Origin of the sequence: Allorhizobium ampelinum S4 (genome assembly GCF_000016285.1) — a bacterium.
GTDB classification, from domain to species: Bacteria; Pseudomonadota; Alphaproteobacteria; order Rhizobiales; family Rhizobiaceae; genus Allorhizobium; species Allorhizobium ampelinum.
Window position 1 is genome coordinate 3,267,327 of the sequence record NC_011989.1, and the last position, 52,674, is coordinate 3,320,000.

Here is a 52,674-nt window from a genome sequence, read left to right on the forward strand (position 1 = left end):
CGTCAACCCTTCCACGGAAGAACAGAACGTGGTGTCGGTCGCCTCCTATATTCGCGCCAATATCCGCGAATATGGCATGTTGATCGCGCTCGTCGCCATCATGGTGTTTTTCCAGTTCTACACGGGCGGCATTCTCTTCAAGCCGGTCAACCTGACCAATCTAGTTTTGCAGAATTCCTTCATCATCATCATGGCGCTTGGCATGCTGCTGGTGATCGTTGCCGGACATATCGATCTGTCGGTCGGCTCCATCGTCGGCTTCATCGGTGCCATTGCCGCCATCCTGACCGTGCAATGGGGCCTTGGCTTCCTGCCAACGGTTTTGATCTGTTTGGTGATTGGCGGTGTGATCGGTGCGGCACAGGGCTATTGGGTCGCCTATCACCGCATTCCGTCCTTCATCGTCACGCTGGCTGGGATGCTGGTGTTTCGTGGCCTGACCCTGTTCGTGCTCGGTGGCCGTAACATCGGTCCTTTTCCGAAGGAATTCCAGCTGATCAGCACCGGCTTCCTGCCGGATCTGTTCGACATGGGTGACATCCATTCGACATCGATTATCCTGACCGTGATCGGCGCCGTCGCGCTGTTCGTGCTTGCCTGGCGTCGTCGGCAGGTCAATGTCGCCCACGGCATCGATGTCGAGCCGTTCGGCTTCTTCGTGGCGCAGAACCTGATCGTCTCAGGCGCTGTCTTGCTGCTCGGCTATCTGCTGTCAACCTATCGCGGCATGCCGAACGTTCTGGTCGTCATGCTCGTGCTGATCATGCTCTATTCCTTCGTCACCCGCCGCACCACCATTGGTCGCCGGATCTACGCCATGGGCGGCAATGAAAAGGCCACCAAGCTGTCGGGTATCAATACCGAGCGGCTGAGCTTCCTGACCTTCGTCAATATGGGCGTTCTGGCGGGCCTCGCCGGCATGATCGTCGCAGCGCGCCTTAACTCCGCAACGCCGAAGGCTGGCAGCGGCTTCGAGCTGGACGTCATTGCGGCCTGCTTTATCGGCGGCGCATCGGCCTCAGGCGGCGTCGGCAAGATCACCGGTGCGGTCATCGGTGCCTTCATCATGGGCGTGATGAACAACGGCATGTCGATCATCGGTCTCGGCATCGACTTCCAGCAGATGGTCAAGGGCTTGGTGCTGCTCGCCGCCGTGTTCTTCGACGTCTATAATAAGAATAAAGCAGCCTGACACTTTTGGGCCGGAAGCACTCACCTGCTTCCGGCCCGAACCCCACGACGTGCAGCAATCCCGGGAATAATGTGAAGCGGCGTTCCTGCCGATTGCATGAGAGTAAAACCAGAGACCGTTTCAACGCCTCCGTTGCCATATGAAACGCTCCATGAAATGTTCCAAGGACACTGAACAATGTATCTTTCACAGTTGAAGGCTGGCGGAGTGATCTGCCGGCAGGGTGAAACCGCGCGCCTCGTGCCAGGATTTTCCTCCACCTACGATCTCGCCAAGGCAGCAATTGCGGCCAAGGTGTCCATTACCGACCTGATCGCCAAACAAGGCGCTGGCGATACCGTCGATCTCGCAGCCCTTGCCGCCAGCGGCAAGCTGGATTGCCCGGTGCGTCACCCCGATGCCGCTCATATGTTCCTGACCGGCACTGGCCTGACCCATACCGGTTCGGCATCGGCCCGTGACAATATGCATGCCGACACGGCAGGCATGAGCGACTCGATGAAAATGTTCCGCATGGGCCTTGAAGGCGGCAAGCCAAAGGCTGGTGAGTGGGGCGTTCAGCCGGAATGGTTCTACAAAGGCACCGGCGTCAATGCGATTGCGCCGGGCGACGGGCTGGAATCGCCGTCCTTTGCGCTTGATGGCGGCGAAGAACCGGAAATCGCGGGCTTTTATGTTATCGATAACGACGGTACACCGGTTCGTCTCGGCTTTTCGCTCGCCAACGAATTTTCCGACCATGTGACCGAGAAGATCAACTATCTCTATCTTGCCCATTCCAAGCTGCGCCCCGCCTCATTCGGCCCGGAACTGCTGGTTGGCGATCTTCCGGCCAACGTCACCGGCGCATCGAAGATCCTTCGGGACGGCAAGACGGTCTGGGAAAAGCCCTTCCTGTCGGGTGAGGACAACATGTCCCACACCATCGCCAATCTGGAATATCACCATTTCAAATACGGATTGTTCTGCCAGCCGGGCGACCTGCATGTGCATATGTTCGGCACTGCGACGCTGTCCTTTGCCGATGGCTTCAAGACCGTTCCCGGCGACGTGTTCGAAGTCAGCGCCAGCCAGTTCGGCCTGCCGCTGCAAAACCCGCTGGTGGTGGCGGCGGAAACGCCCTTTGCCGTCAAGACGCTTTGATGCCGCAATCGGCGGCATCAATACGGCCTGAATAATAGAAGAGAACGGCGGCGTTCAGCCGCTCAAACTGAACGAAACACGGGATAGAAACGCCATGAGTGGTTTTACACCAAAAGCTTGGCCTCGCAAACTGAGGTCGCAGGAATGGTACGGCGGCAACTCACGCGATACGATTTACCATCGCGGCTGGATGAAGAACCAGGGATATCCGCATGACCTGTTCGATGGCCGTCCGGTCATCGGCGTTCTCAACACCTGGTCGGACCTCACCCCCTGCAACGGCCATCTGCGCGAGCTGGCTGAAAAGGTGAAGGCCGGTATCTGGGAAGCCGGTGGTTTTCCGGTCGAAGTGCCGGTGTTCTCGGCGTCTGAAAACACCTTCCGCCCGACCGCGATGATGTATCGCAACTTGGCGGCGCTGGCCGTCGAGGAAGCCATGCGTGGCCAGCCAATTGATGGCGCCGTGCTGTTGGTCGGCTGCGACAAGACGACGCCGTCGCTGGTGATGGCCGCTGCCTCTACCGACATTCCGTCCATCGTCGTTACCGGCGGGCCGATGCTGAACGGCTATTTCCGTGGCGAGCGTGTCGGCTCCGGCACGCATCTGTGGAAATTCTCCGAGGCCGTCAAGGCAGGCGAGATGACCCAGGAAGAATTCATGGAGGCCGAAGCCTCGATGTCACGCTCCAGCGGCACCTGCAACACCATGGGCACAGCCTCGACCATGGCGTCGATGGTAGAATCGCTCGGCATGGCCTTGTCCGGCAATGCCGCCATTCCCGCCGTTGACAGCCGCCGCCGGGTGATGGCGCAGCTTTCGGGTCGCCGGATCGTGCAAATGGTCAAGGACGACCTGAAACCATCCGACATCATGACCAAGGAAGCCTTTGAAAACGCCATCCGCATCAATGGTGCCATCGGCGGTTCCACCAATGCGGTCGTGCATCTTCTGGCCATGGCCGGTCGCTGTGGGATCGATCTGACGCTGGATGACTGGGACCGCTGTGGCCGCGATATCCCCACCATCGTCAACCTGATGCCATCGGGCGAGTATCTGATGGAAGAATTCTTCTATGCCGGTGGTCTGCCCGTGGTCATCAAGATGCTGGCCGAAGCCGGCAAGCTGCATAAGGACGCGCTGACCGTTTCCGGCGAAACCCTGTGGGACGAAGTCAAGGATGTCCGCAACTGGAACGAAGACGTCATCCGCCCCTTCGACAAGGCGCTGACCCAGCAGGGCGGCATCGCCGTGCTGCGTGGAAACCTGGCCCCGAAGGGCTGCGTGCTGAAGCCATCGGCGGCTTCCGCGCATCTGATGAAACATCGCGGTCGCGCTGTGGTGTTCGAAGACATCGACGATTACAAGGCCAAGATCAATGACGAGGCCCTCGACATTGACGAAACCTGCGTGATGGTGATGAAGAACTGTGGTCCGCGTGGCTATCCAGGCATGGCCGAGGTCGGCAATATGGGCCTGCCGCCCAAGGTGCTGCGCAAGGGCATTACCGACATGGTGCGCATTTCCGATGCCCGCATGTCCGGCACCGCATACGGTACCGTGCTGCTGCACACCTCGCCGGAAGCCGCCCGTGGCGGACCGCTGGCCATCGTCAAGAATGGCGACTTCATCGAAATCGATGTCGAGGCACGCCGGGTGCATCTGGATATTTCCGACGAGGAAATGCAGCGCCGCCTAGCCGATTGGCGTCCGAATGTCGAGCCGCCAGCCAGCGGCTATGCCCGCCTGTTCCACGATCACGTGGAGGGTGCCGATACCGGCGCCGACTTCGACTTCCTCAAGGGCTGCCGTGGTGCCGCCGTTGGCAAGGACGCGCATTGATCCATCTCTCTCCCGTCAAGCGCGCCCCAAAGGCGCGCTTGACACCATTCAATGACGAGACAGGGAACAGGTCATGACCTCTTCTGAAAACACCGGAACCAGGATTGCCCTGGCGCTGGCCGGCGTCGGCAAGATTGCCCGCGACCAGCATATTCCGTCCTGCGAAAACGGCAGTGACTTCGTGATCGCCGCCGCCATCAGCCGCAATGGCAAGATCGACAGCGCCGAGAATTTCGAAAATTTCGACGTGTTTCTGGAGACCCGCCAGGATATCCGCGCCATCGCCCTCTGCACCCCGCCTGACGTCCGTTTTGCCATGGCCAAGAAGGCGATTGCCAACGGCCTCGACGTGCTGATGGAAAAGCCGCCTGCCGCAACCATCGGCGAAGCCCAGGCGCTGGCCGAATTGGCGCGTGACGCGGGCGTCACCCTGTTTGCCACCTGGCATTCCCGCTTTGCCAATGGTGTTGAACCAGCCCGCCAATGGCTCTTGGACAAGACCATCACCCGGATTGAGATCACCTGGAAGGAAGATGTCCGTCGCTGGCATCCCGGACAGGCCTGGATCTGGGAGGCTGGCGGTTTCGGCGTGTTCGATCCGGGCATCAATGCCCTGTCGATCCTGACCGCGATCATTCCAGGCCAAACCATCGTTGAAAAAGCCGCCTTGTCCTTCCCCGCCAATCGCCAGCAGCCGATTGCCGCCAGCCTGACGATGCGCAGTGCCGCCGGTGCGCCGATCAAGGCCGAGTTCGACTGGCGCCAGGAAGGTCCGCAGACCTGGGATATCGTCGTCGAGACGGATCAGGGCACGCTGAGGCTCGCAAAAGGCGGCGCGGAACTCTATATAAATGAGACACTGACCGTGGAAGGCCCCGACCGGGAATATGCCCGCATCTACACGCGTTTTGCCGAACTGGTGCGCAGCCGCGAAAGCGACGTCGATTTCCAGCCGCTTCGGCTGGTTGCCGACGCCTTTCTGACGGCGGAGCGTCATGAAGTGGAAGCCTTCATCGAGTAAGACCAGTTTTATCGGACGGGATCGACATCAGCCGATTCCGCCCTCCAAGCCGAATGCCCAAGCAAACGATGCGACAAAGTTTAGACGTCGGCGCATCCAGGGCAAATAGCAGCGCGACCGGTTAATTGCCGTACCGCCTGCCGAACGACACTTTTGAAAGGACTGCTCCATGACGCTGAACCTCACCGGAAAACACCTGATTGCCGGCGAATGGGTTGAAGGTACGGGAACCTTCAGCTCCAGCCCTGCTTCGGGCGAGAGCCATACATTCTTCCTGGGCTCCGCCGCTCTGGTCGACCGCGCCATGAAAGCCGCCGAACAGGCCTTTGCCAGCTATGGCTATTCCTCCCGCGAAGAGCGCGCCAAGTTTCTGGAAGCCATCGCCGAGGAAATCGATGCGCGTGGCGATGAAATCACCAAGATCGGCACCCAGGAAACCGGCCTGCCGGAAGCCAGGCTCGTCGGCGAACGTGGCCGCACCACCGGCCAACTGCGGTTGTTTGCCGAGCATATCCGCAAGGGCGATTATCTCGACCGCCGCTACGATGCCGCCCTGCCGGAACGCCAGCCCCTGCCCCGCCCCGACATTCGCCTGATGCAGCGGCCCATCGGCCCGGTCGGCGTGTTCGGCGCGTCGAACTTTCCGCTGGCCTTCTCCACCGCGGGCGGCGACACCGCCTCGGCGCTGGCCGCCGGTTGCCCTGTTGTCGTCAAGGGTCATGAAGCCCATCCCGGCACGTCCGAAATCGTCGCCCAGGCGATCCACGCTGCCATCAAGAGCACCGGTGTTCATCCCGGCACCTTTTCGCTGGTGCAGGGCGGCAACCGCGAAACCGGCGAAGCCATCTGCCTGCATCCGTTGACCCGCGCCGTCGGCTTTACCGGCTCGCTGCGCGGTGGCCGCGCGCTGTTTGATCTCTGCGTGCGCCGTGATGAGCCCATTCCATTCTTCGGCGAATTGGGATCGGTCAATCCGATGTTCCTGCTGCCCGCCGCCGTCTCGGCCCGTGGCGAGGCCATTGCCAAGGGTTGGGCGGGTTCGCTCACCATGGGCGCTGGCCAGTTCTGCACCAATCCCGGCATCGCCATCATCAAGGCAGGCCCTGAGGCCGACGCCTTCCTGGAAGCCGCCAAGACCGCGCTGGCTGCCGCCAATGCCCAGACCATGCTGACCGATGGCATTGCCAATGCCTACCGCGAAGGTGCCAAGCGCATCGAGGAAACCTCGGGCGTCCAGTCCGTGCTGACCTCCACCTGCGACCTGCGCAATGCCAAGCCCTATCTGTTTGCCACGACAGGTGAAAACTGGCTGGCAAACCATGTGTTGAGCGAGGAAGTCTTCGGTCCGCTCGGTGTGTTCGTCACTGTCAAGGACGAAGATGAAATGGTTGGCATTGCAGAAAGCCTGGTCGGCCAGTTGACCACGACACTGCAAATGGACGACGCCGACGCGCAGATCGCGCGCAAGCTGCTGCCAATCCTGGAACGCAAGTCTGGCCGCGTGCTGGCCAACGGTTTCCCGACTGGTGTCGAGGTTTGCGATGCCATGGTGCATGGCGGGCCTTATCCGGCCACCACCAATTTCGGCGCAACCTCTGTCGGTACGATGGCGATCCGTCGCTTCCTGCGTCCGGTCAGCTATCAGAACATTCCGGTCGCCCTGCTGCCGGAAGACCTGCAATAAGCGCGGACGAACAGCATGGCTGACATAACCGAAACGGGTGCAGAGATCGGCCAGCCCTTCGTTGGGCTTGCCGATTGGGGCACCAGCAATTTCCGCCTCTGGCTGGTGGATGGCGCGGGCAATGTGCTCGGCGAGCGCCAGTCTGCCGACGGCATGTCGGCCTGCGCGGCGGACAACCGGTTTGCAGCCGTGTTGGAAGAACATCTGGAGGCGCTGTCAGCGCCTCTGGATCTTCCGGTGGTGATCGCCGGCATGGCGGGCGCTCGCGCCGGTTGGCTGGAAGCGCCCTATGTCGAAACCCCCGCTTCGCTGTCCGGTCTTCATCACCATAGCGTCAGCCCGAAAGCATCGCGCCCGGTTTATATTCTGCCCGGCCTCTGCCAGATCAACACCGGCCCCTTTGATGTGATGCGCGGCGAAGAAACCCAGCTTGCCGGTGTCGTGGCGGGTGGCATGGCTTCGGGCGTGATCTGCATGCCCGGCACCCATTGCAAATGGGTGGATCTGGAAAACGGCGTGGTGCAGAGATTTCGCACCGTCATGACCGGCGAACTGTTTGACCTGATTGCCAAACAATCGATCCTGCGCCTATCGATCCAGCAAGCCCCGGCAGAAACCGACCAGACCGTGTTTGCCGATGCTGTCAGCGAAGCGCTGGGCGAAAATTTCACCCTGACCACCAGCCTGTTTTCGATCCGTGCCGCCGGTCTGCTTTCATCGCCTGGAGCCAATGAGGCGGCCAGTCGGCTCTCCGGCCTGCTGATCGGCGCGGAAATCGCGGGCATGCGCGAGTGGATCGGTTCCGGCAAGACCGTGCATATCGTCGGCTCGAAAGCGCTCTCGGCGCTCTATGCCAAGGCGATCACCCTGGCGGACGGCAGTGCCAGCATTCTTGACGGCAGCGCCCTGGTGCGCGACGGTCTGTTTGCCGCCGCCAAGGCCATTCTTCAAAACTGACGTTAGGACCAGATCATGACCACCACCCATACCCCATGGCCGCAGTTGAAGCGCGAACTCGTCGCCATCCTGCGCGGCATCGGTCCTGAGGACATCGAAAGTGTTGTCGATGTGCTTCTGGAACAGGGCTTCGAGGCCATCGAAGTGCCGTTGAATTCGCCCGATCCGTTCATTTCCATTGAAAAGGCCCGCAAACGTGCGCCTGATGGTGTGCTGATCGGCGCGGGAACCGTACTGGATGCCGGTTCGGTCGAGCAATTGCACAGTGTTGGCGGCAACCTTCTGGTGACACCGAACACCGACCCGGCAGTCATTGGCCAGGCCGCCCGGCTGGGCATGGTCTCCATGCCCGGCGCCTTTACGCCGACAGAAGCGCTGGCCGCCATCAAGGCCGGTGCCTCGGCGATCAAATTCTTCCCCGCCAGCGTGCTGGGACCAAGCGGCATCAATGCCATCAAGGCCATTCTGCCCGCCAATTTCCCAATCGGCGCCGTCGGCGGCGTTGGCGAAAACAATTTCGGCGACTATCTGAAGGCGGGCGTCCGCGCCTTCGGCATCGGCACCAGCCTCTACAAGCCCGGCGACAAGGCCGATGTGGTCAAAGAACGCGCCGCAACGCTGGTCGCTGCCTATGATGCCGCCGTTGCTGCCCATAAGGCATAGGGTTTCATCCACTGTCTGCCAGCGTTAACGTCACCATGCGCTGGCAGATAGAGAGATCGATCTATCCGCCCATGAAGTACATACCCAAAAAATCCTGTATCATGGATAGGATCTGGTTTGAGGGAATACACATGCGGCTGATATTGCTGGGCTTGGGCTGGTTTTTCGTCGCGCTGGGCATTGTCGGCATTTTCCTTCCAGTGCTACCGACCACGCCGTTCATTATCCTTGCCGCCGCCCTGTTTGCTCGCTCCTCGCCGCGCTTTGAGCAATGGCTGCTCGACCATCCCCGTTTCGGCCAGCCGCTCCTGGACTGGCGCCGCCAAGGTGCAATCTCGCGGCGCGCCAAGGTCGCCGCCGTCCTGGCGATGGCCGTCAGCTTTGCCGTGATGTGGTTCTTCTCATCCGCACCGCTTTACGTGCGCGTTGGTACCGGGATCATCCTACTCTGCTCGGCGGCTTTTGTCGTCACCCGGCCTGCGCCGAAACAGTAATCTCTATTCCGGCACCGCCGGCAGCACGCAGTCGGTCTTGTTCAAATGCCGCTCGCGGAAGAAGATGAACAGGCCGGAGCCGATAATCAGGGCCGCGCCGATCACCATGCCGGTGCGCGGCACGTCGCCGAAAAACAGCCAGCCGAACAGCACGGCCCAGAGCAGCAGCGTATATTGCAAGGGCGCAACCGCTGCGGCATCGGATATTTTCAGCGCCCGGTTGACCAGCATATGCGCCGCCATGGCAACGATGCCAAGCAGGCCCAGCATGACGATATCGGTGGCGGAACCGATCTCCACCCAATCGAAGGGCGCGAAAAACAGTCCGCCAACCAGCGCCGCCGTCACCTGGAACAGCACCAGCAGCTTATCCGGCGTAGCCCGCAGCGAACGGCCGGACAGCATCATGAAAGCAAAGGCAGCGCTGCCGATAATGGAGATCAGCGCTGGTGCCGAAAACATCGCCCGCGACGGTTCCAGCGTGATGATCACACCGATAAAACCGACCACGATGGCGGTGATGCGCCGCCAGCCAAGCTTTTCCCCCAGCAGAAACGGCGCGCAGGCGGCCACATAGATCGGCGCGGCAAGCCAATAGGTCATCACATCGGCGAGCGGCAGATAGCTGACGGCGTAGTAGAACCCAATGATTTCCACCGTCGAGCACGTCACCCGGGCCAGCTGCATCCAGGGCCGTTCAACGCTGAGAATAGGCGCAAACCCACCACGCACCAGAAACGGCAGCAGGATCAGCAGCGCCGCGACGCTGCGCAGCACCACGACCTGCCCCAGCCCGTAATGGGCCACCAGCGCCTTGGCCATGGCATCGTTCAGCGCAAACATCAGCATCCCCGCCAGCATGATGGCCGGACCGGTGGCACGAGAGGTTTGAAAATTGGCGAGGAGCGAACGGATCACGACTGTAGGCCTTGATAAAAGGAAAAACGAATTGGCGCGTCCCTATCATGCGCGGAGCGAACCGCCCATACAGATCCGCTGAAATAAGTGTGCGACAACAATTGATAAAGTCATCGGATGACTTTATCAATTGTCCCATGAGACCTCTGCAAAAAACCAATCTGGCCGATGGGGCCGCCGAACGTATTCGAAACGCGCTTAGCCGTGGGACGTGGCGGGTCGGCGAAAAATTGCCGAACGAGCAAGGCCTGTCTGAAGCGCTGCATGTCAGCCGGGGCACGATCCGCGAAGCCGTGCGGGTTCTGGTGGCGCAGGGCCTGCTGGAAACCCGCCAGGGCTCCGGCACCTATGTGATCAAAGACCGCATCACCCCCGAACCGCTGGACCTTGCCCGCCGCACCAGCCTGCGCGACCGGCTGGAGGCCCGGCTGGCACTGGATGTCGAGGGGGCAAGGCTGGCCGCCATCAGGGCGAGACCGGCCACCATCAGGCAATTACACGCCCTGCTGGATCAGCGTGGCCATTCCGGTGCTGATCCCGACCGTAACGCTTTTATCGCTCGCGATCTGGCCTTTCACCGGGCGGTGATCGCCGCATCGGAAAACGCCGCCATGCTGGAGCTTTACGAGTTTTTCACCCGCTCGATTACCCAGACCATTGAGGCGACCACCGGCGGCCTGCTGCCGGAACCGGACCTTGACGCCCACCGCGCCATTGTCGATGCCATTGCCAGCGGCGATCCAGGCCAAGCAGACAGTGCGGTGCGCGCCTTCATGCAGCCGGTGCTTATCTTTCTCGATGACATTGCCTCCACTGAAAGCCTTAACCGATGACGAATGCCCATCCCAAGCTTGATCTTGGCGACGAATTGCTGATTGATGCGCAGGCCGAAGACGCCCCTCTCCCGCCGCAGGCATCAGGCCGGTCGCCTCTGTCGCGCATCGTTCTGGGCATCAGCCTCGTGTTGATTGCCTTCAACCTGCGCCCGTTGTTTTCCAGCGCCTCGACACTGCTGCCGGAAATACGCGATCAATTGGGTCTCTCCGTGCTGGGTGCCAGCCTGCTCACCACCTTGCCGGTGGTTTGCCTTGGGGTCTTCTCACCCTTGGCGCCCAGACTTGGCGACCGCTACGGCGCGGAAAAGACCCTGTTGGCCGTCATGGCGTTTCTGGCCATCGGCACCGCCTTGCGCGGCTTTTCCAGCCTTCCCACCTTGTTTTTCGGCACAGCGCTTGCCGGTGCCTGCATTGCGGTCGGAAATGTGCTGCTCCCGGGATTGGTGAAACGTGATTTCCCTGATCGGGCCGCGTTGATGACCGGCTTTTACACCATGGCGCTCTGTGGTGGCGCGGCGGCTGCCGCCGGGCTGACCCTGCCGATCGAGGCGGCCAGCGGCGGTTCGCTGGCCATCGGCCTTGCCGCCTGGGCACTTCCGGCTGCCGTGGTGTTCCTGCTGTTTCTGCCGCAGGCCTTTTCCAGTCATGCGGCAAGGCCGGGTTTCAAAACCGACGTGAAAGGCCTTTGGCGTGACCGGCTGGCCTGGAACGTGACGCTTTATACCGGGTTACAATCGGCGCTGGCCTATTGCGTCTTTGGTTGGCTGGTGCCGATCCTGCGCGAACGTGGGCTGGATGGGGTAACGGCAGGCGCGGTCGTCTCGGTCTCGGTCATGGTGCAGGCGGCGGCCTGTATTGTCGCGCCGCAGCTTGCCGTTCGGGGCAGGAACCAAAGCCTCGTCAATGCCACTGTAGCCATTCTCGCGGTCATCGCGCTGATCGGTCTGTTGTTTGCGCCGCTTTCCACCCTGTGGATCTGGGCCGTTCTGCAAGGCATCGGTCAGGGTGGCCTGATTGCACTGGCCATGACCGCCATCGTGCTGCGCTCCGGCAGCCCGCAGATTGCCGCCCATCTCTCCGGCATGGCGCAATGCATTGGCTATTGTCTGGCCGCCATTGGCCCGCTGCTTGTCGGGCTGATCCGTGGCTTCACGGGCAGTTTCGCCTGGGCCGCGCTGCTGTTTGCCGCGCTCGGCCTTGGCGCGACCTGGAATGGCTGGCGGGCAGGCCGCGATCTGCGGGTCGATGTGGTGATCGACGAAAAACCTCATTGACACCAAATGGTTAAATCGGAAGAGTAAAAGGACCTGCCACGGAAAATGGCAAGGTGCATTCCATGCGCGACACTCTCAAGTCTTGGATGGATGTGGGGCCGTCGCAATGGTTTCAAGACGAGAATGTTTGAGCATTGTCTTGCCTTGGAATAAGGAAATGGACGAGACGTGGGCGGCTCGTCGCGGCGCGCCGGTTGATCGACGGAAAGAGGGGCAATTGTCATGGGTCTGCAACGGATATTCGCCGGGACGGTGCTTGCCTTCCTGGGTCTCATGCTGCCAGCCTCCATACAATCAGCGATGGCTGCCGAAACCAACCGCAGCATCGCCCTGACCCAGGATGGCGATTACAGCGGCTTTGACCTGCGCACCGCGCAAAACGTCACGCTGGACCAATGCCAGGCAAGCTGTATCGATGACAAATCCTGCCGCGCTTTCACCTATAATCTCAAGGCGCGCTGGTGCTTCCTGAAATCGGATTTCAACCAGATCAGCCCCTTTGCGGGTGCTGTTGCCGGTAAGATTGTCACCAGTGCCACTGAGCCGGATATCGGCGCGCCCGCAAAGCTCGGCTTCATCTCCGATGGTCTGCGCGCACAAGCCAACGCGTTCAAAGCGCGGCTGGCACAGACGGCGGAACAGCCCGAACTGGGCCTGAACGGATTGATCGGACGCGCCCATGCCAGCCTGTCGGCGGGCAAAGGCACGGACGCCCTGGCCGGGTTTCTGGCCGCCGTCCAGCTTTCCCCTGAGGATGCCAGCCTGTGGATCAGCGCCGCTCGTGCCGCCAACACCATCAAAGATGATCGCGCAACTGCCAATCAGGGGCTTTACGCTGCCCTTCTCGGCTATGACCTGACCCGCAGCGCCAAGGAGCGAGCCGATGCACTGGCTGTGCTGGCCAAAGCGCTGGAGAAAAACGAGAATTTTCGCGCTGCACTGAACGCCTATAAGGCGAGCCTTGAGCTTATCGCCGATAAATCCGTTCGCGCCGCCTATCTGGCGCTGAAAGCCACCAAGGGTTTTCGCATCACCGGCAATAGCGTCGATGCCGATGCCGCATCCCCTCGCGCCTGCGTGCAATTTTCCGACCCGTTGATCAATCGCGGCACCGACTATACCGCCTTCGTCACCGTCAATGGCAAGCCTCCAAAAGTGCTGGAAGCCAAGGACAGCCAGCTTTGCATCGAGGGCCTCGACTATGGCCAGCGCTATACGATTGGACTGCGGGAAGGCCTGCCCTCCTCCGTCGATGAGCCGCTGACGGCAAAGACCGATATCGATGTCTATATCCGCGACCGCAGCCCGACCGTGCGCTTTACCGGTGATCATTTCGTACTGCCGTCGGCGGCACGGCGCGGCATTCCGCTGGTCTCTGTTAACACCGAGAGGGCCAATCTGAAGCTCTACCGGATTGGCGAACGGGCGATTGCGCCGCTGATGAGCAATTCGCAATTTCTCTCGCAGCTCAGTGGCTACGGGGCTGACCGGATCGAAAAGGACAATGGCGAACTGGTCTGGCAAGGTGCCATCGACATTGAAAGCAGCCTGAACCGTGAGGTCACCACCAGTTTTCCGGTGGACGAGGCTCTGCCGGAACGCAAGCCCGGCATCTATGTGCTGACAGCTGCCGCCGCTGCCGGGAAAAGTGACGAATGGGAAGACCGCGCCACCCAATGGTTCCTGGTGTCCGATATCGGCCTTTCCACCTTTGCCGGTACTGACGGGTTGAACGTGTTTGCCCGCTCGCTGAACTCCGCCAAGCCAATCGCCGGTGTCGAGCTGAAACTGCTGGCCCGCAACAACGAAATCCTCGGCACCGCCACCACCGATGATCAGGGCCGCGCCACCTTTTCCGCTGGATTGATGCGCTCCGGTGCGGCGCTAGCGCCTGCCGTTCTGACCGGCGAGCAACCGGGCAAGGATTTCGTGTTCCTCGACATGACCAAGGCCGGTTTCGACCTGTCGGACCGGGGCGTCACCGGGCGCACCGCACCGGGTGCCATCGATATTTTCGCCTGGACGGAACGCGGCATCTACCGCCCCGGCGACATGGTGCATGTGGCAGCCCTGGCCCGCGACATCGGCGCGGAAGCCATTGACGGCCTGCCGCTGACCTTCATTTTCACACGCCCCGACGGCGTGGAATATCGCCGCATGGTCAGCACCGGTGCAGGTCTTGGCGGTCATGTTGTGGATCTGGCGCTGGATACCTCGGTGATGCGCGGCACCTGGACGCTGGGCATTCATGTCGATCCGAAAAAACCGGCCATTGCCGAAAAGACCTTTCTCGTCGACGACTTCCTGCCCGACCGGATCGAGTTCGACCTGAAACCGGCAGCAGAGGTGCTGAAACCCGGCATGCCGCTGTCGGTTGGTGTCGATGGACGCTATCTCTACGGCGCACCGGCTGCTGGCCTTTCGCTGGAAGGCGACATGGTCATCAAGCCGACCCGCAGCCGCGACGACCTACCCGGCTTCGTCTTCGGCCTTGCCGATGAAGAGGCCGGAGACAATAGCAGCCTGACGCTGGACGCTCTCGAACCGCTGGATGACAAGGGCCATGGCAGCGTCGATCTTCAGGTTGATGATCTGCCCGCTACCACGCAGCTGTTGCAGGCGCAATTGTCCGTGCGCCTGAAGGAAGGCGGCGGCCGGGCGGTGGAGCGGCAATTGACCCTGCCGGTTGAGACCGGCCAGCCCGCCATCGGCATCAAGCCAGAGTTCTCCGGCGAACTTTCCGAAAACAGCACCGGCCATTTCCAGCTCATCGCGCTCGACGCTGATGGCAAGCCGCAGGCGCTTCCTGGTGCAAAGTGGAAATTGTTGAAATTGGAGCGCGATTACCAATGGTATCGCGACGGCAGCGCCTGGCGCTTCGAACCGATCACCACCACCAAGCTTGCCGCCAGCGGCACGGTCGATATCGGCGCGGAGAAAACCGATCTGCCGATGCCGGTCGGCTGGGGCCGTTACCGGTTGGAAGTCGATGCGCCAACACCGAATGGCGCGGCTTCCAGCATCGAATTCAACGCCGGCTGGTTTGTCGAGGCGGGCTCGACCGAAACCCCGGACGCATTGGAAATCGGCCTCGACAAGCCGGTCTATAAAATCGGTGAAACGGCAAAATTGAAAGTCTCATCGCGCTATGCCGGTGAGGTTCTGGTGACCATCGGCTCCGAGACCCTGATCGCGACGCAGACCGCCAGCCTTGCCGCCACCGGCGGTGAGATCGATATTCCCGTCACCGACAATATCGGCGCGGGCACCTATATCACCGCAACCCTTTATCGTCCGGGCGAAAGCCAGGAGACCCGTATGCCGATGCGCGCCATCGGCGTCACCTGGCTCAGTGTCGATCCGGCCAACCGCAAGCTGGCCATCAAGCTGACGCCGCCGCAGCAGATCGAGCCGCGTCGCAAGCTGACCGTGCCGATCAGCGTCACCGGTGGCGGCAATGATGCCTATGTCACGGTGGCGGCTGTGGATGTCGGTATTCTCAACCTCACCCGCTTTGAGACGCCTGACCCGGATGGCTGGTATTTTGGCCAGCGGCGTCTGGGCATTGAAATGCGCGATCTCTACGGTCAGTTGATCGACGGATCGCTTGGTGCCATGGGCAAGCTGCGCACCGGCGGCGATGGCGGCATGATGGCCTTGCAGGCCAGCCCGCCCAAGGAAAAACTGGTGGCGCTGTTTTCCGGCCCTGTTCATCTCGACCATACCGGCAAGGCGCAGGTGGAATTTGATATTCCGCAATTCAACGGCACCGTGCGCCTGATGGCCGTCGCCTGGAACCGCACCGGCATCGGCCATGCGCAAACCGATGTGATTGTCCGCGACCCCGTGGTTATCACAGCCTCCCTGCCGCGCTTCCTCGCCCCCGGCGATCAGGCCCGGCTCCAGCTTGATCTGGCCGCCACCGATGCGCCGGATGGAGATTATCTGCTGTCGCTGAAGGGCAATCCATCCGTGGAAATTGACCCTGCCAAGGCGCAGATTCCAGTGACGCTGAAGGCCGGTGCGCGGACCAGCCTGTCGGTCGGATTGAAGGGTCTTGTCCCCGGCGATGGCACGGTTTCCGTGGCGCTTACCTCTACCGGAACGGCTTCTGCCGGAGAGACAAATGGTGCAGGAACTTCTGCCACAGGCGCAAATACCGGGGAGGCAAAGAACACTGGACTGTCGCTCACCCGGTCGCTGGATCTGCCGGTGCGCCCAGCCGCGTTGCCGGTGACGACGCGGCGCGAATTGCCGCTGGCGGCGGGTAAGAGCCTGATCGTGGACGGCGATCTTCTGGCCGATAGCGTGCTGCAAGGCGCGTCGCTGAGCATCTCGGTGTCGCGCAGTGCTAATTTCGACATTGCCGCCCTGCTGACAAGCCTTGACCGCTACCCCTATGGCTGCGCCGAGCAGACCACCAGCCGGGCGCTGCCGCTGCTCTACCTCAACGATCTCGCCAATGTCGCCGGTCTGCCCGCTGATGCCGATATCAACCGGCGCATTCAGGACGCCATCTACCGGGTGCTGTCCTATCAGGCAGCACAGGGCAGTTTCGGCCTTTGGGCACCCGGTTCGGAAGACCTGTGGCTGGACGCCTATGTCAGTGATTTCCTGACCCGCGCACGTGAAAAGGGCTTCGACGTACCCGACAACGCCCTGGTGCAAGCGCTCGATAATCTGGCCAACAAGCTCTCCTATGACACCGATGTCGAAGCGCAGGGCAATGAGATAGCCTATGCGCTCTATGTGCTGGCCCGCAATCGCCGCGCCGCGATCAGCGACCTGCGCTACTATGCCGATACGATGCTGGACCGTTTCCCGACGCCGCTGTCCAAGGCGCATCTGGCTGCGGCCCTGTCGCTCTATGGCGATCCGGTCAAGGCCGAGGCGATCTTCCGCACCGCAAGCGCCCAGTCGCAGCAAGGCTCGATCACACCAGTCAGCCTGGCGCGGTCGGATTACGGTTCGCAATTGCGCGACGGCGCGGCCATTCTGGCGCTGGCCGCCGAGGCCCGGCCCGTGCCGCCGATCATCCCGGCGCTCAGCAGGTCGGTGATCGAAGACTGGAAGCGCAAATCCTATACCAGCACTCAGGAGGAAAGCTGGATGCTGCTGGCCGCCCGAGCGCTGGACAAAAGCGACGATGGCCTTGCCGTGACCGTCAATGGCAGCCTGAAAACCGGCGGTTACCGGGCGAGGATCGAGGGCGAGGAGCTGATGCATCAGCCGGTGACGCTGGACAATAGCGGGGCCGATCCGCTGACGGCAACAGTCACCACGGTGGCCGTGCCGAAATATCCGCTGCCCGCGGCCAGCGAAGGCTTCACCATCGAGCGCAGCTATTACACGCTGTCGGGTGAGAAGGTGAATATCAGCGAGGCGGTGCAGAACCAGCGTTATGTCGTGGTGTTGAAAGTTGCCCAGACTGCTATGGGAGAACCGAGCCTGCCAACCCAATTGCTGGTGACGGACCTCCTCCCCGCTGGCCTGGAAATCGACAATCCGGCCCTGGTCGGCAGTGCTGATCTGGCCAATTTCGACTGGCTGGGCGAGACCAAAGCCGCCCATCTGGAATTCCGCGACGACCGCTTTGTCGCCGCCCTCGACAGCGCCAGTCAGGACAGTGGCGACATGGTTCTGGCCTATGTGGTGCGCGCCGTGACACCTGGTGTGTTCGACCTCCCCGCCGCCAGCGTTGAGGATATGTATCGCCCGCAGCGCTACGCCCGCACCGCGATGGGACGCATGGAGGTCAAGGCAGAACAGTGATCCGGCGCAGCAAGACATTCAGCTTGGTGCTGCTGACCTGCCTGCTTGTGGGCGGGGCGGTTTGGCATGGGCTGAACCGGCTGGATGCGGCCTTCCCGCCGCCGCTTGATGCGATCAGCCCGAATTCGGCGGAACTTCTGGATGCCGATGGGCAATTGCTGCGGGCCTTCACCACGCAGGAAGGCCGCTGGCGGCTGAAAACCGTGGCCGCCGATGTCGATCCTTTGCTGGTACGCATGCTGGTCGCTTATGAGGACCGGCGTTTCTATCAGCATTCCGGTGTCGATGGGCTGGCGCTTGGTCGGGCGGCTCTTCAACTCATCCGCCATGGCCGGATCGTGTCAGGTGCCTCAACGCTGTCCATGCAGGTGGCAAGGCTGATCGAACCTCGAAAATCACGCTCCTTTCTGGCCAAGACCCAGCAGGCATTGCGGGCCATCCAGATCGAGCACCGGTTGGACAAGGCCGCCATTCTCGATCTCTACCTGACGCATGCCCCCTATGGCGGCAATCTCGAAGGGGTGCGGGCCGCCTCGCTTGCCTATTTCGGCAAGGAGCCGAAACATCTGACGCCTGCGCAAGCAGCACTGCTTGTCGCCCTGCCGCAATTGCCGGAACGGCGGCGGCCCGACCGCTTTGCCGATAACGCCCTTGCCGCCCGCGACCGGGTGCTGGCCCGCATGGAAAAAGCCGGCATTGTTTCTGCGCAGGACCGGCAATTGGCAAGCGCCGTGCCGATCCCGCAGACAAGGCTGGAATTGCCGATGCTCGCGGCCCATGTCGGCGATGCCGAGCGACGCAAGCGGCCAGAAAGCCTGACCTATCCGACCACACTCAAAAAAGACGCGCAGGCCGCGCTGGAAACCGTGGCGAGACAAGCCGCCCAAAGACTTCCGCCAAAAGTTTCCGTGGCAATCCTGGCCGCCGACATCCGCACCGGCGAGATCCTCGCCCGGGTCGGTTCCGCCGCCTATCTCGATGCCAGCCGCTCCGGCTGGATCGACATGACGCGCATCAAGCGATCGCCGGGCTCGACGCTGAAGCCGCTGATCTACGGCCTGGCTTTCGAGCAGGGCCTGATCGCCCAGGATACGGTGATCGAAGACCGTCCCGCCGATTTCGCCGGCTATCGGCCGAAAAATTTCGACATGCATTATCAGGGCGACGTCACCATTCGCGATGCCCTGCAACTGTCGCTGAACGTGCCGGCGGTCCGCTTGCTGGAAGCGGTCGGCCCTTCGCAATTGCTTGCCCGGCTGAAACGAGCCGATATCAGGATCGATCTGCCCAAGGCAGAAACCCCGGGGCTGGCCATCGCGTTGGGCGGTGCCGGTACGACGTTGAAGGATCTCGTCGGGCTTTATGCCGCCCTTGCCCGGCAAGGCAGCGCCATCCGACTGCGCGACTGCGCTATGCCCAGTGGCGCTCATGTTCAGCCCGGACGCCTGCTGGAACCGGCAGCGGCCTGGAACGTCACCGATATCCTGTCCGGCGTCGCCCCGCCGCTTGGCGCGCTGACTGGTCGGATCGCCTATAAAACCGGCACCAGCTACGGCTACCGCGATGGCTGGTCTATCGGTTATGATGGCCGCACGGTGATTGGTGTGTGGATTGGCAGGGCGGATAACAGTGCCATTCCCGGCCTGACCGGCTATGGCACCGCAGCCCCTGTTTTGTTTGAGGCTTTTGCCCGGTCCAAACTGCCGCAAGCCCCCCTGCCCCCGCCGCCGGAGGGCGCCTTGCGGATCGCCAAGAGCGATCTGACACCCGGCCTCAGGCGCTTCTCACGCGACGCCAGCGGCTTGATTGCCCTCAATGCGCGCGAAAAACCGCCGATGATCGTCTATCCCCCGGAAGGCGCCCATGTGGAACTCGGCCGGACCGCCGATGGCGCGCAGCTCCCGCTGGTGCTGAAACTTCAGGCGGGCCGCGCGCCCTTCCGCTGGCTGGCCAATGGACAGGCCTTGCCGGATCTCGCCCGCACCCGCACCACCCGCTGGACACCCGATGGCAATGGTTACTCGACACTAACGGTGATCGATGCGAGCGGGCGTAGTGCCAGCGTTGGCATTTTCCTTCAATAACATTGATTTACACTTATATATTACAAGCTCATATACCCTCGATAAAAAGGGGGAAATGGCAAATTTAAGTCGATCTTAACAAACACCTCCTAATGTCGTTGATTGACGATGATGTCGGTTGACCGCCAGCGCCTGCACAATGACTGTGAGAGGTCTGACACGCTTCTGGACAGCGATGGCAGAGACTTGCCGCTCAAGACATGTCGTCCTTATCCGGAAATCGCTTTGCATTTGCTGCCTCAATCGCTCAACCAAACGCGCCAAAGACGCGTATCCGGCCAGGCGACATGGCTTTGGAGAAGCTGGACCCCATGTTCATAGATCGCTTGCTGTCGCGTTTCCGCATTCAGACCAAGGTATTGATTTTCATCCTTCCCTTCGTCGTCACCATCGGCGCGGTCGGCTTCACCGGTCTCTATGCCTCCGGCCTGCTTCAAGGTCGAATGGAGATTTCCAACAGCGTGCTGCAATCCTTGAGCGGGTTTCGCGACGTCTCTATCGCGATGACGGAATTTCTCGACAAGGCCACAGAGCAAAGCCGCAATGCGGTCACCGAAAAGCTGAAAGAACAGCAGCGGGTGCTCAAGCGCACGCTGGATCAACTCGATGCCAATGCCGATGGCCGAAGCGAGTTGGAAAAGGCTTCGACCGCCGTCGATGGCGTCGTCAGCCACATGGGCACGCTTTGGTCGCTGCACGAAACGGAAGCCAACCTGATCAAGGATATGAACCAGGGCACCGCCAATATTGTCGCCGCCCAGAATGATCTGTCGGAGGCCATGAAGAAAGTGACCTTGTCGATCCAGGCTGACGAGACCGCCGCCAAGCAGATGCTGCGCGATGCCGACAAGATTGCACTGACCAGCAGTTTTCTGACGGATATCAATCGCAAATTCGGCAGCCTGCCGACCCCGGAAGAGAAATTCGACTACGTTGCGGCCAATCTCGCCGAAATGAAGACCCGCCAGCCACCCCTGGCCGCTGCCCTGCCGGAAAAGAACAAATCCGCCGCCCGGACCATTGAGACCATCGTCAAGGATCTCGGCGACATGGTCACAGCAGGTGACAAATCGCCGGAAGTGGCCGAGGCCATGGCGACCAAGCTGCGGAATTTTACCCAGCTTTCTGCCTATCTCGGCCTTGCCGCCCAACAGAAAATGAAGGATGCCACAGCCCGCTTCGGCGAAATGGACGTGCCGCTGGAAAAGGCGCAGCTGCTTTTGACCGACGGGCGCGGCCTGATCGATGCCGCCTACAGGTTCCAGATCACCACCGCCAGCTTCATGCTGGCACCGACCGAGCAGAATCTCACCAGCCTGCGTCGGGAATTCGCCGGGTTAAAAACAGCGCTCGCTGCACTCAAAGGCACATCCGGCTCGTTTGGCCTCTATGCGCCGCTTGAAGCCAAGCTGTCGCCCGCCATCGCCCTGATGGAAAAGGCCAGCACCGAACTGGTCAAGATCAGCCAGGATCGCCAATCCAACTTCCAGACCGCCAGCACCGACCTCGACCGCATCTGGCAGCAGCTGACATCTTTTGCCGAAATGCAAAAAGTCAGCGCCGGGGAAGAACGTCGTGACGCCAATTCGATTTCCATCGGCGCCATGACCCTCGGCCTGCTGATTTCACTGTTTGCCGGTATCGGCCTCGTTCTCACCTTCAAGGGACCGATCGGCCAGATTACCGCGGCCATGCGTCGCCTGGCCGATGGCAAGCTGGACACCGGCATCAGCGGGGAAGCCCGTGTCGATGAAATCGGCGAAATGGCCCGCGCGCTCGGCGTGTTCAAGCAGAATGCACTGTCGAAAATCGAGATCGAGCAGCGCAGCGAGGCTGAGCGCAATGAAGCAGAGGAAGAACGCCGCCGCAACGATGCGGAAAAACAGGCGGTCGACCGACAGATCGAATTTGCCGTCAACGCCCTGGCGGGGGGATTGGGGCGGCTGGCCAGCGGCGATATCTCCGTCACCATCGATACGCCTTTTACCGGTCGTCTCGAACAATTGCGCGTCGATTTCAACACGTCGCTGCAAAACCTTCAGGACACGATGCGCCAGATCCGCGCCAATACCTATATGATCCAGCGCAATGCAGGCGAAATGACCGCTGCCGCCGATGACTTGGCCAAACGCACCGAACAGCAGGCCGCATCGCTGGAACAGACCGCCGCAGCCGTCGATGAAATCACCGTGACGGTGAAATCTTCGACCGAACAGGCGCAGGCCGCCAACACCATCGTTGCCGAGACAAAAACCGCTGCCGATACCTCCTCCAAGGTCGTCGCCAGCGCCATTGATGCCATGGGCCGGATCGAAAATGCCTCCGGCCAGATTGTCCAGATCATCGACGTCATTGACGAAATCGCCTTCCAGACCAACCTGCTGGCGCTAAACGCTGGCGTCGAAGCGGCCCGCGCCGGGGAAGCGGGCAAGGGCTTTGCGGTCGTTGCCCAGGAAGTACGCGAACTGGCGCAACGCTCGGCCAATGCCGCCAAGGATATCAAGGCGCTGATCAACACGTCGAGCACGGAAGTCGCCGCCGGTGCAAAGCTGGTGCAGCGCACCGGCGAGGTTCTTTCGGAAATCTCGACGAAAATCGTCAGCGTTTCACAGAGGGTCGAAGCGATTGCGCTGGCCAGCCGCGACCAGTCCACGGCCTTGGGCGAGGTCAATTCCGCCGTCAACGGCATGGACCAGATGACCCAGCGCAATGCCGCCATGGTCGAGGAAACCAATGCCGCCACCCGCCAATTGGCCGACGAAGCCGATACGCTGATGGGTCTGGTCGATCAGTTCAAGCTTGGTGCCGATCCAAGAGACCGGGCACAGACCAGAGCCGCCTGAACAAGATCAAAGCTTTCAGCACATTGAGCCGGTGGGGAAACCCGCCGGTTCACGCATTTTAAGGCCTTGTTTCAGGCTTTGACCAGAACCTGCTTGACTTGAAGGTGGAGCCGCTTCTTAAACACAACGGCTTCGTCCATCTGGAAAGTGAGTTCTCTCGTGCGCTATTTCATCACCGGCACCGCTGGCTTTATCGGCTTTCATCTGGCCCGCCGTCTGCTTCAGGACGGCCATACCGTCACCGGCTATGACGGGATGACCGCCTATTACAATCTGAAACTGAAAGAAGCCCGCAACGCTGCTCTTGCTCAGTTTCCAAACTTTAGCGGCGTCATTGGCATGCTGGAGGACCGCGACGCGCTTGAGCGGGCCGTGGATCAGGCCAAGCCCGACGTCATCATCCATCTCGCTGCCCAGGCAGGCGTACGCTACAGTCTAGAAAACCCGAAAGCCTATCTGGATTCCAACCTGATCGGGTCCTGGAACATCGTCGAGATCGCCAGGCAATTGCAGATCGGCCATTTGATGCTGGCCTCGACCTCATCGATTTACGGCGCTAATCCGCAGGTTCCCTTCCGTGAGACCGACCGCGCCGACGAGCCGATGACATTCTATGCCGCCAGCAAGAAGGGCATGGAGCTGATGGCGCACAGCTATGCCCATCTCTACAAAGTGCCGACCACAGCCTTCCGGTTCTTCACCGTCTACGGCCCCTGGGGTCGCCCGGATATGGCGCTGTTCAAGTTCATGAAGGCCATGCTGGCCGATGAAGCCATCGAGATCTATGGCGAAGGCAAGATGAGCCGCGATTTCACCTATATCGACGACCTGATCGACAGTGTCATCGCGCTGTCAGCCATTGCTCCCAGCGAGGAAAACCGGGTCCGCACCCCGGAAAACCTGGATACGCTCTCCCATAATGCGCCATTCCGCGTCATCAATATCGGCGGCGGCCAGCCGATTGCACTGATGGATTTCATCGAAACCATCGAGACCATCATGGGCCGCCCGACCAAGCGCAAAATGCTGCCGATGCAGCAGGGTGACGTGCCACGCACCTTTGCCAGCCCCGACCTGCTGGTGGCGCTCACCGGCCAGAAACCGACGACAACACTGGATGTCGGCGTCAAGGCCACCATGGACTGGTATCTGGAGCATTATCGCCAGCTTGGGCTGTGATAAGCTGAGCAATCATGCTTAACTTAAAGAGCGTGCAAATACCTCACATCTATCAGAGATGTGACGCATAAAGCCCCTCACCCCGCCTGCCGTTGCTCCACCAACTCCTTGACCAGCCGCGCCGTTTCCACGGCACCGTTCAGCGAAACAGACAGTTTTTAGGAAACTTCAATTTCAGCGCCTTGGTGATGGCCTTCGCCATGGCCTCGCCATTCAATCCGTCCTCGCCGATGACCACCGCCAGGCCCAGCGCCTCCAATTTTTCCGCCCGCACCGTCTGCTCGGTTTCGCCGCCCGCCGCAAACGGCACCAGCAGTGCCGGGCATCTGGCCCGCAACAGATCGCAGACGGTGTTATATCCCGCCTGTGAAATCGACAGTTTGGCCTTGGGCAACAAGGCCGGGAAATCCGGGCGAAAGCGATGGAGCGCAACGGTGCCGGGTGCGCGCTGGGTAAAGCGCTCATAATCGGCCTCAGGCAGGTTGGGTCCGGTAATCAGGCACCAGCGCAGCTGTTCACCAAGATCACCGCCGAGACTATCGCGGGCATCCAGCGCCGCTTCGATCAAGGCGGCACCGACCGCCCCTCCTCCCGCCGAAATGACAATGTCGAACACCTCGTCTGCCGGATCCGGCTCAGGCGCAGCAACCAGGCCGGTATAATGCAGCTTGTCGTGAATGGTCTTTGCCAGCGGAAACGTCTCTTCCAGCTCGACGAATTGCGGATCGCCATGCACGAGAACGCCATCGAAATGGTCCTGCACCAGCTTGACGGTTTCCTTGTCGCGGCCGGGCTTGCGGTTTTCCTGCAAGATGTCGCGCACCGAACTCAGCAGCAACGGCTTGGGATGCGTGGCCTTGATCGCGTCCAGCAGCGGCAGAAGCTCGAAGCGCACCTGCCTGCGACCGAACGGAAAAGCCTCGATGATGACCACATCAGGCCGCACCGCCTCGAAAGCCGCCAACAGCAGGGCAGACCGGCTTGTCTCGAAACTCGCATCAACCGGCTTGCCTTCACTATCGACCAGACCGGAAAAGCCCGTGGCTGAGACAACGGCGGGCAATTGCACATGCTCGATACCCGGTCCCGGAAAGCCCTTGACCGATGTTCCGCCCGTCACCAGCGTCACCGACATGCCAGATTCTGCCATGGCCCCGGCCAATCGGCTGGCGCGGGCCAGATGGCCAATACCCAGCAAATGCTGCACATAAAAGAATACCCGTTTCGGGCGAAGAGTCATGTACGTATGCTCCTGGGGAGTTTCCGCTTTTCACAGAATGGCGAGACGCAAAGAATGCCATATCACGCGCCGTCAAAGGCATATTTCCTGAAATCAGCCCCTATGCAAGCGCTTATTGACGGCCAGAAAACAAGTCCGTCAGGTCACGGATGCTGTTGCGGTAATCGAAATCACGCCGCACCTTGCCCTCGGCGGCGGACCCGAGCCGGGCGCGCAAGGCCGGATCACGCATGGCCTTTTCCAGCGCCACAGCCAGCGCCTGCGCATCATCAGGCTCCACCAGCAGTCCATTTTCGCCGTCGACGAACAGTTCGGATATCCCCGAGACCGTGGTGCTGACCGGCATCAGCCCCTGACTTGCGGCCTCCACCAGCACATTCGGCAGGCCGTCGCGGTCGCCATCGGCGGTGATCCGACAGGCGAGCGTAAAAAGATCGCTGTCGCGGTAATGGGTCAGCACATCGCGCTGGTCCATCGCCCCTTTCCAGGTGATGCGACTGGCAATGCCAAGCTGATCCGCCAAGGCCTGCAACCGAACAAGTTCATCACCGCCACCGATATGGGTAAAATGCCAGTTGAGATCGGCGGGAAGCGCTGAAAGCGCCCGCAGCAGCACATCATAGCCCTTCTTTTTCACCGCACGGCCAACCGACAGCAACCGCAGCGGATCGGCGGTGTCAGATCCATCGCGGGCCGGACGCACGCCCTCGAAATGCGGAAACCGATCAAGATCGAGCCCGTGGTAGCTCAGGTGGACGCTACCGCGTCCATCGGCCAGAGCGCTCAACCGGTCGAAACCGACTTTCGTGCAGGTCACCACCCAGGTCGCATGGGCCAATTTATCAGCCAGATCCCAACTTTCCGATGTCCAGATATCCTTGGCATGGGCCGAAACGCTGAACCCCCTGCTGCCAAGCAGGCTGGCATAAAAGGCGACCGAGGCGGGCGTGTGGATGAAATGCGCATGCAGCCAATCCGCCTTGCCAGGCCATTCGGCCACCAGCACCATGGCCTGACCCAGACGGCGAAACCGGTTGCGGGAGAAATCGCGCCTTAAATCCTTGAAAAACTGTGTGAGAACCGGGCGAAAACCGGGCAGACGCCGCACGGCCCACAGGGCTTTCAGCACGCGCCCCGGCTCTTCATGCAGATATTCCGGCAGGTAATGCACCGGCGCCTGGATCTCATCATGGACGGGATGACGCTTTTTGTCAGTCGGGCGGCGCATGGCCACCAGCTCCAGCGCAAAGCCAGCCTGCTCCAGGCCCAGCAATTCCTGGGCGATAAAGGTTTCCGACAGGCGCGGATAGCCTTTCAGTAAAACGACAATCTTTGTTGGCTTCGGCACGATCTTACCCTTGCACCACCGAGAAACGTCCGGCACCGCGCTCCTCCAGACAATCGGCAACGATGCGGGAAATGGTCGGCAAGCCTTCCAGATGCATGCCCGGCGCACTGATCGAGGGCGGATCGCGTTTCAATACGGCCTTGATGGCCTGGGCAAACGCCATGCTATCGCTGGATTGGTCGGGCAGGACCATGCTGACCAGACCCAGTTCGCAAGCGCGGGTGGCGCGGATCAGCTGTTCCTCGCGCGGCTCGGTGCGCGGCACGATCAGGGCGGGCTTATCGAAGGACAGAATTTCGCAATAGGTATTATAGCCGCCCATCGCCACCACCGCCTTGGCACCGGCGATCAGATCTTCCATGCGGTTGTCGAATTCGATCATCGTCAGCTTGGGATGGCGCGATCCCGCCTCCATGAATTTCTGCCGCAAGTCGGCCGGCATATAAGGCCCCAGCACCACCAGGGCCTGCTGGTCCAGCGTCGGATCGGCCTGATAAGCGGCAATGACATCGCGCACCAGATCGCCGCCATCGCCACCGCCACCGGTGGTCACCAGCAGGTAATCTTCCTGGGGCGAGTGATCGGACCGGGTTCCCGTCAGGGCATTGCGTTGCAGGAAGCCGACGAAACGCATTTTCGAGCGCAAGGCCTGCGGCGCGTCGATACCGGTCAGCGGATCATAGAAATCCGGCGGCCCATAGACCCAGACGTCATCATAGAGCCGGGCGATCTTGGCCAGGACATCATTGCGCTTCCATTCCGCTTCCAGAAGATGCGGCGCATCCATCACGTCGCGCAGGCCGAGCACCAGTTTCGTGCCGCGGGTTTTCAGATAGGTCAGCGTGTCCTCCACCTCGCCGCGCAGGCCAAGCGGTTCCTTGTCGATGATGAACATGTCCGGCTCGAAACTTTCCGCCGTGTGGCGGATGATCGACTGGCGCATTTTCAGCGTTTCATGCAGATCGATATGACGGTCCATCGAGGTGTATTCGCCATTGCGCAGCTTGATGACGCTGGGAATTTTGACGAAATCGACCCGGGCGCGATAATCGAAGGCACCGGCAATCGTCGCGCCTGAAATGATCAGCACTTGCAGGCCGCGATAATCCTCCACCAGCGAATGGGCAATGGTGCGGCAGCGGCGCAAATGGCCGAGACCGAACGTGTCATGGCTGTACATGAGGATGCGGGCTTGCCCCAGTCGTCTCGACATGTGGTCAGTCTCTCCGAGAAGTGTCACTGCATGGAACCGTCAATCCGGACGGATTGAGCAACAGCCATGGAAATGGATAAGGGTCGCCGTTCCTGTTTACAGCGATCACTTATATGGATCTGCGGCATCCCTAAGACCATCCCCTAGAAAATTGAAGGCAAGAATGATCACGATGACGGGAACAACCGGGAACAGCAGCCAAGGATAAAGTGCGATCACATTGACCGAGCGCGCCTCTGTCAGCAACACACCCCAGCTGGTAATTGGTGGACGAAGGCCAAGCCCTAGAAAACTCAGGGTTGTTTCGCCCAGGATCATGCCGGGAATGGTCAGCGTCGCGCTGGCAATCAGATGCGACATGAAGCCCGGAATGAGATGACGACCGATGATACGGGCGCTTCCCGATCCCATCATCTGGGCGGCCAGCACGTAATCTTCCTCGCGCAGCGCCAGCAGCTTGGAGCGCACCGCCCGCGCCAGCCCCGTCCAGTCCAAGAGGCCGAGAATGAAGGTGATGCCGAGATAGACCAGCAGCGGGCTCCAGTCTGGCGGCATGATCGCCGCCAGCGCCAGCCACAGTGGAATGCTGGGAATGGAATGCAGGACTTCGGTAATGCGCTGCACGACCATATCGAACCAGCCGCCCCAATAGCCGGCCAGCCCGCCGATGACGATGCCAAGCACGAAACTGGTCATCACGCCCAGAAGACCGATGGTCAGCGAAATCCGGGCGCCGTAGAGGATGCGAGACAGCACGTCCCGGCCCAGCCGGTCGGTGCCGAGCAGGAAGAAATTGCCACCTTCCGCCGGACAGACCAGATGCAGATCGCTGTCCACCAACCCCCAGAAACGATAGCTATCGCCCCGGCAGAAAAACCGCAGCTTCTGCACCTGTTGCGGATCGTCGGTATAGACCCGTTTCAATGTGTCCATATCCAGCGACATCGTCCGGCCATAGACGAAAGGCCCAACAAACCCGTTTTCATCGAACAGATGCACGGCTTGCGGCGGCGCGTAGATCCGGTCCACATTGCGGGTATGGACATTATAAGGCGCTAGAAACTCGATGACGACAATCATCAGATAGGCCGCCAGCAGCAGCATGCCAGAATAATAGGCCAGTTTATGCCGCTTGAACCGCCACCAGGTCAGGCGAAATTGCGAGGCCTGGTCGACCGGTGAGCGCCGGGATGTGACCTCGTCCTCCGCCGCATAGGGATCGAACGGCAAAGGCGAGACGTAATGCGGTATTGCGCCACCAATGGAGGGGCCAGCGTGTGTGTCGCTCATTTGCTGCGCCCTCCCTGCAAGCGGATGCGCGGATCAAGCAGCGCCAGCGCGATATCCGAAATCAACACGCCGATGACCGTTAGCACCGCCAAAAACATCAGAAACGATCCGGCCAGATACATGTCCTGGTCCTGAAGCGCCCGGATCAGCATCGGGCCGGTGGTTTCCAGCGACAGCACGACGGCGGTGATTTCCGCCCCGGAAATGATTGTCGGCAGGATGGAGCCGATATCGGAAATGAAGAAATTCAACGACATGCGCAGCGGATATTTGATCAGCACCCGAAACGGATGCAGCCCCTTGGCGCGCGCCGTCATCACATATTGCTTGTGCAGCTCGTCCAGCAGATTGGCCCTGACACGGCGCACCATGCCAGCGGTGCCCGCCGTGCCGATGATGATGACCGGAATCCACAAATGTTCGAGGATAGACTTGAACTTGTCCCAGCTCATCGCCTGACCCAGAAAGCGCTGGTCCATCAGATGGCCGATGGAAATGCCGAACCAGATATTGGCGAAATACATCATGACAAGCGCCAGGATGAAGTTTGGCACGGCGATGCCGATCAGGCCCAGCAAGGTCAACCCGTAATCGCCCCAGCTATATTGATGGGTGGCGGAATAGATGCCGATTGGAAAGGCCAGCAGCCAGGTGACAGCGATGGTGACGGTGGAAACCAGGATGGTGAGCCAGACCCGGTCGCCGACCACATCGGCCACTGGCATGCGGTATTCGAAGGAATAGCCGAAATCCCCCTGCACAAAGCCGGTGACCCAGTTGAAATAGCGGATCGGCGCAGGCTGATCGAAACCGTAGCGCGCCTTCAAATCCTCGATTTCCTGCAAATCGGCCTTTTCGCCAATGGCCCGCATTTCCTCGACATAGCTTTCAAAGTAATCACCGGGTGGCAGCTCGATAATGGTGAAGACCAGCATGGAAATCATGATCAGCGTCGGGATCATCACGGCAATGCGCCAGAGAATATAGCGGATCATGTCGCATCCTCATCATACCAGAATGTATCCGGCATATAGACGCCGAGTTGGGAGGTCGGGACAAAGCCAAACAGGCCTTTTTCCGGCAGGTTCCTGAGCTTTCGCGATTTCACCACCGGCTGCAAGGCGGAATTGACGATGCCGATGGTAAAGACCTGATCGGTATAGAGCCGCAGCATGTCATGCCAGATCGCCGTGCGCTCCTCCAGCAGATCGGACTGCCGCCAGGCCCGAAACAGGTCGAGCAACGCCCGCGCCTCGGCAATTTCCGGTGCCCGGCCATCGCCACCGCCCGACAGCGTGTGCAGGCCCCAGAGCGGCCATTGCAACTGATCGTCACTGGTCGGCGCCAATTCGCGTGGCGACATGTCGGCGGTCGGCACGCCATTGTCCAATCCCTGCCAGACGGCCATCACAGTCTCGCCATTGGTGATGCGGCGGCGAAACAGCTCGCGATGCGAGATATGCACGAAAAGCCGGAAACCGATCTTGCGGAAGTGATCGGTGATCAGTTCCAGCACGTCGGAATCGAAGGAGCTTTCCCCGGTGCTCTCGACAATCAGCACCGCCTCGCGCCCATCCGGCAACAGGCGAAGGCCATGCCGGTCAGGGCGCTCAAGGCCCGCCTCATCCAGCAGCGCATTGGCCTGATCGGGGTCGAACCCAGCCCAAGCATCGCGATATTCCGGCTTGAACAGCGGACTTTCGGGCAGAATGGCATTGGCCGAAGCCTGAGCCAGGCCGAAAAACACCGCCTTGTTGATCTCTTCGCGGTTGATTGCCAAGGACAGCGCCCGGCGCACCCGGACATCAAGCAGCACCTGTCGCCAGACCAGATCCTTGCAATTCAGGTTCGGCATCAGCGCAATGCGCGCCCCTTGGGTGCGCTTCCACAGATCGACCTTGATCGGATAGCGTTTCTCGGCGTTTTTCAGGAAGGTATAATCGGCAAAATCCAGATTGGTGAATTGCAGGTCGCTTTCGCCCGTGCCGGTCTTGGCCGAAATCAGGTCGCCGGAACCAACGCCCATCACCACCTTGTCGATATAGGGCAATTGCACCCCGTTTTCGTCCACCCGGTGATAGAAAGGATTGCGCTCGAAGATGAACTGGCCCGATGGTGGGGCGGTCCGGGGGATCCAGGCATCCAGCGTCGGCAGATCGGGATTTTCCGGGCGCACGATGCGCGACATTTTCTGATGCAGCGCCACCCATTCCTGCACGCCGTTTCGTATGGCCAGCTCCTCCAGCTTTTCCTTGGTCTGGTATTTGTGGTGGAACTGCTTGAGATAGGCGCCGGGCATCATCAGACGCGTTGCGGTCGGGGCGGCAAGCTCGGCCAGGAAATCCGGATTAGGGTCCTCCCAGGTATAACGAACGGTCAGCGCGTCCAGCACCTCAAAGACCGGCTCCTTGTCATTGACCCGGAAGACCGTGGGAATTCCTCCCTTGTAAAGCTTTTTGTCATGGAACATATCCTCCCAGACATAGCGGAAATCCTCTGCCGTAAACGGCGAACCGTCCGACCAGCGATGGCCGTCGCGCAGGTGGAAGGTAAAGATCCGCTCCTCGACCACCTCGAACCGTTCCAGCAGATCCGGCTGGAAATTGAAGGCGAGATCATAGCCGATCAGCCGACAGTAACAATTGATCGGCATATATCTGATATCGCGCTGGCCGCCGATCAACATGCGGATCGTCCCGCCATAGCGTCCGGGCGCTCGCTCAGGCCCTTCAAGGGGCACGACACGCGGCACTTTCGGCAGGCGCTCAGCCATTGGTGGTAGTTGACCAGCCTCGACCTTGGCTTTCAGTAGTTCCGGTTCACTTGGATGAGACGCCGCCAGAAGCGGGCGGGGCAGAAAGGCGGCGGACATCAGCGCCAACGCCTGGCGGCGGGTAAGGCGGTGGCGGATCACGAGCGCAACTCCCTTGCATCCACCTCACGGCGGGCCAAAACCAGATGGCCACCACCCAGATCGGCATGGGCAAGCGTTGCCGGATCGCCTTCGTCGTGAAAATGCCTGGCCCAGCGCTTTTTGGCAGCCAGCGACGGTTCTCCGATCAGGTTGAAATCCATCGGATGATCCAGGTTGGGCAGCGGCACCGCCGCCAGCAATTTCTTGGTATAGGGATGGACCGGATCGCGCATGATCACCTCGCAAGGGGCAATCTCGACAATACGGCCCGCATACATTACCGCCACCCGGTCGGCCATGTAATTCACCACGGCCAGATTGTGGGAAATGAACAGATAGGTCAGGCCAAGCTCACTCTTCAAATCCTTCATCAGGTTGAGGATTTGTGCCTGCACCGAGACATCAAGTGCCGAGACCGGCTCATCGCAGATCACCAGATCCGGCCCCAGCGCCAGCGACCGGGCAATGCCGATCCGCTGCCGCTGCCCACCGGAAAAACTATGCGGATAGCGGCCTAATGCCGTCTCAGGGAGACCAATCGCATGGATCAGCCGGTTGACCAGATCCAGCCGAGCGGCCCGGTTGCCACGCTCATGAATTTCCAGGGGTTCGCTGATGATGCCGCGCACCGTCATGCGCGGTGACAGGGAAGAGACCGGGTCCTGAAACACCATCTGGATGCGGGTGCGCAGGTCTTGCAGCTTTGGCCCTTGAGCCTTGAGCATATCCAGCGGACCATCGGCACCATGATAGACAGCCGTGCCGTGATCAGCGGTGACGCCGCGCATCAAAATCTTGCTGAGCGTGGTCTTGCCGCACCCGCTTTCGCCCACCAAGCCTAAGGTTTCACCGCGAAAAATATCGAAGGAGACATCGTTGACGGCCAAAGTTGGCGAAGACGGGCGCGAGAAAAACCCGTTCGAGCCCTTGGACTGGAAAGATTTGGAAATATTGCGCACCGAGAGCAACACGCCATCGCCGCCGGACGGCACGCGACATTTGTCCATCAACCGGCCGGTATCGACGCGGATTTCCCGAAGCGGCTTCAGGCGCTCGTTGCGGTCCATGTCGAAATGCGGCACGGCCTGCATCAGGCCCTTGGTATAGGCATGTTGCGGTGCGCTGAAAATTGCCTCAACCGGGCCGGATTCCATCACTTCGCCGCGATAGATCACCACCACTTCATCCGCAAGACTGGCGACGACACCCAGATCATGGGTGATCAACAGGATCGCCATGCCAAGCTTTTCCTGCAACTCCTTCAGGAGCTTGAGGATTTGTGCCTGGATGGTGACATCAAGCGCCGTGGTTGGTTCATCGGCAATCAGCAGCGCCGGATTGCAGATCAGCGCCATGGCAATCATCGCCCGCTGGCGCATGCCGCCGGACAGTTCGAACGGATACATGGTTGCCACACGGGCCGGGTCGTTGAACCCGACCAGACCCAGCATTTCCTCCAGCCGCTCCTGACGTTCGCGCGGCGAAAGCGTGGTGTGGACCCGCAACACTTCCTCAATCTGATTGCCGACGGTATGGACCGGCGAAAACGAGGTCATCGGCTCCTGGAAGATCATGCCGATCCGGTTGCCGCGAATCTGGCGGATCTGGCGACCGTCATAGGGCAAGGACAGCAGATCGACCTGGGCTGCCTTTTGCGGATCATTAAAAACAACCCGGCCATTGATCTGTGCCAGGTTGGACTCGATCCCCATGATCGAGCGTCCAAGCACGGATTTACCCGACCCGGATTCACCGACCAGCGCCGTGACCTTGCCGGGCCGCAGCACCATGCTGAAAGACTTGACCGCCTGGATGCTTGCGCCCAACAGGGGAAAAGACACACTGATATTATCCACATAAAGCAGATCTGCGCATTCTGCCATGCGTCACTTTTCCCAACCCGTCTTATGACTTTGTAGGTACCGTATCTTAGCAAATCATTGATGTCTATCGCTGACACACATGCTTTAATCGCGACCCGGACATGGCTTTACGGCTTGCACATGTCAGTTTTTTATCGGTAGGACTGAAGACTGATAAAATGGACCTGTAATCGTGAGTCATGACCTTCCACCCCGACAGAAAAGTCGCGCCATAATTGCCCAAAGCCTGGAGCTTGCCCGTAAGCGGGAGCCTGAGGCGGCAAAAGCCATACTGGATGGCCTGGCTGGCGACCATGGCTTGCTGGCGCAGGCCGAATTGGGGCCGGACACCGCCCTTGGCTTGCCGCGCAAACTGCATTCAGCCTATCTGAAGCTGGCCAAGATCGCGGGCGACCGGCTGCGGGTCACCGGGCTGCAATATACACTTGCGCCACCGCCGGACCTGCTTTTGCCGTTTTCGCGCTTCAGCAGCGATGAGCGGCGAGATATGGCGGTGCTGAACCGCGTGCCAGTCCCAAGAGTGCTGCACCAGATCTGGCTCGGAACACTCGCCCTACCACCCGCCTGCCAGGCCTGGGCCAACCACTGCGCCCGCCATGGCTTTGCCTATCGGCTGTGGCGCGAGGCCGACCTTGAAGCACAGGGGTTTGACCAGCATCCAAGCTTTAAAGCCATGCTGGCGCGTAGCGACTATCCCGGTGCCGTGGATGTGGCGCGCTATCTGATCCTTGAGCAATTCGGCGGGATTTACCTCGACTGCGACTGGTATCCGGCCCGCGACGATATCGGCTTTGCCGATTGCCTGCCTCTGACCGGGCTTGCCGCCCTTGCCGAGGACACGCCGCGTCAGACCGGCCTTGGTAGCCTGCTGCTGACCAATTCCTTGATCGCCAGCCCGCCCGGCCATCCGGTCTTTGCGCGAATTATCGAGGCCATGCCGAAGGCCATGGCGCTGCTGCCGGATGCCCCCGCCTGGTGGTCCACCGGGCCGCTGCTGATGACCGTGGTGTTTCGAGGCACCAGCTTTACCGTTCCCGATTCCGGCTTTGTGGCCGCCAATCTGGAGCGCGGCGCGCCGTTTGCCGAGGTGGAGGCAGCGCGGGACACGGCTCTGACCACGGATGACGGATTGCTGATCGGCTGGAAATCCTGGTAGGGGCTTATGCTTGCCGCTGAAGCAATGTCCGCGCACTTTCCCAGCGGCAGGCCGGATGGGTGGCGGTCAGGGCGAACAGCCGCGTCAGGAAATCCCAGACCGTTTGGTCATGAACCAGATGATGGGTCAGGATGCCAACGGCCTGTAAAGGCTCAGATTCTGGGGCCAGATAGGCAGCCAGTTCCGCAAACAGGATATCGGCATCACGTCCACCCCGCGTCCCGTGCCAATCCATCACATCCACATGGGTGTTGAGAAGGGTTAGAGTATTTATGCGTTTCTCGCGGCCAAACACCGACAGCGTTGTAAAGCCGAGACCGGGCAACGCTGGCACCAGGGCCTTGTCGATCCGGTTCCACGGCGGCACCAGCATCGGCAGCAGTTGTTCACTGTAAAGACCGCGCAGCTTGGCCAATCCCTGGTGCAGCTCCTCCAGGACGATTGCTGCCGGGCGATGCCCACCCAGTTCCTGCTTCTTTTCACCCGGACCAGCATGGCTCTGGTGGTTCCAGCCATGCACGGCGATGGTGGCCAGGGATTCTGCCCGCAGCAATCCGGCCAGCGTCACACCCGTCGGCTCGGGAATGACCGCCAGCGTTAGCGGTATCTGGAAGCGGCGGGCAAGCACCAGCAGGGTCTCCAAGGGATCACTCGGCTCAACCGCATCGTCATCGCGCAGCCAGAATTTGACCGTCTTTCCTTGGGCGGCGAGATCATCGAGGCACTGCCTCAAGAGAATTTCAGACATTATGATTCCCGCCTTCCGATTCCAGTTTAGCACTATCGCCCAGGCACTGTTCCAGAACAGTGGAGAGCCGGGCGCTGGCCGCCTCAATCGAGCGATCCTGCTCGACCATCTTGCGGGCCGCTAGCGCCATTGTCTGGCGTTGGGACGCATCGGTCAGCAGGGTCGCTATGGCTTGCGCATAGGCAGACGCGTCGCCGGGCGGCGTTAAAAATCCCGTTATACCAGGCGCAACCACTTCCGGCACGCCCGCCACGGCCTCCGCCACGACCGGCAGGCCTGCCGCCTGCGCCTCCAGATAGGCAAGGCCATAGGCTTCGCCATGGCCCGGCCATACATAGACTGATGCAGTCGATAAGATCTCGGCGACGACTTGCGGCGGTTGCTCGCCCAGGAATTCGACTCGATCCGGCCGAAAGCCGGAAAACAGCGCCCGTACCTCGGCCCCACAAGGTCCATCACCCACCACCTTCAGCCGCCAGGCAAGATCGGGCAGCAGTGCCAGCGCTTTCGCCAGCGCGCCATAGCTGCTGATCTTATCGCCGGGGCGCATCATTGCAACGGTTGCCAGCAGATGTTGCTCTGGCTGCCGCAGGCGGGCAAGAAAGGCCTGCGCATCGATAAAAGGGGTTAGCCGAGCCAGCCGGGCTTGCGGAGCGACGGCCTGCAAGCCCTGCATATCCCGCGCCGTCAGGCAGAGATTGACAGCAGCACTCCTGATCGTATCCAGCAACCTGTCCTGAAAACCAGCCCAGACGCCCAGATTGCGCCGCTGAGAATAGGAAGCCTCGGCGGTGACATAGGGAATGGCGAACCGGCGGCAGAGCAGCGGTCCGATCAGGTCCGGCGCCTTGTAATAAGGGTGATAGCAAAACCACAGATCCGGTTTGCCCTGGCGCTGATAAAGCCCGGCCAGCCGCTCGATCTCTTCCTGCGCCGCCTCGGCCAGATCCGGCAGAACCGTCTCCGGCGTCGCGTGGAAACTGCGCAGATCAGACGCCACGCTGACATCATGGCCCGCCAGCCGCAAAGCCCGCAACAGGAGGCGCGCCATCAGCCGGTCGCCGGAAGGGACCGGATGGTCAGGGGATTTCAACGGCGCGTAAAAGCCGATTTTCATGGGCAGCCTCATCGTCATGCAGGGACATGTGCGCAGTCCGCAGGCTGTTGCAAGAGGCAGATGCAGATTTCTCGCCACCCATCACAGCCGATCAACATTGCCCGACAAGATCATCGCACACCCTTGACATCCCATCATGCGAACCGCAACTGAAGCCGGTATTGAAATCGCCTGCGGAGCTTTATCCCACCATGTCCCATCATCCCGTTGCCGCCGAATTGCTGTCCGCCATCCAGTCCCGCCGCGCCAAGGCAGCGGTGATCGGCCTCGGCTATGTCGGCCTGCCGCTGGCCATCAGTATTGCCAAGGCCGGATTCACGGTGATGGGCTTTGATATCGATGCCGCCAAGATCGACGCAATCGAGGCCGGAACAAGCTATATTGAGGCCGTACCAGAACATATTCTGCGCGAAGAATGCGCGGCGGGCCGCTTTTCCGCCACCTCGGATTTCCTGGCGCTGGCCGATTATGACGTGATCGCCATTTGCGTACCGACGCCACTGACCAAGAACCGCGATCCAGATCTATCCTATGTGGAAAACACCTGCCGCCAGATTGCCAAGTCGCTCAGGCCCGGCCAGCTGATCGTGCTGGAATCCACCACCTATCCCGGCACCACGCAAGAAGTGGTGAAGCCGATCCTCGAACATTCGGAACTGCGGGCCGGAGAGCATTTCTTCCTCGGTTTTTCCCCAGAACGCGAAGATCCCGGCAATCGTGAGTTTGAAACCTCGACCATTCCAAAGATCATCGCCGGTGATGGCCCCGACGCTTCAGCCTTGATGGCGGCGTTTTATGGTGCCGTGGTCAAAACCGTGGTGCCGGTTTCCTCAACGGCGACGGCGGAAGCCGTCAAGCTGACCGAAAACATCTTCCGCGCCGTCAACATCGCCTTGGTCAATGAGCTGAAGCTGGTTTATGACGCCATGGGCATCGATGTCTGGGAAGTGATCGACGCCGCCAAGACCAAGCCGTTCGGCTATATGCCGTTTTACCCCGGCCCCGGCCTCGGCGGCCATTGCATTCCCATCGATCCGTTTTACCTGACCTGGAAATCGCGCCAATATGACCAGCCGACACGGTTCATCGAGCTGGCGGGCGAGATCAACACGTCCATGCCGCATCACGTCGTCTCCAGGCTGGCCGAAGCACTGGACCGCAAAGCAGGAAAGGCGCTGAGCCGGTCGCGCGTGCTGATCCTGGGTCTGGCCTACAAGAAAAACGTCCCCGACATCAGGGAGAGCCCGTCGCTGCGGCTGATGGAGCTTATTCTGGAGCGCGGCGCCGAAGTCGCCTATTTCGACCCCTTCCTGCCCGAAATTCCGAAAACCCGCGAATATAGCCATCTGAAAGGCCGCCGCAGCATCGCCTGGAACCAGGAAAACCTCGCCGCCTTCGATGCCGTGCTGATCGCCACCGACCATGACACCGTCGATTACCAGCAACTGGCCGATTGGTGTCCGCTGATCGTTGATACCCGCAACGCCCTTGCCCGCCGCAACATTGCCGATCAGGCAGCGGGCCACACGATTGTGAAAGCGTGATCCCATGAGCCGTCTCGACAGTTTCATCAACCGCATGAGCGCCCAGCGCGATCTCTTGAACCATATCCGCGACGCCTATCCCCTGCCCGAAGGGCCGGTGCTGGAAATCGGCCTTGGCAATGGCCGGACCTTCAGTCATTTGCGGGAGAATTTCACCGGTCGCCGCATCATCGCCTTCGACCGGCAATTGGGCGCGCATAAAAGCTCCATTCCGCAGGAAGGCGACCTGATTCTGGGGGAAATCGACCAGACCGGCCAGGACTTCACCGGCTGCGGCGCGGCCTTTGTCCATGCCGATATCGGCACGGGCTATCCCGATCGGGATGCGGTCACGCTGACCTGGCTGCCGGATATGGTGGCAGGGATGCTGCGGCCCGGCGGCTATGCGCTCAGTGGCCTGCCGCTCGACCACGAAGCACTCGAGCCGCTACCAGTCCTCGATCATATCGAGAAAGACCGCTATTTCTTCTATCGCCGCCTGCCCTGATTTTTTGCATCGACATCGGTAATGCGAGGCATTTGCCTCAAATCCGCCTGAAATACAGGCGATTTGATGATCATAAGATCTTGTTTTGCCGACCTCTAATCGACAAGAGAGAGCTGACCCAAGCGAACAGTGTCGAGTTCGGTTGTCATTGCCCGAAGTCGCTCTGCAAGTGCACGGCTGAACTCCATGCTCATACGCGGGCTATCGGCCATGACCTTGCCAAGACAGTCCTTGGCGATGCGAAGCGTTTCGACCTCGGTTGCGGCGCGAGCGGTCATCCGTCTCGGACCATGGCAAAGAAGCGACATTTCACCGATGATGGATTTGCTGTCAGCCTCGCCGATTCTGACTTCACCTGTGGGCGGGCCTGACAGCAAGTCAACCTTTCCCGACAGGATGACATAAGCGGAATCACCGCCATCACCTTGGCGAAACAAAATGTCTCCGGGCTTATACGTGGCCCTTTGTGAGGCGAAGGCCAGGAGCTTCAGTTTGCACGGATCAACGTGCTTGAAGTATGGAATATTCCGCAATAGCTGCACTTCGTCTCGCAGTAACATGCTTGCCACCAACTTCCGGGTTTTCGGTGGCCTGACCCCTCATGCCACCAATGCCTTGAAAATATCATTTTCATTGCCCAAGGCCTCGAACGTCCCGTCCGCGACCAATGAACCGCTGTCGAGTATCAGAACACGATCAAAGTTTTTTGACAATGATGTGTTCGACAAAACCCAAAGGATAGAGGGATCATTGTCCTGCTCGCGCAGAAATGCAAGCACATCCTTAACGATATCCTCCTGAACACGCGCGTCGAGGCCCGGCAGGGCTTTGTTGAAGATATAATAGTCGCACCGCCGCACCAGCGCGCGGGCAAGGTTGAGCTTGTGGCGCTGAACGATGGTCAGCCTGCGGCCACCGCTGCCGATGTCGAACTCCAGGCCCAGGGCCAGGAATCGCTCTGTCAGGCCTTTCTTCGAGCTTAGTTTTGCCGCCAGCTCGCGGAATTTCGGCAGGGCTTCGGGATTGCGATTGACGAGTTTGCCGAAGATCACGTTCTCGCGCAGCGTCGCCGCCGCCATGTAGCGATGCGGATCGTAGCGTTCGATACTATGGCGCAGGTCCGGTGACAGGTTGTCGTGAAACAGGTCGCGGGCGCCGACAATCTTGTCCATCACTTCAGCCGTCAGCACACCCATACGATAGCGCGGCTCGACATAATTGAAGCTGAGCCGGATCATTGCCCGTTGCTCTTCCTCGTTCGGCACCGGCTTGGTCCGGCCTTGAAGGCGTTGCAGGATCTGTTGGTAAAACACCACGTCATCAGCGGTCAGGACATCGAGCTGCTGGAAGAACGGGTGATCGGCTGGCAGACCGCCGAAGATTTCCACAAGGTTTTCCGCAATCAGGAAACCCATCTCGTAAAATAGGCTGAGCAGACCGGCGCGCTCCAGCACATCATAAAAATAATCGCTTTGATGGGCATAGACAGGTCCATTGACGATCGGACGCAGCGTCCCGAACAACAGGTTTTCTCCCAATGTCGCCTCGGCATTATAAGCATTGGGGTCAAAGTGAACCACGAGATTGGCAAGACCCTGCCGCTGCAATTCATCACGCAGCGCCAGACGCAACTCCACCACTTTTTCTGTCAGGTCCGGATATTCAAGCGGATCGACGATGGAATGCAGCGCCAGTTCCATCACGTCGCTGGTCAGTTTCACGGTATCCAGCGCCGTCAAAATCGATTTTTTCAGGTCGCTGGCTTCACCGTGCAACACGGACGTCGCCCGCCGGTCAATCCAGTCGGCATTGGGATCGAGATCGGAGTTCTCAGATAATTGCGCTTCCTTGATCTCCCAACGGCGTTTGATCGCCTCGCGCCCGGTATAGTTCACCGAATTGGTCGGTGCATGTTTCAGCCCGTAAATCAGGTTTTCCTTGAGGCTGCCATGAAAGAAATAACCGTCGGCAGATACATAGGAAATAGCCCGGCCCGTCACCGATTCCGGCAATTCCAGCAGGTCAGCATCACCAAGCACGATCTTTCCCGCCACCGGCCAGTTCAACCGGCCAATGGCCTCAGCCATCACTTCCGCACCAACGCCGCGATTGTCGATAGCGGCAATCGTCTCTCCCTGTCCAATTTTCAGGCTGAGATTTTCCACCACCTTGGCACCGCCGCTATCTTGCAAGGTCACATTCTGCAAGGCGAGTTGGCCAGCACGGGTAGCCATTCCCACAGGCGCCAACGCCTGTAGTGCTGGCTCAATCATCTGCGGCGGCTCGAATTGTTCGAGCACCTGTTCATATTTTACCTGAACGTCCTGGCGCGACTGGTCCCAGTCGATCAGCTCTTTCAACGGACCGGGAAGATCCTTGTAGGCATTGATGACAGCCACCAGCTGGCCCACGTCCAGACTGCCCTTCAGCGCGAAATAGCCGCCGATGGAATAGAACAGGAAGGGCGTCAGCTGCGACAGGAAATTATTGAAAAATTTGACGAAAAACTTCCAGCGATAGAGATCGTAGCGAATCTTGAAGATATCGCCGAGCCGCTTCGAAATATCGGCGCGTTCATAATTCGACGTATCATATGCATGGATCGTGCCGACGCCATCGACGATTTCTCCGACTTTTCCGGCCAATTGCCGGGCCTGAAGCTGCCGCTGACGACCAAGAATAAGCAAGCGACGGCGCATTTTGGGAATGATGCCGACCTGAAGCGCCACCATTGCGCCTGCAATCGTGCCAAGCCAGAAACTTTGCAGGAAAATGAAGAACAGCGCCGCCAAGGCCTGACCGCCCAGCATAGTGGGCTGCACAAAGGCATCCCCCGTAAAGCCGCCAAACGGCTCGACCTCGTCGCGGACCATGGTCGAGACTTCAGAGGAATGGATCTGCTTGACATAGCTTGGCGGGAACCGCAGCACCCGGTCCACAAGCTCATAGCGGATCCGCCGCAAAAGGCGTTCTCCAAGCCTACCCTTATAGGTATTGATGTAGAATTTAAACAACCCGTTGATGATCACCAGCAGCAGGAAGACGCCACTTAACGCCATCAGGCTCGACATGCGATCAAGCGGTATCCCGCCCGAATGCAATGACCAATCGGTCAAAGGCACGGTCCAGTCGAAGGCAAACAGCGGTTGTCGGGAATCCGGCGCTTCGAACCCGCTTCCCTGGATCGGCCCATTGATGATGCGCTTGGGCAGGTCGAAGGCCAGAAAATACGGCACCATCGACAGGATAACAATCGTCAGAACCCAGATCTGCTGCTTGCGCGTATGCCGCCATATATAAAGGAGTAGGCTTTTTTCCATCAGCTGGTTATCACGCGGACCACTATTCGTGCCGGACAACGCCCGTGCGTCACCCATTCAAGACAATTGTTTATAAGGACAAGCCAGGCTGCCGGAAAGCCATCCTGCCCAGCAGGATAGCAAAAAAACCAAACCGCAGCACCAAAGTGATCGCAGGTGAGTAGCAAAAAGGCAATCCTTATCCGGCTTACCACCATAGCAAGACCCAAAGACGTGAACACATCCTCGCCTTGCACGCAAAGAGCCCGGGAAAAGCCGATCTGGCCGGTGTTTCACCTGGAGCCCGCTGCGTTATGCCAGTAGATAATCCTGACGGACATCGCTCACCGGATCGGACGCCATGAAAATCCTCCACACCGCCGACCTGCATCTGGGCCGCCAACTGAACGGATTATCGCTGGACGAGGATCAAGACGCCATTCTCGATCAGATCGTTGATGCGCTCCGCACCACCCGTGCCGATATCCTGATCATTGCCGGCGATATTTTCGACCGGGCAGCCCCTCCGGCAACAGCGGTACGCCAGTTCAACGCCTTCCTGTCACGGGTGGCGGCAGAAACCACCGCCGCCGTGGCGATCATTGCCGGCAATCACGATTCAGGCGACCGGATTGGTGCCATGGCGATCATGACCGACAGGCGCCGCGCGCTCATTCAGGGCCCTATTGCAAGAGATATGACACCCCTTGTCCTGCATGACGCCCACGGACCGGTGGCGTTTTCCGCCCTGCCCTTCGCCTATGAGTTTGCCGCCCGCGAATGTTTTGCCGACCCGGCCATAGCCACACCGCAAGACGTGTTGGCCGCCCAGGTGGCCGACGCGCGCCGCAGCCTGCCGGAGGGTGCGCGTTGGGTGGTGATCGCCCACGCCTTTGTCGCGGGAGGAACAAGCGGCGAGACGGAACGTCCGCTGGCCCGCGTCGGCGGTATTGAGACCGTGTCACCGGAGATTTTCGACGGCGCTCATTATGTGGCACTCGGTCATCTACACCGGCCACAACATGTGTCAGCCCCTCACATCCGCTATTCCGGCTCACCGCTGGCGTTCAGTTTCGGCGAGGCCAGCGAACAGAAATCCATGACCCTGGTCGATCTCGACGCCGATGGTCGGGTACGGATCGAAACCATCGATTTCAACCCACCACGGGCCGTGCGCCTGTTGCGCGGGCTATTGGCCGATCTGCTTCTGGCCCAACCGTCGCAGGACTTCATCAAGGCGGTGCTCACCGATCCCACCCCACTGATTGATCCGATGAAGCGGTTGCGGGCGGTGTTTCCCAATGCCTGCCAGTTGACCTATGCCCGTGACGAGCGGGCGCCGGAGCTGAAATTCGCCATCAGCACGGCTGCCCCAGCCGATCCGCTGGAGGTGATCGCCGATTTCATCGCCCAGGTTCGTGATGAGCCGATCTCCGAGCCAGAACGCGCGCTGATAACGGCCATGCTGGACGATCTGGACGCCGAGGAGAATGCCGCATGAGACCTGTCCGCTTGGTGATGCAGGCCTTTGGCCCCTATGCCGGACGCCAATCCATCGATTTTCGCGAAGCCGTCGCCGCTGGCCTGTTCGGCATCTACGGCCAGACGGGATCGGGGAAATCGACGATTTTCAGCGCCATGACCTTTGCCCTATTCGGGGAAGCGGCGAGAGCCGAGCAGGACACCATCTCGCTGCGCTCCGACCATGCTTCGCCCGACCTAGCAACCGAGGTGGAATTCGTATTCGATCTTGGCGCCCGCCGCTATGTCATCCGCCGGCGTCCCGAACAGATGCGGCCAAAACAACGCGGCGGTGGCGAAACCCGGGACGCCCACGAGGCCTGGCTGTTCGACGCCACCGGGCTTGGTGAAAGCGAAATTACCGCCGCCCAGCCGGGCAAGGTGCTGGCTGAAAAAAAGATCGGTCTGGTACGCGAAAAAATCACCGATCTGCTCGGTTACGGTCCTGAACAGTTCAAGCAGATCGTGCTTCTGCCGCAGGGCCGGTTCGAGGCCTTTCTTGCCGCCAAAACCCAGGAACGACAAGATATTCTCAGCGCCCTCTTCGATGTGTCGCTCTATCGCCGGCTAGCGGCAAAACTGAAGAGCGATGCCGAAAGCGCCGAACGGCTGGTGCGCGAGGAGCGCGCCGTCTGCCTTCGCCGCCTCGGTGCCGACGGGTTCGACAGCATGCAGGCACTGATGGACGGGATTGCCGAGGCGGCATCGTCGCTCACCGACCGGCAGCAAGCGGAACAGCATTTACGGGCTGAGGCGGATGCCGCCCGCGCTTCGTTGCAAGCAGCGAGAGACACCGATAACCAGTTCAAGTCCATGGACGCCGCTCGTCAGGCAAAACAGAAAACCCTCGACCAGGCCACAGACATGGCCGCGCTGCAAGCGCAGGTCACATCCGCCGAACGCGCCCGGACACTGGCCGATGCGGAGAACCGGGTGATAGAGGCACAGCGCGAGTGCAAGGATGCTGAGGCCGCGCTGTCTCTGGCAATGCAGATCCAGACATCGACGCAGGCAACGGCACAACAAGCGCAAGCTGCCTACCTTCAACAAATACAAAGCAAAAGCGAAATAGAGGCGCTGCGCCGGACAATCGATCAGATGGAACGCGATCGAGATGTGCTGGAAAAAGCCACCGGCCTCACCGCATCGGTCGAGGCGGCCAAACGACGCGTGCAGGAGGAACAGGCCGCATTCCGAACCGCAGAGGCCGGTCTTGCCGAGCTGACTGGCAAGCGGCAAGTCCGGGAACAGGCATTGAAACAGGCCCGCCTTGCCCATGAGCGCAGGCAATCATTGACCGCAAACCTTACGGCCTTGCAGGCGCAGGTGAAGCAGGCTGAGATTGTGGAACGGGCCGAAAAAGATCTGCAACAGGCCTACCAGCAGTTAAACCATAGTGCAAACATCCATGCCGAACGACAGGCTCAGACCACCAAGGCCGCAGCACTGTTCGATCAGGCCGAACGTCGGCTTGCCTCCGCGCAGGCTCTCCATTTGGCAGCAAAGCTGGGGCCTGGTCTCCCCTGCCCTGTTTGTGGCGCAACCGACCATCCGACCCCTGCGATGGGGGACAGCGCCGAGGCCGGATTGGACAAGGCCTTTCGCGAAGCGAAACAGGCGCTGGAAAAGGCGCGATTGGAAGAGCAGCATAGCGCTACCGCTCACGCCTCTGCGCAAGCCACCGTTGATGAACGCCAAGGTCGCCTAGGAGATCTGGAGCGGCCCGAGCAGCAGATCCAGGAGTTGCGCCAGGACATGGAAGGGATGGAGCGTGCCCTTCGCGGGCTCGGCCCGGCCATCGATATCGCCGCTGCCGAAACCGCGCTGGAAAATCTTGGAAAAGCCATCACCGATGCCCAAGCCCGGCTGGATCAGCACCGGGATCGGCTGGCCGCGCTGAAGACCGAGACCAGCAATGGTGAAACGCGACTTGCCGAAATGCTCTCCGGCATCGCAGCACATCTGCGGGATAAAGCAGCCCTGGAGCGCCAGCTTCAACAGTCGAAGGCCTTGATGACAAGCCGGGAAACGGCATTGAAGCGCAGCGAAGAAGCCGCAACGGCAACGCGCGAAGCGGCATTCAGCGCGCACAAAGACAGCGAAGCCGCCGAAAACATCCTGACCGAAAGACAAGCCCGCTTCGAAAAGGAAAATCAGGGTTTCGAGGATCGCCTGCGCGACGCTGGCCTGACGCGCGACGATCTGAACCGCCTGAAACCTGCAATCATGACACTTGAGCGTGACAAAGCGACGATAGAGACCCACCAGCGCCAATTGCAGCGCGACAGTGAAAAGCTCTTGGAATTGGAGACCGCGCTCACGGGTAAGCAGCCGCCGGACCTTCTCGCCCATCAAGAGGCGCTTGCGTCCGCTGAAGCCGCTTTCGATACAGCCGTTACACTGCGCGCAGCAACGGCGGCTCGGCTCGATCACCTGCAAAACTTGCGCAAAGAGCTTGCCGGCATCGCCAAACGGCTTGACGAAGCCGAGGCAACCTCCGGCCCTCTGCGGGAGCTGGCTGGCCTGTTCGATGCCCAGAACCGGCAGAAACTGAAACTGGAAACCTTCGCCATCGGCGCGATGTTCGAACAGGTCTTGCAAGCAGCCAACCTGCGGCTGGGACCGATGACCAATGGCCGCTACAGGCTGGAACGTGACATCGAATCCGGTGGCCGGGGTAAGCGTGGGCTGGGCATTCTCGCCTTCGATGTCCATACCGGCAAGGCAAGACCCACCGCGACACTTTCCGGTGGTGAAACCTTCATCGCCGCCCTGGCACTTGCCCTGGGTCTGGCCGACGTGGTCGAAAGCGCCAGCGGCAAGGTGCGCCTCGATACGATTTTCCTCGATGAAGGCTTCGGCAGCCTTGATACGGAAAACGGCTCAGGCACACTTGATCTGGTCTTGCAGGCTTTGAATAGCCTAGCCAGCCAGAACCGCACTGTTGGACTGATATCTCATGTTCCGCTTGTTCAGGAAGCAATTCCGAATGGTTTTTACGTCAGGAAGGACAGCGATGGCAGCCATGTGGAAGCTCGAGGAATGATGTAACAGCTGATCACGTCTCATCCGCTTTATACGATGAGTCATTGAAAATGACTCATCGTTTTTTTGCAAATGTCTCAAACACTTGATGCATTTGAGACATTGATAAGCTGCTGAAGGCGAGTATGAGGGAGCATCTGCGATACCTTGGTATTAAGTGAGTTGATGAAAGCGATCATCTTCTGCGTCAGGGCCACCCATGGAAAGATCGAGAGCAAAGCCCTTCGCGCGGGCTTGCTGCGCCGCAACGGATCGGTTTGCCATTGGCTTGCGAACCGGCTGGGCCGATGGCGCTGCCTTTCGAACTGGTGCAATTGACACCCGCGATTTGCGTGCCTGGGAATCGCCATTGTCACTGGTCTGGAAGAAAGTCAGCGAAGACTGCAATTCTTCCGCCTGAGACGCAAGCTCTTCAGAGGTGGCCGACATTTCCTCCGAAGCACTGGCATTATGCTGCGTGACCTGGTCCAATTGCTGAATGGCCTCGTTTATCTGGGAGGCTCCCAAATCCTGTTCACGGCAGGAGGCCGAAATTTCCGTGACGAGTTCGGCGGTCTTGCGAATATCAGGAACGAGCCGGTGCAGCATTTCACCAGCAGAGGTCGCTGCCTTGACGGTCTCGCTAGACAGACCGCTGATCTCTCCTGCTGCGGCCTGTGAACGTTCAGCAAGCTTGCGGACTTCGGATGCAACAACAGCAAAGCCTTTGCCATGCTCACCTGCACGGGCGGCTTCAACCGCGGCGTTCAGTGCCAGGAGATCTGTCTGACGAGCGATTTCCTGAACGATGGAAATTTTTTCTGCGATCGTTCGCATCGCATTGACGGCTTTATCAACCGCCTCGCCGGATAACTCGGCATCTTTCGCAGACTGGCGGGCAATCTTCTCTGTCTGTGATGCATTATCGGCGGTTTGCTTGATATTAGCGGCCATCTGCTCCATGGACGCCGACGCCTCTTCAGCAGCAGAGGCTTGCTCTGTCGCGCCCTGCGAGAGCTGCTCGGAGGTGGAGGAGAGCGCCTGGCTGCCGCTCGTCACCTGATCAGCCGCACTGGCAACACCCGTTGCAAAGGCCGTCAGGTTATCGACCAATGAATTGATTGCATCCTTCATTTTCTGATGGTCGCCTTCACAAGCAATCTCCACATGTTCCGTCAAATCGCCGGTGCTGACGAGATTAAGTACTCGATTGCCCTCACCAATCGGCAACAGGATGGCATCCAGCATGCCGTTTATCCCTGAAACCATCTTGGAAAAATCTCCGACAAACCGAGTGGCGACACCTCGCTCGCTCAAATTGCCTTCCGTCGACGCAACGGTTAAACGGCGGATTTCGGTGACGATGTCTCGGAAATTGCTCCTCAGCGTTTCTACCGTTTCGTTGATGAACGCCTTCTTTCCTGGAAATTGCTCGAGCGCCGCGTCAAAATTGCCTTCGCCGAATTCTTTGATGCAAGCCATTGCCTTTTTCTTCACAACGATATGGCCATTGACCATGTCGTTGACACCCTTTGCCATCACCGCAAAGTCGCCTTTAAACCGCTCGACAGGCACGAAGACGTCGATATCACCCTTATCGTGCTCGGCGGACATCCGGTTCATTTCGGCGATAAAGCCCTTGAGATTGCCACGCAAAGTTTCCACCGTGTCATTGATGAATGCCTTCTTGCCCGGGAACCGCTCAAGCGCAGCCTCAAAATTTCCTTCGCTGAACTCCTGAACGCAGGCCATCGCCTTCTTTTTTACCGATATATGGCCAGCGACCATTTCGTTGATGCCCTTCGCCATGACGGAAAGATCACCCTTGAAGGCATCGACCGGAAGGATCGCATCAATATCGCCCTTGTCGTGGTCCACTGACATGCGAGTCGTGGCATCGCGGAGGTCGGAGACTGGACGCATAGCTGCGTCGAGCAATCTGTTGACCGCGTCCAGCAGCATCTTTGCTTCGCCGGTCGCAATGTCCACCTGCGCGCGACGCGATGTATCGCCATCAGCCATACTGCGCGTCAGATTTTCGATCTCTGTAATTGCTAGTTGTGCTCGGGAAGATTTTTTGAACTGTGTGTATAAGGACATCGTGAGCCATCCAACGCGTTACAATAAGTCTATCAATCTGGATCGAAGGTGAGTGTCATTCGCCAGGCATGACCCGGACGAATTCGTCATGCTCCTCAAAAGTCGACAATCCGATTATTATGAAGAACAATAAAGGATTCGTGAATAGAAGAGGTCGCTTATGAAATGACACCTAATACCTTCGGCTGAATGATGCCTTCAGGCCTTTGAAACTGAGCGAGGCGGAAGAATTTCAGGGCAAGCAAGCCCCGAGATCCAGCAAAATTTGCAAGTTTGCAATTTCACTTATTGGCATTGAATTTGTGCGTTTAGGTTTGCTGCATCTGGCGGTTAAGTTTGCGCAGTGTTCAGGATTTATGTTGAAAGTGACGGCTGGGGGATTGTGAAGCGCTATGATGAGGGCCGTGTTGGCGCAACCGAAGCCCAGAAACGCAAAAATCCCGCAGCGTTTAAGGCTGCGGGATTGATGTAAGTTATTGGTTGCGGGGGCAGGATTTGAACCTGCGGCCTTCAGGTTATGAGCCTGACGAGCTACCGGGCTGCTCCACCCCGCGTTATATATTTTTATTCGTTAACGGAATAAGGGTCGCTTGAGCGACCCTTTATGTTTTCGGCGGGGCCGATGTTTATGAGAGAAGATGATTGATTTGAGTATGAACATTGCGCTTAGCAGACCTGGCAGCGACCTACTCTCCCGCGTCTTAAGACGAAGTACCATTGGCGCAGGGGCGTTTCACGGCCGTGTTCGGAATGGGAACGGGTGCGGCCGCCCCGCCATGACCACCAGGTCAGCTAAGGGCAATGTTGATGAGAAGCTGGCGGGCATTGCCCGTTTTCTTATTGTGTGAACACGTCATTCCGCGACGTTTTGCTTGGCACTTTCGGACGAAGTCCGCAAGCGCAAGGCGCGTCGCCGATCGTTCGGCGCCCTCGCGGAGCATAGGCTCGTATACGAGCCGCTCATGCGTGAGCGCTAAACAGATGGCTCATCGACGAAGTCGATGAGCATGGTCAATGAGAACGATTAAGCCAATCGAGCTATTAGTAACGGTAAGCTTCGCAGGTTACCCTGCTTCCACACCCGTCCTATCAACGTGGTCGTCTTCCACGGCTCTGATAGGGAATACTCGTTTTCAGGTTGGTTTCCCGCTTAGATGCCTTCAGCGGTTATCCATTCCATATATAGCTACCCTGCTATGCCGTTGGCACGACAACAGGTCCACCAGAGATATGTCCATCCCGGTCCTCTCGTACTAGGGACAGATCCTGTCAATATTCCTACACCCACGGCAGATAGGGACCGAACTGTCTCACGACGTTCTGAACCCAGCTCACGTACCGCTTTAATTGGCGAACAGCCAAACCCTTGGGACCTGCTCCAGCCCCAGGATGCGATGAGCCGACATCGAGGTGCCAAACAACCCCGTCGATATGGACTCTTGGGGGTCATCAGCCTGTTATCCCCGGCGTACCTTTTATCCGTTGAGCGATGGCCCTTCCACGCGGGACCACCGGATCACTATGACCGACTTTCGTCTCTGCTCGACTTGTCAGTCTCGCAGTCAGGCGGGCTTATGCCATTGCACTCGACGACCGATTTCCGACCGGTCTGAGCCCACCATCGCGCGCCTCCGTTACTCTTTCGGAGGCGACCGCCCCAGTCAAACTACCCACCATACACTGTCCCGGATCCGGATAACGGACCGCGGTTAGACATCCATGACGATAAGGGTGGTATTTCAAGGATGGCTCCACTCGAACTGGCGTCCAAGCTTCAAAGCCTACCACCTATCCTACACATGCCGACACGAATGCCAGTGTAAAGCTATAGTAAAGGTGCACGGGGTCTTTCCGTCTGACCGCAGGAACCCCGCATCTTCACGGGGAATTCAATTTCACTGAGTCTATGTTGGAGACAGCGGGGAAGTCGTTACGCCATTCGTGCAGGTCGGAACTTACCCGACAAGGAATTTCGCTACCTTAGGACCGTTATAGTTACGGCCGCCGTTTACTGGGGCTTCAATTCAAAGCTTGCACCTCTCCTTTTAACCTTCCAGCACCGGGCAGGCGTCAGACCCTATACGTCGTCTTGCGACTTCGCAGAGCCCTGTGTTTTTGATAAACAGTCGCTACCCCCTGGTCTGTGCCACCCCTCTCCACTTGCGTAAAAAGGGGTCACGCTTCTTCCGAAGTTACGCGTGCAATTTGCCGAGTTCCTTCAACATAGTTCTCTCAAGCGCCTTGGTATACTCTACCTGACCACCTGTGTCGGTTTCGGGTACGGTCTATACGGTGGAGCTATTTCCTGGAACCACTCCACTGCACAATCAATCCAGTAAGACTGTACAATTTGTGTGATCCGTCACTACCACCAGGCCCACGAATATTAACGTGGTTCCCATCGACTACGCATTTCTGCCTCGCCTTAGGGGCCGGCTAACCCTGCTCAGATTAACTTTAAGCAGGAACCCTTGGTCTTTCGGCGAGGGGGTCTCTCACCCCCTTTATCGTTACTCATGTCAACATTCGCACTTCCGATACCTCCAGGATGTCTCACGACTGTCCCTTCACAGGCTTACGGAACGCTCCGCTACCACGTACACTTACGTGCACATCCTCAGCTTCGGTGCATGGCTTTAGCCCCGTTACATTTTCGGCGCAAAGACCCTTATTTAGACCAGTGAGCTGTTACGCTTTCTTTAAATGATGGCTGCTTCTAAGCCAACATCCTGGTTGTTTTGGGATCCTCACATCCTTTCCCACTTAGCCATGACTTGGGGACCTTAGCTGGAGGTCAGGGTTGTTGCCCTCTTCACGACGGACGTTAGCACCCGCCGTGTGTCTGCCGATTAGTACTCTCAGGTATTCGGAGTTTGGTTAGGATCAGTAAGACGGTGAGTCCCCATAGCCCATCCAGTGCTCTACCCCCTGAGGTATTCGATCGACGCACTACCTAAATAGTTTTCGCGGAGAACCAGCTATTTCCGAGTTTGATTGGCCTTTCACCCCTAACCACAAGTCATCCCAATCTATTGCAACAGATGCGGGTTCGGTCCTCCAGTTGGTGTTACCCAACCTTCAACCTGCTCATGGCTAGATCACTCGGTTTCGGGTCTAATGCAACTAACTCAATCGCGCTATTAACACTCGCTTTCGCTGCGCCTACACCTACCGGCTTAAGCTTGCTAGTTACACTAAGTCGTTGACCCATTATACAAAAGGTACGCAGTCAGGCTTTCGCCCTCCTACTGTTTGTAGGCATCCGGTTTCAGGTTCTATTTCACTCCCCTTGTCGGGGTGCTTTTCACCTTTCCCTCACGGTACTTGTTCGCTATCGGTCATGCACGAGTACTTAGGCTTGGAGAGTGGTCTCCCCATGTTCGAACAGGATTTCACGTGTCCCGCCCTACTCTAGGACAATGAGTGTTCTACGCGTACGGGGCTGTCACCCACTATGGCCAAGCTTTCCAACTTGTTCCGCTTTATTCCTCATTGCCACTGGCCTGGTCCGCGTTCGCTCGCCACTACTTGCGGAGTCTCGGTTGATGTCCTTTCCTTCGGGTACTTAGATGTTTCAGTTCCCCGAGTTCGCTTCTTACCCCTATGTATTCAAGGTAAGATACCTTATTTGCGATATCTAGAAACCTCTTTTGCCGAACCCTATCGCCCCACACTCGGGGTTTGTTTTGTCTTCACGCTGTCGGCTCTTCGAGCCTGCGCTACAGACGGTGCGCCAAACGCTTGGCGACGGCCTACCGGTCTGTATGGGACGTCCCACACAACCGGTCAAAACAGATTGGTCTAGCAAAACAGATTTTCTAGATATCTAAGGTGGGTTTCCCCATTCGGAAATCCATGGATCAAAGCTTATTCGCAGCTCCCCACGGCTT

Annotated in this window: 30 protein-coding genes, 1 tRNA gene, 2 rRNA genes and 3 pseudogenes (2 of these 36 running past the window's edge); 19 read left to right on the forward strand and 17 right to left on the reverse strand. The window is 59.4% G+C overall.

The window, feature by feature from the left end:
* The 8 genes from mmsB to AVI_RS15460 all read left to right on the forward strand — a co-directional run.
* On the forward strand, positions 1 to 1,192 hold the 3' portion of the coding sequence (gene mmsB / locus AVI_RS15425; RefSeq protein WP_015917232.1) for a multiple monosaccharide ABC transporter permease. The gene continues 8 nt to the left of window position 1, outside the view; only the last 1,192 of its 1,200 coding nucleotides appear in the window; its start codon lies off the left edge, out of view; the stop codon is at positions 1,190 to 1,192.
* A 177-nt stretch (positions 1,193 to 1,369) separates the two neighbouring features.
* Positions 1,370 to 2,335, forward strand: a complete 966-nt coding sequence (araD1, locus tag AVI_RS15430) for an AraD1 family protein (RefSeq protein WP_015917233.1) — start codon at positions 1,370 to 1,372, stop codon at positions 2,333 to 2,335.
* Positions 2,336 to 2,429: 94 nt separating this feature from the next.
* Positions 2,430 to 4,175, forward strand: coding sequence for an L-arabinonate dehydratase (gene araD, locus AVI_RS15435; protein ID WP_041697114.1), 1,746 nt, complete (start codon positions 2,430 to 2,432; stop codon positions 4,173 to 4,175).
* A 73-nt stretch (positions 4,176 to 4,248) separates the two neighbouring features.
* Positions 4,249 to 5,196, forward strand: coding sequence for a Gfo/Idh/MocA family protein (locus tag AVI_RS15440; RefSeq protein ID WP_015917235.1), 948 nt, complete (start codon positions 4,249 to 4,251; stop codon positions 5,194 to 5,196).
* A 169-nt stretch (positions 5,197 to 5,365) separates the two neighbouring features.
* Complete coding sequence (locus AVI_RS15445; RefSeq protein ID WP_015917236.1) at positions 5,366 to 6,880, forward strand: aldehyde dehydrogenase (NADP(+)); 1,515 nt, start codon at positions 5,366 to 5,368, stop codon at positions 6,878 to 6,880.
* Between the two features lie 15 nt (positions 6,881 to 6,895).
* The gene (locus AVI_RS15450) at positions 6,896 to 7,837 is read left to right on the forward strand and encodes a 2-dehydro-3-deoxygalactonokinase (protein WP_049777245.1); all 942 of its coding nucleotides are present in this window, start codon (positions 6,896 to 6,898) and stop codon (positions 7,835 to 7,837) included.
* Between the two features lie 15 nt (positions 7,838 to 7,852).
* Positions 7,853 to 8,500 carry a 2-dehydro-3-deoxy-6-phosphogalactonate aldolase gene (locus AVI_RS15455; RefSeq protein WP_015917238.1) on the forward strand — a complete coding sequence of 216 codons (648 nt, stop codon included), beginning with the start codon at positions 7,853 to 7,855 and terminating at the stop codon, positions 8,498 to 8,500.
* Positions 8,501 to 8,631: 131 nt separating this feature from the next.
* A complete protein-coding gene (locus tag AVI_RS15460; RefSeq protein WP_015917239.1) occupies positions 8,632 to 8,994 on the forward strand; it encodes a YbaN family protein in 363 nt (120 codons plus the stop codon).
* Between the two features lie 3 nt (positions 8,995 to 8,997).
* Here AVI_RS15460 and AVI_RS15465 read toward each other — a convergent pair whose 3' ends face one another.
* Positions 8,998 to 9,855: a DMT family transporter gene (locus tag AVI_RS15465; RefSeq protein ID WP_015917240.1), complete on the reverse strand. Its 858-nt coding sequence runs from the start codon at positions 9,853 to 9,855 to the stop codon at positions 8,998 to 9,000.
* Between the two features lie 194 nt (positions 9,856 to 10,049).
* Here AVI_RS15465 and AVI_RS15470 point away from each other — a divergent pair, with 194 nt between their 5' ends.
* The 6 genes from AVI_RS15470 to AVI_RS15495 all read left to right on the forward strand — a co-directional run bounded on the left by AVI_RS15470 (position 10,050) and on the right by AVI_RS15495 (position 23,900).
* The gene (locus AVI_RS15470) at positions 10,050 to 10,745 is read left to right on the forward strand and encodes a FadR/GntR family transcriptional regulator (RefSeq protein ID WP_015917241.1); all 696 of its coding nucleotides are present in this window, start codon (positions 10,050 to 10,052) and stop codon (positions 10,743 to 10,745) included.
* A complete protein-coding gene (locus AVI_RS15475) occupies positions 10,742 to 12,022 on the forward strand; it encodes a CynX/NimT family MFS transporter (protein ID WP_015917242.1) in 1,281 nt (426 codons plus the stop codon). The genes AVI_RS15470 and AVI_RS15475 overlap by 4 nt, the downstream gene beginning before the upstream one ends.
* A gap of 222 nt (positions 12,023 to 12,244) precedes the next feature.
* Positions 12,245 to 17,794: an MG2 domain-containing protein gene (locus AVI_RS15480; protein ID WP_085946596.1), complete on the forward strand. Its 5,550-nt coding sequence runs from the start codon at positions 12,245 to 12,247 to the stop codon at positions 17,792 to 17,794.
* Entirely contained in the window at positions 17,794 to 19,878 is a 2,085-nt protein-coding gene (pbpC, locus tag AVI_RS15485; RefSeq protein ID WP_049777315.1) for a penicillin-binding protein 1C, read from the forward strand. Before AVI_RS15480 ends, pbpC begins: the two co-directional genes overlap by 1 nt.
* 311 nt (positions 19,879 to 20,189) lie before the next feature.
* On the forward strand, positions 20,190 to 22,721 hold the full coding sequence (locus AVI_RS15490; protein WP_015917245.1) for a methyl-accepting chemotaxis protein: 2,532 nt from the start codon (positions 20,190 to 20,192) through the stop codon (positions 22,719 to 22,721).
* A gap of 159 nt (positions 22,722 to 22,880) precedes the next feature.
* Entirely contained in the window at positions 22,881 to 23,900 is a 1,020-nt protein-coding gene (locus AVI_RS15495; RefSeq protein WP_015917246.1) for an NAD-dependent epimerase/dehydratase family protein, read from the forward strand.
* Between the two features lie 77 nt (positions 23,901 to 23,977).
* On the opposite strand, the pseudogene AVI_RS15500 reads toward AVI_RS15495, so the two are convergent.
* From AVI_RS15500 to AVI_RS15530, 7 genes and pseudogenes are all read right to left on the reverse strand, one after another.
* Positions 23,978 to 25,140, reverse strand: a pseudogene (locus AVI_RS15500) (glycosyltransferase family protein).
* 112 nt (positions 25,141 to 25,252) lie between these two features.
* Positions 25,253 to 26,488, reverse strand: a complete 1,236-nt coding sequence (locus AVI_RS15505; RefSeq protein WP_015917248.1) for a glycosyltransferase family 4 protein — start codon at positions 26,486 to 26,488, stop codon at positions 25,253 to 25,255.
* 4 nt (positions 26,489 to 26,492) lie between these two features.
* A complete protein-coding gene (locus AVI_RS15510; protein WP_015917249.1) occupies positions 26,493 to 27,701 on the reverse strand; it encodes a glycosyltransferase family protein in 1,209 nt (402 codons plus the stop codon).
* Between the two features lie 105 nt (positions 27,702 to 27,806).
* On the reverse strand, positions 27,807 to 28,991 hold the full coding sequence (locus AVI_RS15515; RefSeq protein ID WP_015917250.1) for an ABC transporter permease: 1,185 nt from the start codon (positions 28,989 to 28,991) through the stop codon (positions 27,807 to 27,809).
* Positions 28,988 to 29,986 (reverse strand): ABC transporter permease, encoded by a 999-nt coding sequence (locus AVI_RS15520; RefSeq protein ID WP_015917251.1) that lies wholly within the window; start codon positions 29,984 to 29,986, stop codon positions 28,988 to 28,990. The genes AVI_RS15515 and AVI_RS15520 overlap by 4 nt, the downstream gene beginning before the upstream one ends.
* On the reverse strand, positions 29,983 to 31,863 hold the full coding sequence (locus AVI_RS15525; RefSeq protein ID WP_015917252.1) for an ABC transporter substrate-binding protein: 1,881 nt from the start codon (positions 31,861 to 31,863) through the stop codon (positions 29,983 to 29,985). Before AVI_RS15525 ends, AVI_RS15520 begins: the two co-directional genes overlap by 4 nt.
* 38 nt (positions 31,864 to 31,901) lie before the next feature.
* On the reverse strand, positions 31,902 to 33,788 hold the full coding sequence (locus tag AVI_RS15530) for an ABC transporter ATP-binding protein (RefSeq protein ID WP_015917253.1): 1,887 nt from the start codon (positions 33,786 to 33,788) through the stop codon (positions 31,902 to 31,904).
* 172 nt (positions 33,789 to 33,960) lie between these two features.
* On the opposite strand from AVI_RS15530, the gene AVI_RS15535 reads away from it, so the two are divergent.
* The gene (locus AVI_RS15535; RefSeq protein ID WP_234617784.1) at positions 33,961 to 34,944 is read left to right on the forward strand and encodes a glycosyltransferase family 32 protein; all 984 of its coding nucleotides are present in this window, start codon (positions 33,961 to 33,963) and stop codon (positions 34,942 to 34,944) included.
* Positions 34,945 to 34,948: 4 nt separating this feature from the next.
* Here the strand turns inward: AVI_RS15535 and AVI_RS15540 are convergent, their stop codons facing one another.
* Complete coding sequence (locus tag AVI_RS15540) at positions 34,949 to 35,692, reverse strand: polysaccharide deacetylase family protein (protein WP_015917255.1); 744 nt, start codon at positions 35,690 to 35,692, stop codon at positions 34,949 to 34,951.
* Positions 35,685 to 36,809: a glycosyltransferase family 4 protein gene (locus tag AVI_RS15545; RefSeq protein WP_041697117.1), complete on the reverse strand. Its 1,125-nt coding sequence runs from the start codon at positions 36,807 to 36,809 to the stop codon at positions 35,685 to 35,687. The genes AVI_RS15540 and AVI_RS15545 overlap by 8 nt, the downstream gene beginning before the upstream one ends.
* Positions 36,810 to 37,000: 191 nt before the next feature.
* On the opposite strand from AVI_RS15545, the gene AVI_RS15550 reads away from it, so the two are divergent.
* Positions 37,001 to 38,353: a nucleotide sugar dehydrogenase gene (locus AVI_RS15550; RefSeq protein WP_041698224.1), complete on the forward strand. Its 1,353-nt coding sequence runs from the start codon at positions 37,001 to 37,003 to the stop codon at positions 38,351 to 38,353.
* Positions 38,354 to 38,357: 4 nt separating this feature from the next.
* On the forward strand, positions 38,358 to 38,840 hold the full coding sequence (locus AVI_RS15555) for a class I SAM-dependent methyltransferase (protein WP_015917258.1): 483 nt from the start codon (positions 38,358 to 38,360) through the stop codon (positions 38,838 to 38,840).
* Between the two features lie 95 nt (positions 38,841 to 38,935).
* Here the strand turns inward: AVI_RS15555 and AVI_RS15560 are convergent, their stop codons facing one another.
* Together AVI_RS15560 and AVI_RS15565 are read right to left on the reverse strand one after the other, a co-directional pair.
* A complete protein-coding gene (locus tag AVI_RS15560) occupies positions 38,936 to 39,400 on the reverse strand; it encodes a cyclic nucleotide-binding domain-containing protein (RefSeq protein ID WP_015917259.1) in 465 nt (154 codons plus the stop codon).
* A gap of 39 nt (positions 39,401 to 39,439) precedes the next feature.
* Complete coding sequence (locus AVI_RS15565; protein ID WP_015917260.1) at positions 39,440 to 42,160, reverse strand: ABC transporter transmembrane domain-containing protein; 2,721 nt, start codon at positions 42,158 to 42,160, stop codon at positions 39,440 to 39,442.
* Positions 42,161 to 42,500: 340 nt separating this feature from the next.
* Here AVI_RS15565 and AVI_RS15570 point away from each other — a divergent pair, with 340 nt between their 5' ends.
* Complete coding sequence (locus tag AVI_RS15570) at positions 42,501 to 43,640, forward strand: exonuclease SbcCD subunit D (protein WP_015917261.1); 1,140 nt, start codon at positions 42,501 to 42,503, stop codon at positions 43,638 to 43,640.
* Positions 43,637 to 46,711 (forward strand): AAA family ATPase, encoded by a 3,075-nt coding sequence (locus AVI_RS15575; RefSeq protein ID WP_015917262.1) that lies wholly within the window; start codon positions 43,637 to 43,639, stop codon positions 46,709 to 46,711. Before AVI_RS15570 ends, AVI_RS15575 begins: the two co-directional genes overlap by 4 nt.
* A gap of 356 nt (positions 46,712 to 47,067) precedes the next feature.
* Here AVI_RS15575 and AVI_RS31825 read toward each other — a convergent pair.
* The 5 genes and pseudogenes from AVI_RS31825 to AVI_RS15595 all read right to left on the reverse strand — a co-directional run.
* A pseudogene (locus AVI_RS31825) lies at positions 47,068 to 48,007 on the reverse strand (methyl-accepting chemotaxis protein); the annotation flags it as partial.
* Positions 48,008 to 48,064: 57 nt separating this feature from the next.
* Positions 48,065 to 48,784: pseudogene (locus AVI_RS31830) on the reverse strand (HAMP domain-containing protein); the annotation flags it as partial.
* A gap of 477 nt (positions 48,785 to 49,261) precedes the next feature.
* Positions 49,262 to 49,338, reverse strand: a tRNA-Met gene (locus AVI_RS15585).
* Positions 49,339 to 49,457: 119 nt separating this feature from the next.
* Positions 49,458 to 49,572: ribosomal RNA gene (gene rrf, locus AVI_RS15590) — 5S ribosomal RNA — on the reverse strand.
* Between the two features lie 232 nt (positions 49,573 to 49,804).
* Positions 49,805 to 52,674: ribosomal RNA gene (locus AVI_RS15595) — 23S ribosomal RNA — on the reverse strand (it continues 73 nt past the right edge of the window).

Bases quoted from the DNA above. Each gene is read 5' to 3' on its own strand.
- AVI_RS15455 (WP_015917238.1), top strand. From the start codon at position 7,853: ATGACCACCACCCATACCCCATGGCCGCAGTTGAAGCGCGAACTCGTC.
- araD (WP_041697114.1), top strand. From the start codon at position 2,430: ATGAGTGGTTTTACACCAAAAGCTTGGCCTCGCAAACTGAGGTCGCAG.
- AVI_RS15520 (WP_015917251.1), bottom strand. From the start codon at position 29,986: ATGATCCGCTATATTCTCTGGCGCATTGCCGTGATGATCCCGACGCTG.
- AVI_RS15490 (WP_015917245.1), top strand. From the start codon at position 20,190: ATGTTCATAGATCGCTTGCTGTCGCGTTTCCGCATTCAGACCAAGGTA.
- AVI_RS15445 (WP_015917236.1), top strand. From the start codon at position 5,366: ATGACGCTGAACCTCACCGGAAAACACCTGATTGCCGGCGAATGGGTT.
- AVI_RS15560 (WP_015917259.1), bottom strand. From the start codon at position 39,400: ATGTTACTGCGAGACGAAGTGCAGCTATTGCGGAATATTCCATACTTC.
- AVI_RS15525 (WP_015917252.1), bottom strand. From the start codon at position 31,863: ATGTCCGCCGCCTTTCTGCCCCGCCCGCTTCTGGCGGCGTCTCATCCA.
- AVI_RS15575 (WP_015917262.1), top strand. From the start codon at position 43,637: ATGAGACCTGTCCGCTTGGTGATGCAGGCCTTTGGCCCCTATGCCGGA.
- AVI_RS15545 (WP_041697117.1), bottom strand. From the start codon at position 36,809: ATGAAAATCGGCTTTTACGCGCCGTTGAAATCCCCTGACCATCCGGTC.
- AVI_RS15540 (WP_015917255.1), bottom strand. From the start codon at position 35,692: ATGTCTGAAATTCTCTTGAGGCAGTGCCTCGATGATCTCGCCGCCCAA.
- AVI_RS15515 (WP_015917250.1), bottom strand. From the start codon at position 28,991: ATGAGCGACACACACGCTGGCCCCTCCATTGGTGGCGCAATACCGCAT.
- AVI_RS15460 (WP_015917239.1), top strand. From the start codon at position 8,632: ATGCGGCTGATATTGCTGGGCTTGGGCTGGTTTTTCGTCGCGCTGGGC.
- AVI_RS15475 (WP_015917242.1), top strand. From the start codon at position 10,742: ATGACGAATGCCCATCCCAAGCTTGATCTTGGCGACGAATTGCTGATT.
- AVI_RS15555 (WP_015917258.1), top strand. From the start codon at position 38,358: ATGAGCCGTCTCGACAGTTTCATCAACCGCATGAGCGCCCAGCGCGAT.
- AVI_RS15510 (WP_015917249.1), bottom strand. From the start codon at position 27,701: ATGTCGAGACGACTGGGGCAAGCCCGCATCCTCATGTACAGCCATGAC.
- AVI_RS15440 (WP_015917235.1), top strand. From the start codon at position 4,249: ATGACCTCTTCTGAAAACACCGGAACCAGGATTGCCCTGGCGCTGGCC.
- AVI_RS15480 (WP_085946596.1), top strand. From the start codon at position 12,245: ATGGGTCTGCAACGGATATTCGCCGGGACGGTGCTTGCCTTCCTGGGT.
- AVI_RS15570 (WP_015917261.1), top strand. From the start codon at position 42,501: ATGAAAATCCTCCACACCGCCGACCTGCATCTGGGCCGCCAACTGAAC.
- AVI_RS15450 (WP_049777245.1), top strand. From the start codon at position 6,896: ATGGCTGACATAACCGAAACGGGTGCAGAGATCGGCCAGCCCTTCGTT.
- AVI_RS15465 (WP_015917240.1), bottom strand. From the start codon at position 9,855: ATGCTGGCGGGGATGCTGATGTTTGCGCTGAACGATGCCATGGCCAAG.
- araD1 (WP_015917233.1), top strand. From the start codon at position 1,370: ATGTATCTTTCACAGTTGAAGGCTGGCGGAGTGATCTGCCGGCAGGGT.
- AVI_RS15470 (WP_015917241.1), top strand. From the start codon at position 10,050: ATGAGACCTCTGCAAAAAACCAATCTGGCCGATGGGGCCGCCGAACGT.
- AVI_RS15565 (WP_015917260.1), bottom strand. From the start codon at position 42,160: ATGGAAAAAAGCCTACTCCTTTATATATGGCGGCATACGCGCAAGCAG.
- AVI_RS15530 (WP_015917253.1), bottom strand. From the start codon at position 33,788: ATGGCAGAATGCGCAGATCTGCTTTATGTGGATAATATCAGTGTGTCT.
- AVI_RS15550 (WP_041698224.1), top strand. From the start codon at position 37,001: ATGTCCCATCATCCCGTTGCCGCCGAATTGCTGTCCGCCATCCAGTCC.